At 40.4% G+C, this 57,671-nt stretch carries 53 protein-coding genes and 1 riboswitch (1 of these 54 running past the window's edge); of the genes, 34 read left to right on the top strand and 19 right to left on the bottom strand.

What is annotated here, in order from left to right; translation table 11 throughout:
• Positions 1–537: the 3' portion of an energy-coupling factor transporter transmembrane component T family protein gene (locus H9649_RS14630; RefSeq protein WP_191695647.1), read on the top strand. 216 nt of this gene lie to the left of the window's left edge; only the last 537 of its 753 coding nucleotides appear in the window; its start codon lies off the left edge, out of view; its stop codon occupies positions 535–537.
• Positions 538–607: 70 nt separating this feature from the next.
• On the opposite strand, the gene H9649_RS14625 is transcribed toward H9649_RS14630, so the two are convergent.
• The gene (locus H9649_RS14625) at positions 608–2,338 is read right to left on the bottom strand and encodes a sigma 54-interacting transcriptional regulator (RefSeq protein ID WP_191695646.1); all 1,731 of its coding nucleotides are present in this window, start codon (positions 2,336–2,338) and stop codon (positions 608–610) included.
• 202 nt (positions 2,339–2,540) lie between these two features.
• Between H9649_RS14625 and H9649_RS14620 the strand changes: the two genes are divergently transcribed.
• The 7 genes from H9649_RS14620 to H9649_RS14590 all read left to right on the top strand — a co-directional run bounded on the left by H9649_RS14620 (position 2,541) and on the right by H9649_RS14590 (position 10,680).
• Positions 2,541–3,698 carry an amidohydrolase family protein gene (locus H9649_RS14620; protein WP_191695645.1) on the top strand — a complete coding sequence of 386 codons (1,158 nt, stop codon included), beginning with the start codon at positions 2,541–2,543 and terminating at the stop codon, positions 3,696–3,698.
• 18 nt (positions 3,699–3,716) lie between these two features.
• On the top strand, positions 3,717–5,075 hold the full coding sequence (locus H9649_RS14615; RefSeq protein ID WP_191695644.1) for an APC family permease: 1,359 nt from the start codon (positions 3,717–3,719) through the stop codon (positions 5,073–5,075).
• A 16-nt stretch (positions 5,076–5,091) separates the two neighbouring features.
• Entirely contained in the window at positions 5,092–6,276 is a 1,185-nt protein-coding gene (locus H9649_RS14610; RefSeq protein WP_191695643.1) for a M20 metallopeptidase family protein, read from the top strand.
• Position 6,277: 1 nt separating this feature from the next.
• Complete coding sequence (locus H9649_RS14605; RefSeq protein ID WP_191695642.1) at positions 6,278–7,630, top strand: glutamine synthetase family protein; 1,353 nt, start codon at positions 6,278–6,280, stop codon at positions 7,628–7,630.
• 181 nt (positions 7,631–7,811) lie between these two features.
• Positions 7,812–8,810 (top strand): dipeptidase, encoded by a 999-nt coding sequence (locus tag H9649_RS14600; protein ID WP_191695641.1) that lies wholly within the window; start codon positions 7,812–7,814, stop codon positions 8,808–8,810.
• Positions 8,811–8,826: 16 nt separating this feature from the next.
• Positions 8,827–10,059, top strand: coding sequence for a DUF819 family protein (locus tag H9649_RS14595; protein WP_191695640.1), 1,233 nt, complete (start codon positions 8,827–8,829; stop codon positions 10,057–10,059).
• An 84-nt stretch (positions 10,060–10,143) separates the two neighbouring features.
• The gene (locus tag H9649_RS14590; protein ID WP_191695639.1) at positions 10,144–10,680 is read left to right on the top strand and encodes a helix-turn-helix domain-containing protein; all 537 of its coding nucleotides are present in this window, start codon (positions 10,144–10,146) and stop codon (positions 10,678–10,680) included.
• Positions 10,681–10,773: 93 nt separating this feature from the next.
• Here H9649_RS14590 and H9649_RS14585 read toward each other — a convergent pair whose 3' ends face one another.
• The 3 genes from H9649_RS14585 to H9649_RS14575 form a co-directional block, all read right to left on the bottom strand.
• Complete coding sequence (locus H9649_RS14585) at positions 10,774–11,466, bottom strand: class I SAM-dependent methyltransferase (protein ID WP_191695658.1); 693 nt, start codon at positions 11,464–11,466, stop codon at positions 10,774–10,776.
• A 258-nt stretch (positions 11,467–11,724) separates the two neighbouring features.
• Positions 11,725–16,221: a S8 family peptidase gene (locus H9649_RS14580; protein ID WP_191695638.1), complete on the bottom strand. Its 4,497-nt coding sequence runs from the start codon at positions 16,219–16,221 to the stop codon at positions 11,725–11,727.
• A 526-nt stretch (positions 16,222–16,747) separates the two neighbouring features.
• Positions 16,748–16,951, bottom strand: coding sequence for a hypothetical protein (locus H9649_RS14575; protein WP_191695637.1), 204 nt, complete (start codon positions 16,949–16,951; stop codon positions 16,748–16,750).
• A gap of 421 nt (positions 16,952–17,372) precedes the next feature.
• Here H9649_RS14575 and H9649_RS14570 point away from each other — a divergent pair, with 421 nt between their 5' ends.
• The 8 genes from H9649_RS14570 to H9649_RS14535 all read left to right on the top strand — a co-directional run bounded on the left by H9649_RS14570 (position 17,373) and on the right by H9649_RS14535 (position 26,116).
• Positions 17,373–18,215, top strand: a complete 843-nt coding sequence (locus H9649_RS14570; protein WP_191695636.1) for a 3D domain-containing protein — start codon at positions 17,373–17,375, stop codon at positions 18,213–18,215.
• A 101-nt stretch (positions 18,216–18,316) separates the two neighbouring features.
• Positions 18,317–19,165: an STAS domain-containing protein gene (locus tag H9649_RS14565; protein ID WP_191695635.1), complete on the top strand. Its 849-nt coding sequence runs from the start codon at positions 18,317–18,319 to the stop codon at positions 19,163–19,165.
• 230 nt (positions 19,166–19,395) lie between these two features.
• Positions 19,396–20,229, top strand: a complete 834-nt coding sequence (locus H9649_RS14560; protein WP_191695634.1) for a glycerophosphodiester phosphodiesterase — start codon at positions 19,396–19,398, stop codon at positions 20,227–20,229.
• A 167-nt stretch (positions 20,230–20,396) separates the two neighbouring features.
• On the top strand, positions 20,397–21,704 hold the full coding sequence (locus H9649_RS14555) for an S-layer homology domain-containing protein (protein WP_191695633.1): 1,308 nt from the start codon (positions 20,397–20,399) through the stop codon (positions 21,702–21,704).
• A gap of 179 nt (positions 21,705–21,883) precedes the next feature.
• Entirely contained in the window at positions 21,884–23,098 is a 1,215-nt protein-coding gene (locus H9649_RS14550) for a carboxylate--amine ligase (protein ID WP_191695632.1), read from the top strand.
• Positions 23,099–23,238: 140 nt separating this feature from the next.
• Entirely contained in the window at positions 23,239–23,391 is a 153-nt protein-coding gene (locus tag H9649_RS14545) for a Fur-regulated basic protein FbpA (RefSeq protein WP_191695631.1), read from the top strand.
• Between the two features lie 24 nt (positions 23,392–23,415).
• Positions 23,416–24,867: an amidase family protein gene (locus H9649_RS14540; RefSeq protein ID WP_318241701.1), complete on the top strand. Its 1,452-nt coding sequence runs from the start codon at positions 23,416–23,418 to the stop codon at positions 24,865–24,867.
• A 70-nt stretch (positions 24,868–24,937) separates the two neighbouring features.
• Positions 24,938–26,116 (top strand): DEAD/DEAH box helicase, encoded by a 1,179-nt coding sequence (locus tag H9649_RS14535; protein WP_191695630.1) that lies wholly within the window; start codon positions 24,938–24,940, stop codon positions 26,114–26,116.
• A 46-nt stretch (positions 26,117–26,162) separates the two neighbouring features.
• Here the strand turns inward: H9649_RS14535 and map are convergent, their stop codons facing one another.
• A complete protein-coding gene (gene map, locus H9649_RS14530; protein WP_191695629.1) occupies positions 26,163–26,909 on the bottom strand; it encodes a type I methionyl aminopeptidase in 747 nt (248 codons plus the stop codon).
• A 96-nt stretch (positions 26,910–27,005) separates the two neighbouring features.
• Complete coding sequence (locus H9649_RS14525) at positions 27,006–27,347, bottom strand: DUF4870 domain-containing protein (RefSeq protein WP_191695628.1); 342 nt, start codon at positions 27,345–27,347, stop codon at positions 27,006–27,008.
• A gap of 88 nt (positions 27,348–27,435) precedes the next feature.
• Positions 27,436–27,536, top strand: a riboswitch (TPP riboswitch).
• 182 nt (positions 27,537–27,718) lie between these two features.
• On the opposite strand from H9649_RS14525, the gene thiT reads away from it, so the two are divergent.
• Positions 27,719–28,279, top strand: a complete 561-nt coding sequence (thiT, locus tag H9649_RS14520) for an energy-coupled thiamine transporter ThiT (protein ID WP_191695627.1) — start codon at positions 27,719–27,721, stop codon at positions 28,277–28,279.
• Positions 28,280–28,357: 78 nt separating this feature from the next.
• On the opposite strand, the gene H9649_RS14515 is transcribed toward thiT, so the two are convergent.
• Positions 28,358–29,104: a tryptophan-rich sensory protein gene (locus tag H9649_RS14515; protein WP_191695626.1), complete on the bottom strand. Its 747-nt coding sequence runs from the start codon at positions 29,102–29,104 to the stop codon at positions 28,358–28,360.
• Between the two features lie 160 nt (positions 29,105–29,264).
• Between H9649_RS14515 and H9649_RS14510 the strand changes: the two genes are divergently transcribed.
• Entirely contained in the window at positions 29,265–31,067 is a 1,803-nt protein-coding gene (locus H9649_RS14510; protein ID WP_191695625.1) for a M3 family oligoendopeptidase, read from the top strand.
• Positions 31,068–31,074: 7 nt separating this feature from the next.
• Positions 31,075–31,620 (top strand): GNAT family N-acetyltransferase, encoded by a 546-nt coding sequence (locus tag H9649_RS14505; RefSeq protein WP_191695624.1) that lies wholly within the window; start codon positions 31,075–31,077, stop codon positions 31,618–31,620.
• A gap of 98 nt (positions 31,621–31,718) precedes the next feature.
• Here H9649_RS14505 and H9649_RS14500 read toward each other — a convergent pair whose 3' ends face one another.
• The 3 genes from H9649_RS14500 to H9649_RS14490 all read right to left on the bottom strand — a co-directional run bounded on the left by H9649_RS14500 (position 31,719) and on the right by H9649_RS14490 (position 33,842).
• The gene (locus H9649_RS14500; protein WP_191695623.1) at positions 31,719–32,294 is read right to left on the bottom strand and encodes a beta-class carbonic anhydrase; all 576 of its coding nucleotides are present in this window, start codon (positions 32,292–32,294) and stop codon (positions 31,719–31,721) included.
• A gap of 72 nt (positions 32,295–32,366) precedes the next feature.
• Complete coding sequence (locus H9649_RS14495) at positions 32,367–32,504, bottom strand: hypothetical protein (protein ID WP_191695622.1); 138 nt, start codon at positions 32,502–32,504, stop codon at positions 32,367–32,369.
• Positions 32,505–32,609: 105 nt separating this feature from the next.
• On the bottom strand, positions 32,610–33,842 hold the full coding sequence (locus H9649_RS14490; RefSeq protein WP_191695621.1) for an aminopeptidase: 1,233 nt from the start codon (positions 33,840–33,842) through the stop codon (positions 32,610–32,612).
• A 175-nt stretch (positions 33,843–34,017) separates the two neighbouring features.
• On the opposite strand from H9649_RS14490, the gene motA reads away from it, so the two are divergent.
• Entirely contained in the window at positions 34,018–34,833 is an 816-nt protein-coding gene (gene motA, locus H9649_RS14485) for a flagellar motor stator protein MotA (protein ID WP_191695620.1), read from the top strand.
• The gene (gene motB / locus H9649_RS14480) at positions 34,817–35,587 is read left to right on the top strand and encodes a flagellar motor protein MotB (RefSeq protein ID WP_191695619.1); all 771 of its coding nucleotides are present in this window, start codon (positions 34,817–34,819) and stop codon (positions 35,585–35,587) included. The genes motA and motB overlap by 17 nt, the downstream gene beginning before the upstream one ends.
• 218 nt (positions 35,588–35,805) lie before the next feature.
• Here motB and H9649_RS14475 read toward each other — a convergent pair whose 3' ends face one another.
• Both H9649_RS14475 and H9649_RS14470 read right to left on the bottom strand, forming a co-directional pair.
• The gene (locus H9649_RS14475) at positions 35,806–36,027 is read right to left on the bottom strand and encodes a DUF1128 domain-containing protein (RefSeq protein WP_191695618.1); all 222 of its coding nucleotides are present in this window, start codon (positions 36,025–36,027) and stop codon (positions 35,806–35,808) included.
• A 42-nt stretch (positions 36,028–36,069) separates the two neighbouring features.
• Entirely contained in the window at positions 36,070–37,458 is a 1,389-nt protein-coding gene (locus H9649_RS14470) for an alanine/glycine:cation symporter family protein (RefSeq protein WP_191695656.1), read from the bottom strand.
• A gap of 243 nt (positions 37,459–37,701) precedes the next feature.
• Between H9649_RS14470 and H9649_RS14465 the strand changes: the two genes are divergently transcribed.
• Entirely contained in the window at positions 37,702–38,079 is a 378-nt protein-coding gene (locus H9649_RS14465; protein WP_191695617.1) for a YtxH domain-containing protein, read from the top strand.
• A gap of 23 nt (positions 38,080–38,102) precedes the next feature.
• Positions 38,103–39,089, top strand: coding sequence for a YihY/virulence factor BrkB family protein (locus tag H9649_RS14460; protein WP_318241700.1), 987 nt, complete (start codon positions 38,103–38,105; stop codon positions 39,087–39,089).
• A 21-nt stretch (positions 39,090–39,110) separates the two neighbouring features.
• Here H9649_RS14460 and H9649_RS14455 read toward each other — a convergent pair whose 3' ends face one another.
• The 6 genes from H9649_RS14455 to H9649_RS14430 all read right to left on the bottom strand — a co-directional run bounded on the left by H9649_RS14455 (position 39,111) and on the right by H9649_RS14430 (position 45,546).
• On the bottom strand, positions 39,111–41,015 hold the full coding sequence (locus H9649_RS14455; RefSeq protein WP_191695616.1) for a heavy metal translocating P-type ATPase: 1,905 nt from the start codon (positions 41,013–41,015) through the stop codon (positions 39,111–39,113).
• A 246-nt stretch (positions 41,016–41,261) separates the two neighbouring features.
• Positions 41,262–42,800 (bottom strand): fumarate hydratase, encoded by a 1,539-nt coding sequence (locus H9649_RS14450; RefSeq protein WP_318241699.1) that lies wholly within the window; start codon positions 42,798–42,800, stop codon positions 41,262–41,264.
• 20 nt (positions 42,801–42,820) lie between these two features.
• Positions 42,821–42,997 (bottom strand): SE1561 family protein, encoded by a 177-nt coding sequence (locus H9649_RS14445; RefSeq protein WP_191695615.1) that lies wholly within the window; start codon positions 42,995–42,997, stop codon positions 42,821–42,823.
• Between the two features lie 330 nt (positions 42,998–43,327).
• The gene (locus H9649_RS14440) at positions 43,328–43,714 is read right to left on the bottom strand and encodes an OsmC family protein (protein ID WP_191695614.1); all 387 of its coding nucleotides are present in this window, start codon (positions 43,712–43,714) and stop codon (positions 43,328–43,330) included.
• 72 nt (positions 43,715–43,786) lie between these two features.
• Positions 43,787–44,590, bottom strand: a complete 804-nt coding sequence (locus H9649_RS14435) for a polysaccharide deacetylase family protein (protein WP_191695613.1) — start codon at positions 44,588–44,590, stop codon at positions 43,787–43,789.
• Between the two features lie 56 nt (positions 44,591–44,646).
• Positions 44,647–45,546 carry a TIGR01777 family oxidoreductase gene (locus H9649_RS14430; protein WP_191695612.1) on the bottom strand — a complete coding sequence of 300 codons (900 nt, stop codon included), beginning with the start codon at positions 45,544–45,546 and terminating at the stop codon, positions 44,647–44,649.
• Between the two features lie 87 nt (positions 45,547–45,633).
• On the opposite strand from H9649_RS14430, the gene recX reads away from it, so the two are divergent.
• Positions 45,634–46,446: a recombination regulator RecX gene (recX, locus tag H9649_RS14425; protein ID WP_191695611.1), complete on the top strand. Its 813-nt coding sequence runs from the start codon at positions 45,634–45,636 to the stop codon at positions 46,444–46,446.
• The gene (locus tag H9649_RS14420) at positions 46,436–46,768 is read left to right on the top strand and encodes a YfhH family protein (protein WP_191695610.1); all 333 of its coding nucleotides are present in this window, start codon (positions 46,436–46,438) and stop codon (positions 46,766–46,768) included. Before recX ends, H9649_RS14420 begins: the two co-directional genes overlap by 11 nt.
• Before the next feature lie 80 nt (positions 46,769–46,848).
• Here H9649_RS14420 and H9649_RS14415 read toward each other — a convergent pair whose 3' ends face one another.
• Complete coding sequence (locus H9649_RS14415) at positions 46,849–47,832, bottom strand: metal-dependent hydrolase (protein ID WP_191695609.1); 984 nt, start codon at positions 47,830–47,832, stop codon at positions 46,849–46,851.
• A 114-nt stretch (positions 47,833–47,946) separates the two neighbouring features.
• Between H9649_RS14415 and mutY the strand changes: the two genes are divergently transcribed.
• The 9 genes from mutY to nikC all read left to right on the top strand — a co-directional run bounded on the left by mutY (position 47,947) and on the right by nikC (position 57,579).
• Positions 47,947–48,999 carry an A/G-specific adenine glycosylase gene (mutY, locus tag H9649_RS14410; protein WP_191695608.1) on the top strand — a complete coding sequence of 351 codons (1,053 nt, stop codon included), beginning with the start codon at positions 47,947–47,949 and terminating at the stop codon, positions 48,997–48,999.
• Positions 49,000–49,058: 59 nt separating this feature from the next.
• On the top strand, positions 49,059–49,250 hold the full coding sequence (locus H9649_RS14405; RefSeq protein ID WP_191695607.1) for a gamma-type small acid-soluble spore protein: 192 nt from the start codon (positions 49,059–49,061) through the stop codon (positions 49,248–49,250).
• A gap of 173 nt (positions 49,251–49,423) precedes the next feature.
• Positions 49,424–49,972 (top strand): nucleoside tri-diphosphate phosphatase, encoded by a 549-nt coding sequence (gene ntdP / locus H9649_RS14400; RefSeq protein WP_191695606.1) that lies wholly within the window; start codon positions 49,424–49,426, stop codon positions 49,970–49,972.
• A 110-nt stretch (positions 49,973–50,082) separates the two neighbouring features.
• Positions 50,083–51,828, top strand: coding sequence for an ABC transporter ATP-binding protein (locus tag H9649_RS14395; protein WP_191695605.1), 1,746 nt, complete (start codon positions 50,083–50,085; stop codon positions 51,826–51,828).
• A 159-nt stretch (positions 51,829–51,987) separates the two neighbouring features.
• Complete coding sequence (locus tag H9649_RS14390; protein WP_191695604.1) at positions 51,988–53,010, top strand: ABC transporter ATP-binding protein; 1,023 nt, start codon at positions 51,988–51,990, stop codon at positions 53,008–53,010.
• A complete protein-coding gene (locus H9649_RS14385) occupies positions 52,982–53,995 on the top strand; it encodes an ABC transporter ATP-binding protein (protein ID WP_191695603.1) in 1,014 nt (337 codons plus the stop codon). The genes H9649_RS14390 and H9649_RS14385 overlap by 29 nt, the downstream gene beginning before the upstream one ends.
• Complete coding sequence (locus tag H9649_RS14380) at positions 53,992–55,578, top strand: ABC transporter substrate-binding protein (RefSeq protein WP_191695602.1); 1,587 nt, start codon at positions 53,992–53,994, stop codon at positions 55,576–55,578. The genes H9649_RS14385 and H9649_RS14380 overlap by 4 nt, the downstream gene beginning before the upstream one ends.
• Before the next feature lie 83 nt (positions 55,579–55,661).
• Positions 55,662–56,666, top strand: coding sequence for an ABC transporter permease (locus H9649_RS14375; protein WP_191695601.1), 1,005 nt, complete (start codon positions 55,662–55,664; stop codon positions 56,664–56,666).
• Between the two features lie 16 nt (positions 56,667–56,682).
• Entirely contained in the window at positions 56,683–57,579 is an 897-nt protein-coding gene (gene nikC / locus H9649_RS14370) for a nickel transporter permease (RefSeq protein ID WP_191695600.1), read from the top strand.
• Positions 57,580–57,671 lie beyond the last annotated feature (92 nt).

The raw sequence follows: 57,671 nt of genomic DNA, 5'->3' as shown, positions 1-57,671 counted from the left end.
ACGCTCGTCTTTGCGGAAGAGAAAACGGGACCTGTCGTGTGGACAATTTTAAATATGGAAATTAGGGAAGTTCTCTTGAACCATGCTTTAGCATTGAGTTTCCGAGTACTTGCTTTCTCGGGATTATCGTTATTGTTCGCATTAACGACAAAACCGGTATCATTCATATTAAGCTTAATGCAACAGATGAAATTGTCCCCAAAGATCGCTTACAGCATTCTCGTAGGCTATCAATTCTTGCCTGTGTTAAAAGATGAGTTTGTTCAAATCCAACAAGCCCACCGGCTGAGAGGGGCGACGCAAAAAGGGAACATTATTACCCGCTTGCTGAATATGCGTAAAATATTGTTGCCGATGCTGGCAGGAGCAGTGAGGAAATCGGAACGGGCCGCATTCGCAATGGAAGCAAGAGGATTCACAGGAGAAAAAAGAACAAGTTTTTACCACATCATTGGGATTGGTAAACTAGATGTATATATGGCTGCATTATTTTTAATGCTCCTCATTGTAAGCTGTGCAAGTAGTAGCTTTATATAGTGCAATTTTGAAAGGGCTGTCATCCGTACACAGCCCTTTCTTTTTTTGTTCACTGAGCAAATCAAACTCTTTACGTATCTCCACGTAAGTTTTCAATTTCATATTTACGGATTTTATAGTTCAGACTTTGCCTTGAAATGCCCAATTGATCGGCGGCGTTTGTGATATGGTAATTTGTTTTGATCAATGTACCTATAATCATTTCCTTCTCAAATGCTTCCACGCGGTCTGTTAAAGAAAGATTGGAGTTAACTGCATCGTTGTGGAAAATAGTTGTTGGCTCACAATTATTCTGAGCAGAGAGATAAGTAGGAACATGTTCTTCTCCGATGATTTTTTCATCATGAAGGATTGCTAGAACTCCTTCAATAATATATTCTAGCTGTCTAACATTACCGGGATAATCATAGTTCGTGAAAATATTCATCGCCTTGTCAGAAACCGTTACAAATTCGCTTGTGAAAAGTGTCTTTTTTTCATTGATGAAGTGTTCGACCAATAGAGGAATTTCTTCAATTCTCTCCCGGAGAGGAGGGATTCTCAACGTGACTCCACTCACTATATAAAAGAAATCCTCTGATAAATGCCGGTTTTTAATAGCGGTTTCTGGTTTTTCATTCATTGTGCATATGAAACGGACATTAAACGGTATTTCTACGCCGTCCTCTCTCCTGTACACTTTCTTATCTTTAATGACGTTAAATAATCTATCTTGTAATGAGAGTTCTAGACAATTGATTTTATCCAACAATATGGTTTCACCGTTGACTTGTTCAAGTAAACCATTCGACCTTTCATCGCCAAATAGTATTTGTTCAATAAATTGAGTAGGCAGTGAGCTGCAGTGCAATGTGTAAAGCACGCCGCTTTTTTCAGTGATCGTATTAACTAGTCGTCTTTTGCCGACACCGCTTTCCCCATAAATTAGAATATTGGAAGATGATTTTGAAGCACGCTCTGCATCTAGCAAAATCTTTTTCATTGATTTCGTACAATGAATAAAATCAGTACTCTTGTTTTTTTCGTCAATAGTGCTAACAACCGAAGATGAATTTTGCTCATATGGAGCTTTACTTAATTCGAAGATGGCATTCCCTAACTCACTCATATTAGATAAATCTTTTACTGTGGATAGTGCACCTATTTTTTGATTTCCCAAAAATAAAGGTGTGTTCACTTTTCTAACATCATATTTTTTACCACTTCTCGAGAAAAATGACTCATTCTGAATGATTACTCTTTCCGTTGTTAACGCATTGAGTAATGGATCGTTTGTATATGTGGTTTCCGGAAAAACTGTCGTGTATTGCTCCCCAAGGATGCTTGAAGGTTCTTTCGTATCAAATTCACCTATTTTTTTATTGTAAAAGACTATTTTTTGGTTGGAATCTACAAAACAGATTCCATCGTCAATTTGATCAAGAATGCTATGAAATAATCGTATTTGCCTTTGCGCCATACCCAAGTCAGCTGTAAGTTGATGGAGATTGGTTATGTTTTTCAAAATGATGAAGACATTTTCTTCATTACTAAAACGAAAATTACCCATTAAATGGTGCATTCCAATAGTCAGATTGATGTTCCGCATATCTTGTTTGTGATCGTAAAATAACTTCAAATCTTTCGAAGAAATTAATTCTTTTATTTGTTTCCCAATGAGACCGCTTACATGTAACTTCGGAAAAAAATCGAGAACGGATTTATTTATCGTTCTGATAATACCTTTTTCATCGGTAATGATAACCCCTTCGAATAGGAGGGGCGTCAATTCTTCTAAATGTAGCTTATTAGTGTGTTTCAATTTCAACCACCTCTGAAAAATAATTTTCACTTTCTTGAAGCAGATCTAAAAAATCATATAATTGAGTCTATCATATTCTGGTGCATAGTTGTCCATGATTTTTTATTGAGAAAAAAACCTGAGTATGAAAAATATTTTTCGCAAAATAGTTGTCGATGAGGTTGTGTACTCATCAATCGCTACAAAGAAGGGGAGAGAACTAATGGAAAATGTGAGTTTAAGAGGAGTTAAAGTCGTTGATGTGCATGCGCATCCTTTCACAGAGAGCAAGTCACCGGAATCTCCAGTTAGCTTCCTCAGAAAATTATCTTTGTCTGTCATTCCAGAGATGTTTTCAAGTTTAGAAGGAATTGAGAAGCACCAACCGTATCCAGGTTCAAATATGTGGATTCAAATCCTTTTACGGAATATGGCTACGTATTATTCCTGTGAGGAGGATTTAACAGCAATTGTTAATGTGCGAAATCAAAAAGCAGAAGACTACCCAGCTTATACAAAAGAGTTATTTCGGGATGTCAACTTAGTTGGAGCTATTATGGACTTTGGCTATCCTCAACCACCAGTCGACCATGCGGAATTTGAAGGAATGACGGGTGCACGTATTTGGGAAATCAGCCGGATTGAGCCGATTATGGTTTCATTGGCTACAAAAAATTTAAACTTCGATGATTTTATTAACCAATATAGAAAGCGCTTGCAAGATGACTTGAAGGATGATCAGGTTGTCGGATTGAAAACAATCATTGCCTATCGAAGTGGTCTGGAAGTTTTCGATATGAACAAAGAAGACGCGGAAAAAGATTACGAGAAGTTTGTAAGGGATGAGAGGGTACCGGCAAAGGCATTTCGGGATTACTGTTTCCATATTGCTATGGAAGCGTGTACTGAAGCAGATAAATTTATGCATATCCACACAGGAATAGGTGATGGAGAAGTAGTGATGACAAAAGCGAGCCCGAGTTTCCTTTTGGATACGTTACGAAAAGAAAAGTATAAGGACACAAAAGTCCACCTTGTTCATGGAGGTTATCCATGGATGGAGGAAGCGGCATTTATCGTCAGTATCTTGCCTAATGTGTACATGGATATCTCGTTACAAAACCCATTTTCTGGTCATGGTGTCGAGCGTATCATCTCACAAGTTCTTGAACTCGCACCATTTGACAAAGTCATGTATGGGTCAGATGCCTTCACAGTCCCAGAGATGAATTGGATGGGTGTAAAGCTTTTCATTGACTGCTTCGAACGGGTATTGAATGAGTGGGTTAAAAAAGATTATATGAGCTCGGAAAAAGCGAAATTCATTGGTGAAATGATTCTATATCGGAATTTCGAAAAAATATATAACATCACAGTTTAATCGACAGGGGGAGAATGTATGGGGAAAGATTTTAAACTTGATTTACAACCCAAAAGAACTTTGAAGTTCTGGCATATTTGGGCGCTTGGGGTGGGAGCAGTTGTAGGAGATGGGATTTTTCTGTTAATGGGACAAGGGATTGCTGTAGCAGGACCGAGTTCTATCTTATCGTATATTATTGCAGGCTTGTTCCAACTATTTCTAATACTTGCATTGACGGAAATGGCGGTTGCTATGCCGAATGCAGGGGCAATGTCCATGTGGGTAGAACGCTTCATGGGTAAGTCCTGGGGGTTCTTAGCAGGAATAACGTTTGGTATCGGTTGGATTATTGCAGGCGGTAGTGTTGGTTTAGCGCTTGGAAAGATTACAATGTGGTTCTTCCCAAGCTTAACAGCAGCTTGGTGGCCAGCGTTTTTTGCGATACTCTTTATTACGATTTTTGCGCTTATCAATATGGCGGGAGTAATGTTCGCTGCTCGACTTCAACTTTACCTTGTAATGTCGTTAGTCGGTGTAATGGTCATATTTGCGATTGTTGGCTTTAAAGATGTGGATATGAATAACTTTACGCCATTTATGCCGTACGGTTTGGATGGATTTTTCGGAGCTATCCCAATGGGTACATACGCTTATCTTGGTGCATTGACGTTAGTGACAGCGGGAGCTGAAGCGATTAATCCGGAACGTGATTTGCCAAGAGGACTAATATGGTCAAGTATTACGTTCATAGCCATTTACTCATTTGCTCATTTTGTATTGCAGGGTATCATTCCATACACTGATGTGACTATTGATAGTTCGCCTTTTACTGTTGCGGCAGGTAAGGTATTTGGTGTCGCGGGTGCGTTCATTATGAATGCTGCAGCATGGATTGCGGCAGCTACGACAATTTTGATGGGTACGATATATGCGACATCAAGGATTTTTTATCAACAGGCGAGGGAAGGAATGTTGCCGAAGTTTCTCGGTGCCATTCATCCGAAGACTTTAGCTCCTGTTAATGCGATTATCGTTATTTGGGCGGCAACGATTCTTTTAATTTTCATTGGACAATTCAATCCTGATTTTATTTACGTCGAATTGTCGAACCAATTGGTAGTCGCATGGCTGTTTTCTTGGAGTCTTGCACTGATTGCCAGTGTCATCTATCGCTTCAAGCATAAAGACGAGATTGCCAAATTACGCTGGAGACAGCCTCTTTTCCCACTATTTCCGATTTTAGGGTTCATCGGAATTGTGATTGTGCTTTACGGATCATTCGTCAATGACTTGATGACATTAGTGCGCGGTGGCATATGGCTTGCAATACTCTTTGCTTTGTTCGCCATATTTAATAAATCTGCCTTTAAAAGACAGAAACCTGAAAGTAAGTAGAGAGGTGAAATGAACGATGTCTAATGAGTTCAAGCGGTTAAACGCTAAAATAAGTAAAGAAATCATTGCAATACGTAGACATTTACATCAACATCCTGAATTGTCCTTTATGGAATATGATACTTCAAGTTATATTGCGAAAATTCTTGATGCGTGGGAAATACCGTATAAGAAAATTGGGGAGACGGGCTTATATGTAGATATCATTGGATCTAAAGAAGGTCCAGCAATCGGATTGAGAGCGGATATCGATGCATTGCCTATTCAGGAAGAATCGGACGTCCCATACAAGTCCAAATATGAGTCTATCATGCATGCATGTGGACATGATGGCCATACCTCGATTTTGCTCGGTGCAGTTCATGAATTGCATGCTATTCGGGAAGAGCTTTACGGGACTGTACGTTGTATTTTCCAACCAGGTGAAGAAGCTGATGGCGCTGCGCTTGCCCTTATTGAAAAAGGTGTGTTGAAAGATCCGAAAATTGAAGCTGTAGTAGGCCTTCATCTATGGCCGTATTTACCTTTTGGTTCGGTAGGTGTAAAAGCGGGAAGTATGACGGCTTCATGTGATGATTTTAAGATTGTCATCAAAGGAAAAGGGGGACATAGTGCCCGCCCTCACGAAGCCATTGATGCCATTACGGTTGGCGCGCAATTAATACAAAATCTACAGTCAATCACAGCTAAAAACTTTAACCCCGTTCTTCCAAAGGTTATCCATGTCGGGAAATTTACCGGCGGAGAAGCAAGTAATGTCGTTGCAGATACAGTTACATTAGAAGGTACTGTTCGTGCGTTGCAACCGGATGTGCGTGAACAATTACGGACTGAAGTGGAGAAGGTATGTCGCGCAGCAGAATGTCTGTGGGAAGCAAAAGTTGACGTTGAATTTGTATTAGGTGCACCACCAATTGAAAATGATAAGTTTATTTCAGATGAATTTGAAAAGATGGCAAAGGCATTACTTGGTGAAAAAAATGTTTTTGAATTGAAGGTTCCTTCAATGGGTGCGGATGATTTTGGGTACTTCTCTGAATCTGTACCAAGTTTATATTTCAGATTAGGTATTAAAAAAGAGGATGAAATATCTTATGACCTTCATCATCCGAAATTCCATTTCGACGATGCAGTACTGGCTACGGGTGTTGAATTGTATGTTAACTTTGCAATTAGTCTATTGAAGAATGTGAGGGTATGACATGGAGAAGGTGACAACGAAAGAAGATGTGTTAAAGAGGATTGAAGAAGAGGGTATTGACTATATACGGATTGAGTTTTTAGATTATGCAGGGGTGACCCGGGCACGTACAATTCGCAAAGAATTTATCGCTGGCGCGATGGAGAGTGGAGTGAATTTCAGTGCGGCTATTATGGATTTCACGATGTTTGACACGTATGTACCTAATCCATTATATGGAACCGATAGTGGAGATTTTTTCGCTATGCCGGATCCGGAAACATTCGTCGTTTTGCCGCACCGTAGAAAAACAGCTAGAATGTATTGCGACTTAGTTGATGAGAACGGTAATCCTTGGGCGGGCTGTCCTCGTAGCATATTGAAGAAGTTGCTTAAGGAAGCGGAAGATATCATGGGCGGCAAATTGTTCATGGTTTATGAGCAAGAAGCCTATTTATTGAAAGAAGAAAACGGGAATCTAGTGCCTGCTGATAACAGTGCTTGCTTTTCGTCTGATGGATTGGATGAACAAGAAGAGTTCGTTCAAAAGTTCATCGAGTCGATGGCTGAAATGGGTTTAGAGACGGAACAGATGTCCAGTGAATTCGGTCCTGGTCAAGTTGAAATCAATTTAAAATATGACCAATGTCTGAAAGCGACAGATGATCAAGTGACATTCCGACAGTTGTTCAAGCATTTGGCGAGAGACATGGGTATGGTAGGTACACTTGCTCCAAAACCATTCGACAACTTACCTGGCAGTGGACTGCATATTCATATCAGTATGTTTGATGAAAAACAAAACTTATTCAAAGATTTGAATGACAGTCGTGGTCTCGACCTTTCTGATAAAGCCTATCACTTCATCGGTGGGATTCTCCATCACGGTAAAGCATTATCAGCTATCGGTGCACCAACAATGAATTCATATAAGCGGATGATTCCTGGATCATGGGCACCTGCGCATATTTGTTATGGGGCGGGTAACCGATCAGTCTTGGTTCGCGTTCTTGAGCCGAGAAGGGAAAGAAGATTTGAATACCGCGGTGCTGACGGGACATGCAACCCATACCTCCTTTCCGCTGCGCTCGTTGCGGCAGGATTACACGGTGTCAGACAACGGATGGATCCAGGTGTACCTCTAGAACAAGATGCAGGGACATTATCCAATCAAGAGCTAGAAGCTTTAGGAATTGAATGGGTACCTCGCAACTTGAAAGAAGCATTGGAGCATCTATCAAAAGATACAATTCTGGCAGAAAGCATCGGAAGAGATATTTGGCAGGAATTCATCAAGGTGAAGAATGAAGAATGGAACCAACATCATAACCGAGTTGATGAATGGGAAAGAAAATTGTACGCTAAAATTTATTGATAGAAGTAACTGTATCAATAGATTACATCACGCCCCCCAAGCCGAAATTACTAGGCTTGGGGGTTTTGAAATTGTAACAAACCGAATGAAACGTCGAAAGAATTTAAAATATTACTTGTTTCAATATAGAAGATAAATTATAATATATTAAAATACATGTACTTTTGAGGGGGGGATGGATTTGAAAGTATTTGATTTGCATTCGGATTTATTTACCGATATTGCTTTCAGAAAAAGTAATGGTGAAAAGAATGTGTTTGATCGGCTACATTATCCGAGATTGCGCAAAGGGTTAATTGACTCTGTTATATGTGTATTTTGGGTAGAACCAGAATTTCGCAAAGATCCATTAGCCCGTTTTAATCAGTTACTTCAGTATGTTATGGAGGATCTGAGTACATCTAAGCATGCGAATATATGCATTTCAGCTAGTGATTTTTTAGATTCGCAGAAGTCAGCTAAGGTTAATATCATTCTAGGTCTTGAAGGAATGACGTTTATGAAAGAGTGGGGGAAGGACTCGATCAATGAAAACGTTGAAAGCGCTTTCGAAGAATTGCATGAAAAAAACATCAGGCACGCGATCTATGCATGGAATGAAAATAATTTCTTGGCGAGTGGAACAGGTGCTTATAACGAAACGATACATAAGGGACTTTCCGTTACTGGCAAGCAAGCGACTACAATCGCAAACGCACATCATTGGATAATGGATGCCTCACATCTCGATGAACAATCATTTTGGGATCTCTATAATATGAGTGATCAGCCAATAATTGCGTCCCATAGTAATGCGAAAGCAATTTGTGACCATGAACGCAATTTGACAGATGAACAAATGAGAGCAATTGCATCAAGAGGAGGCCTTATTGGTCTGAATGCACATAATGAATTTATCGATAAAAACCAACCGAGTGCAGACCGTCTAATCGATCATGCAGTGCATATGGCTAATGTAGTTGGCCCGGAACATATTGGTTTTGGTTTCGATTTTCTGGATTTCCTGACTCCGCATGACTTAGGAGATGATTTTAGTGGAGCAACTTGTGGCTTAGAGAGGGTTGAACAAGTGCCGGCTTTGCTAGAAAAAATGAAGAACAGAGGTTTTTCATCGACAGACTTGGAAAAAATCAGTTTTTCAAATGCATTTAATTTTATTAGCAAACAATTAAAGGGATGAAAATGGGGGAAGAGACATGGAAAACACGTTAATCAAAGCGGATGATATGATCACCCTTTGGGGAATCATTGTCGTCTGGGCGGCAGTGAGTATTTATTTGGAACAACGCTTTACATGGGCAAGTAAAATATCAGGCGCTATCATTGCGCTTATCGGGGCAATCATCTTATCAAATACTGGCGTCATTCCAACAGATTCACCGGTTTATGATGCAATATGGGCATTTATCATTCCACTAGCGATTCCATTATTGCTGTTTCATGTGAACTTCAAGAAAATCTGGCAAGAAAGTGGCCGGATGCTAATTATTTTCCTAATCAGTTCAATTGGTACAGTTGCCGGAACAATCATTAGTTTTTTCTTACTAAAAGATCATATTCCGTACTTGGATAAAATCGGCGGCATGATGAGTGCGTCGTATGTAGGCGGCGGCGTCAACTTTGCGGCAATGGCCGGTAAGTTTGAAACACCAGGAGAGATGGTGTCGTCAACGATTGTTGCGGATAACCTAATGATGGCACTCTATTTTGTTGTGTTAATGACAATTCCAGCGATGTCGTTTTTCCGTAAACGCTTCAAGCATCCTCATGTGATGGAAGTAGAAGCTGCAACAGTAGCAGGCAACACTGACGGAAAGACTTTGGCAGAAGGCTTCTGGGCAAGAAAAGAAATTTCATTGAAAGATATGGCTTTGTCTGTTGGTACAGCGTTTTTCCTTGTCATTATCGCTTTCAAATTGGCAGCATTTTTGGACGGACTTATTCCTTCCGGTGAAGACGTGTCCTTTTTCATTAACTTGCTAAATGGCCTGTTTGGAGATAAGTACCTGATTTTGACGACGATTACATTCATTGCATTAGCACTGTTCCCAAGGTACTTTGAAAGTATTAATGGTAGCCAGGAAATCGGGACGTTCCTCATTTACTTGTTCTTCGTAGTCATCGGTGTTCCTGCATCCATTCCGATGATCATCCAAAACGCACCATTGCTGTTAGTGTTCGTTGCAGTAATCGTAATCGTCAATATGATCGTTTCGTTGACGGCAGGGAAGTTGCTAAAATATAATCTTGAAGAAATTTTGCTCGTTAGTAACGCTAATATCGGTGGGCCGACAACAGCTGCTGCAATGGCTATCGCTAAAGGGTGGAAAAACCTGATAGGGCCTATATTAGTCGTAGGGACGCTAGGGTACATTATCGGTAACTATATCGGAACAACACTCGGTTTGTGGTTTGCGACGATGCTTTAATTGAAAGTGCCTGGCGGTTTTCGGACTGCCAGGTTTTCTTATGTTATGATGGATAGAATTATAGGTATAAACGGGGTTGGTAATATGTTTGACGGACAAAAGATAAAGAAATTGAGGACTGAGCAGACTTTGTCATTAAAAGATCTATCCGATCGTTCGGGAGTAAGTGTCAGTATGATCAGTCAAATCGAACGCAGAAATACGGATCCGACACTGACGACGCTGTATAAGTTATGTAAAGGACTCGATGTCTCGATATCTACGTTACTCGGGACGGACGAACAGGCTTTGCAACTTGTCCGAAAAGGTGAACGCAAAACAATTAGTTTTCCGCAATCGAATTCAAAATACGAGTTGCTGACGCCAATCAACGAAGGTACGATTGAAATGATTAAAATCCACTTGGAGCCCGGTCAAGAAGATCAGCAGCTAATTGAGCATTCAGGTGAAGAATGCGGATATGTATTGCATGGAGAAATGACGATCGTACTTGGCGAGGATGAGCATATTCTCTATGAAGGCGACAGTATCCGATTCAAAAGCATGACGCCGCACCGGTTTTTCAACCATACTGACGAAACCGCCGTCTCTGTCTGGGCGATGACAGGACGGGTGTTGTAAAGGTTAGAACTTTTATAAGTAAATGAAAAAAATAGCAGCTGCCTTCTGGATTCAGGAGGCCGCTGCTATTTTGAAATCTCATTTAAAGGTAATTCACTTCTTAACTTTAATTCGATACGAGAGACATTCATTTAATGAAACGAGTGGGGAATAAACCCATTCGTCATAATCCATAGCTCCACCTGGGAAAATTGCTTCGATCTTCAAGCCGGCTTCTTCGCATAACTTGCTAATTTCTTCAACTGTATAACAGCGAAGTGACTGGGTCAGGGCATTTTCCGGTTGTTCCGGATGCCACCAAGTATCAAGCATGCGCTCATTATCTACGTCATACCCATATTCTCTCTCCGCTTTGTCGAATCGCATTTTTTGACCACTTATCTTGCGCCAATATACGGGATTATAAATATCAATCAAAGCGCAGCTATCATCCTTCAGCCATCCTGATATACGCTTGAGCAAATGCAATTGATCAATATCGTCTCCAACTCCAAAACCATCCATATAACTAACAACATCGAATTGCTGATCCAATTCAATCGTGTAAAAATCGCCACATAGTATCGTTATTGAGTTGTCGGAAATTGATCTTGCATAGTCGACAAGCTCAGGAACTAACTCTAAGGTAGTCATTTGGGTTCCGCGCCTTGACATGGCTCTTGCCAACATGCCACTGCCTGCTCCGATATCGAGCATGGACGTAAAAAGCTTGCCGACTTGTTCGTGGATTTCATCTACTTGTGTAGCGAGCTCTTTTTCCATTTTAAACTCTATTTGTGAATCCATTAATTCAAATTGCAACTGATAATAGGGAACTACCCAAGATTGTTCTGTCAAATCGATTCCTCCTAGTATTTGTTTTATCAAATAGTAGTTGAAGGAATTAAGTATAGTAATGTCAAAATTTTTCACCTCTTATAAATAGAATACTAAAAGTTTGAAACATTGTCTATGCGAAAAAAGGAAAAAGCAGAAGGTTAGGATGCCTTCCGCTTTTCCTTAAATGATGTGCGATCTTGTTGTTCAATGAAAAATGTTTACCGATTACTCAACCGCAGTTGCCTCATCTGTTTCAACATCTCCATCTTCTTCCGAACTTTCTCCAGCTCCTTCTTCTGTAACTCCTTCTTCGTCCACATTAATGTTTGGTCCGATATTAATGAAAAGTTTTCCGTCCGCAATCTTACGGCCTGCATTCCCGAAGTTATCAGTAACTTTCACTTCAACGCGGGCTCCGTCAGCAACAACGCCAAGTGGGACAGTCCAGTAACCAACGTAATGTCCAGGTGATACTTCGCTCATTGGAAGTTCAGTGGCATTCGTTACATCATTGCCTCCATCGACATTTGTCAATGGCATGTGAATGATATAGCTCGCTGTTAATCCTGGTGCACTGTCAAATTCGAATTTGACCGATTTGCCTGTTACAAGATGGACGTCCTGTTTAGGTGTCAGATTCGTGATTTCAGGTGCTACATATTGAGCTGTAATTGAGATTTTTAGTGTTTTCTTATTACCTGCTAGGTCTTTAGCTATCACTTTTATCTCATTAACGCCTGGATCAAGAAGGATTCGTTTTGAATAGGTACCGTCTTCTGCAATGGAAGCTTTTTGTCCATTTACGGTAACAGACTCGAGATTCGCATCCATGACTGTACCTTCTACTGTGACCGACTCACGGTTTGTCTTTTCGCCATCAATTGGATTTGTAATCGTGAGTTCAGGTTTTAGCGTATCCAATACAACCTTAACTGGAGAGGATGTTCCTGTTACACGGTCGTCCAAAGAGGATACCGCTGTGAATTCATTATCGCCTTCATTCAGTATAATCGGGAATGAGAATGTTCCTTCGCTTCCAACGACGACTGAATCAACTTCTTCACCATTGTTATTCAATGTGATTGTAGTTGTCGGTGAAGCTTTTCCTTCGATTACTGCATTTTCATCATTCGTGATTGTATCTGCTTTCGGAGAAGTGATGACCGGTTGCGATACTTCATAATTCACGCGTGCCCGGATCATGTAGTTCCCTTCTTCAGCAGGAGCTGGTGTCCAAGCACCGCTGACGTACTGATAACTTCTCTTTGCATTAGGTCCATCTTCATCTGTCGCAAGTCCAGGAGCATTCGGATTACCTACAGACTGGATATAGACCATATAGAAATCACCATCTACCGTAATATTGTGATCAGACAAATTGACAACTGTCCATTCGTTATTTCGTTTCGCTTGAGCATCAAACGGCCCTGCAAGTTTTTGTCCTGGTGTTCCATTAGGGCCTTTTGCATCCCACACTTCGACTGCAAAAGCAGTTCCACCTGGAACAGGCCATTCGGTATTCCAGAAACGGAAAATTCCTTCTGTCACAATTCCGGAAGTATCACCCTCAGGAAGTGACATCTTCACACCCCAACCATTTCCTGCATCGTAAAATGCTCGTGCATTTTCAGCAGTTCCATCATCGTAACCAATTTCACCACCAGGGTAAGTGAAGAATGGTTCAAGTGCGAAATCATAAGTGGATTGTCCACCTATTGAAATGGCTGCCTCTTGGCTATTATATCCGCGAGCAATCACTTTCAATGTGTAGTCACCTTCATATGCAGTCAATGAAAAGTGTCCTGAGCTGTCTGTTTCTACTGGCGTGATGTTTGCATCTTCCAATAGAAGCAATGTTGCTCCTGCAATCGGATCGCCTGTAGACTGATCCGTTACTGTACCGCTAATTGTAGCTTGCGCCAATTCTAGCAATGTGAAATTGGCGATTGCTGTTTCATCAGCATTGATTGTTACGGATTGTTCTGTGGACTGGTATCCGTAAGCTTCTGCTTTTGCAGTGAATGAACCGGAACCGTGCGTTAATGTGTATTTACCATTTGCAGGGTTCGTATACACAGAACGATCTGTTTCAAGGATACTTACTTGAGCGCCAAGTGGCAATAAAGCAGGACCGTTACCGTCACCGGCAAATGGAGGTGTGCTTGATTCGTTTTTCGGCAATGCCGGTTTGATTGTTTTAGGGTCAATCGGAGTTTCGAGTGCATCTTTTCCTTTTTCAATTACGGCACCAGGTTTTTTAATCGATTTGACTTGCCCAAGTCCGCTTTCAGTCATAATTCCAAGTTTTCCTTTGATAGGATCGATTGAAACATCACCTGTTTGCGAAGTTGTACTCAGTGCAACGTCGTCTATATACCATCCTTCACGTACGACACTACCATCTGAAAATGCATTGAAACCGATATAAACACGTTGTCCGTTATAATCGGATAGATCTACTTCTGCATCTATCCAACCACCTGAAGCTCCTTGAATCATGAGCAGTTGCGTCCATTCTTCCATATCCGTTGAAATGAACACATGTCCATAATCCCAAGCTCTGCCCGCAGGGGATTCCTCAAAGTTATGCCATTGTTTGAACTGTAAATAGGATTCACCTTCAGGTAGGTCAACCGGTGGCATGACGAGTGTAGCGTTCATGCTACTGTCATAATTACCTGAAAGATTTGTTGCATATACTTTCTCTCCTGAAGCTGCATTTCCTGGACCAGAAGTTGGAATTCCCCACTCCCAGCTGTTCTTATTCCCGAAAGATGTCCATCCAATAGGAGATTGTTCAAAGTCTTCGAAATACCCGACTGATATTCCGGGCTTTACAGCGACTGAATACTCTTGACTTGTTACTTCATTATTTCCGAAATCATTGATTGTCCATTTATAAATAAATTCAGATCCAGTAATCTTGTCGCCTGATACTGTAACTCCAAATTCTCCTGCTGTATAATCACCGGACTTTTGTGTTGCTTGCATCATAGTCCATTGATCGTTTTCATCCAAATAATTCAAGTTTACAGATGCGATGCTGACATTATCAGTCACTTGGATTGATAAATCCAGATTCATTCCTGCGTATGTTTCAACAGGAGCAGTATGCTGGAATGTCGGTAGTTCCGAATCATCACCTTGCCTAGTAACTTGGCCTTCAAGTTTACCAAGCCCACTTGCAATAGCGGATACTGCTGCATAAGCATCTACAAGTCCATGACCATATCCATGGTTAGGAACGGTTGGATATTGGCTATCAGTCAAAGGATTTGCTGTTTCTAAAAGTATTTGTTCCATGTCTTCTACTGACATAGTAGCATTTACTTGTCGAAGCATTGCAGCTACACCAGAAACTGCAGGTCCAGCCATAGAAGTTCCACTCCAACCTCCTTCATAGCCGCCTCCAGGTACAGATGAACGGATATTCACTCCTGGTGCTGCAATATCCGGTTTTATAAGTCCATATGGAGATGGACCACGTAGAGAGGAGTTAGCTACTTTGTTATTAATGTCAATTGAGCCTGTTGCAAAAGATTCAGGATAGTTCGCAGGTGCAGCAACAGATCCTGGACCACCAGGGTTGGATAATGTTATGTTGCCTGCAGAGAATTCAGGGAAGATTTCTGCTGCACGCCAGTTTCTCACAACATCCCGGTACCATTCATCCAGACCTGGACCGCCGCCCCAAGAGTTATTTACAACATCAGGTGCCAAGTCAACACGGGCATTTCCATTTGCGTCTGTTGGAGCTAAAATCCATTGAGCTGCTGCCAATAAATCCCGGTCACTGCCCCCTTGACTAGTGAAAGCTTTGACTGCAATATACTTTGCACCTGGTGCGACACCGACTTGATTATTTCCGCCAGGCTCGCTACCTACCATTGTGCCAGTGACGTGTGTTCCATGCCCTTGATCATCATAGGGGGTTGACCTGCCGGCAGTTGCATCAAACCAGTTAAAGTCATGATTGACTTCGCCAGTAGATGCATTGTACCCTCTATACTTACTTTTTAGTGCGGGATGGTCCCACTGTACGCCCGTATCAATACTAGCGACAACGGTGCCTGAACCGTCGATTCCCATTTCCCAAGCTTGAGGTGCATTGACACGATCAACGTTCCATTCAATGCTTGAAGTATGAGATTGTGTAGATTCGACTTCCTCTACAGTAGTTTTAAACAATTGACGTGTTTCATTAGGAAGGATCTTTTCTACTTCATCAAAAGTGGCGACAGCTTTTGCTACCTCTTTAGTAGCCGTTACTGCCATACCATTGACAATATAGTATGAAGTAAGATCTTTTGCTTTTCCAGCTTGTACTTGTTGTTCGAGATATTGTGTTACATTTTGTTGCGTTTCAAGAGAAGTTGCGCGTAATTCCGAAACGACTGCGGATCGTGTCAGCATGATTGATTGTTTCCCTGACATATTTGTCTGGTCCGCCTGCTGTTTTGCCTGAGCGGCAATCGTTTCCGTATCCGCTTTCTCTTTGAATTTGATTAAGAACGTAACCATGCTATCTTCATTGAAACTTTCCAACAGTTGAGTGCTCATTTTATTGAGCGCCAACTCACTCGAATCTCGTAGTGAGTGATTCAGCTTATTGTTCAATACTGAAGTTTTTGCTGCCATGGCGGGGGTGATCAAAGAAAATACCATCAGGAATGAAGCGATAATGCTGAACCATCGTAACCTTCTTCTTTTCTTCAAAACCATTCCTCCCTTTTTTGGTCAGAACCTCCGGAATTGTATAATAGAAAAAACACACTTCTCCTTTCTGCGGACGTATTGGAGGTTACTGAAAGAATTTGCAGGATTCTCTTTGATGTCTATTATTAGTATACATATAGAAAGGTATTTAAAAAGATTGAATAAGCTAACTAATTTAAAAATAATGAATTATAACTACTGCTATTCTTACTTGCAAGGAATAAATACTTAGTTTCACTCTAACTTTAAAATGTCAATAAAAAGTATAGAAACGTTATTCCATATAGATTTGAAAGACATTTGAATGTTGTTATTTTAAATTCCGTATTCCACTAGAAATTAAAAATGAATATTTCTGACTACTTTTAATTGAATTGTGAATATTACTTTTTTATAAATTTTTATTATTAGGTATTAGTGGATATGATTTGTATACGAAAATTATAGGAAAGAGGATGCGAAGAAATTTCCCAACATGAAAATACAAAAAAGGAACCGGCTTATGAATGCTGGCTCCTTTTTATAAATTTCGTTACGAACGAGGATTTTTATGAACCAATTCTTTACGGAGATCTTCTTTCATGTCATCCAGATGAATTGTATCGACAGTTTGCATATCTTCATGCATATCGAACAAACTTAGTCCGTCAGAAGCAATTTTCTCGGGATGCTCTACAAACTGAAGTTCTGTTTTAGTAGGCTTCTGATTAGGTTGTTCAGTTTTACCATTGCGCATTGTTTCGTCCTCCTTTGTAGTGATAGGATTCTCGAAAGCCGTATTTATATGTATTCACATAAAAGAAGATTGTCCATGTTGTGTAAGACCACATGGACAATCTTCTTTTATCGAGCATTTTTGATAAGGCTTTTATTTTTGTTTTTGCTGGAAATAAGTTTATACACAATTGGATAAACAACTGGAGCCCACTTAATTGCTGTTTTAATTAGTTTTCCAATTTTCATTTGCTTACACCTCAATCTCTGTTTGTTTTAATTTTCCCGAAATCCAATAACATTAAACATTATTGTAATCTTCAATTCTGTTCAGACAAAACAGTATAGAAACTCTTTTCCTCTCTTTTTTGAAACCTTATGTTTGATTTTAAAAGGTTTTGGATAGAACTGTGTGAAGTTAAAGAGAGGAGCGTTACTGATTTATGAAAATGAAAATACTCATACTGACAACCATCCTGATATTCTCTTATAATGTAATGATGGAAATGGACGTTGTCAGTGCTAATGAACAAAATGATAGTAGCATGGAAGAACTGTATAAAATTCTTTATCCTTCTAGTGAGGAGAATGAAGTGAATGGAGATGATGTACCATTCCTTCATCTGTTAGCAGGAAGTATACCGCTTTTTTATCCACCATTGGAATTGTCAATGGCGGAGGAACAAAGATATATTGTGTCACAAGGTGATAACTTGTTCAGAATTGCCTTGAACCACGGGATAGATTTAGAACTATTGAAGTCATGGAATGGTTTAGTAGATGATCTTATACACCCTGGGGAGGAATTAATCATAAAGGGAGGTGAAGCGTCGGATGTCATTGTTACTGCAAAGATTTCAGATTCAGTAAAAGTCGCTTCAGTATCACCCGAAAAAGAATTAAAGGAAACTGTTGCTAAAGAAACTGAAACAATAACAAAAACAGTATCAGAAAAAGCGGTATCGGCACCGGTCGTTTCCACTCCTCCTTCATCTGGACTGGAGATGACAGTAACTGCTACAGCATATACTGCCTATTGCAAAGGATGTTCAGGAACAACTGCCACAGGAATTGACTTGCGTTCAAATCCGGAACGTAAAGTCATTGCTGTTGACCCATCTGTCATTCCTTTAGGTACACGTGTATGGGTTGAAGGATATGGTGAAGCTATTGCTGGAGATGTCGGAGGCGCTATTAAAGGCCATAAAATCGATGTGTTCATACCCTCCTATGAAAATGCAATGCAATGGGGAGTCAAAAAAGTGAAAATCAAAGTATTGAATTGAATTGATAAGTATCGGGCGCATCTTCTATAGTTGCCCGATACTTATCTTTTTTATGTTACAATCATGTGTAAGATTTGAGAATGTTTGCGGGAGGGATATTGATGGTTGGTATAAACCAAATGCTATATGAATTCTTACAGGAGCACATTGATGATATTACTGAAGAATGGCTTTCTCTTCGTGTTGAGACGAAAGGATCTGTGTATTCCATATCAGCAGGAGAGAAAACCGAAAAAAGTTTACGTGAACAGAACCGATTAACCAATTTGACAATTGCAAGTAGCCTTCTGGAAGATAAAGAAATCTTCGAAGAGAACAAAAAAAATTGGGCGTTGCTCGTTGCACAAAGTCGAATACATACAAGAACGCCTATATATGAAGTGCAAGAAGCATTAGGTAAAGTACGGCTAGCTTACTGGTCGTGGATAGAAAATTTTGTAGAGCAAAACGGGGAAAAAGTACTCAGAACGGATATTTTGAACTGGGGCATTGCCATTCATATGGCTTTTGATGCGTTGATGGTTGAATTTTCGAAAAGATACGATGAGCTCATGAACACAAGACTAAGCGCGCAGCAGATGCTAATTGAAGAATTGAATGCGCCTATTATTAAATTAAACGGAACGATTGGAGTGTTACCGATTATCGGTGATATAGATACAACGCGTGTTCAGTCTATTGCCGATTATGTTCCACAAAAAAGTGTGGAGCTTGGAATTAGTCATCTGTTCATTGACTTATCCGGTGTTTCACTAATAGATACTATGGTCGCAAATCACCTTTATCAAATGACACAGATGTTAGATTTGCTTGGCATCCAATCATCCTTGACTGGGATACGTCCGGAGATTGCGCAGACATCTGTCCAACTTGGATTGGATTTTTCAAGAATCAGCACATACGGCTCTCTCCAGCTGGCCCTAAGAAAAAACTTGGCAACGATTGGTTGAAAAATAATACTAAATAGAAAAAAGTTGCGGCTTATGTTTAGTCGCAACTTTTTCCCCATGTATTCATTTTTTTAAGCTTGCTTACGTATAATATAGACAAGAGTAATTGAGTAGGAAAATCAGATTAGTAAATTTGCGAAAAAGGGTATTCATGACTAGCATTCTATGTTATTATAATTAAAAGATAATTCGAATTTATGCAATTCGATGAGAGATGTGGGGCGATGTATATGCGGAAACGAAAACTTATCTGGGCTTTAGGAATTACAGCAAGTCTTCTGTTGTTAGTTGGTTATAATGGACAAACAAAGAAAGTGCATAATCCTAATCTGCTCAGTATTGCACATAGGGGAGCTTCCAGTTTTGCACCGGAAAATACTAGAGCCGCATTTCAAAAAGGCGTTGAACTTCAAGCCGATTATTTAGAATGTGATGTTCATGTCTCTAAAGACGGAGAACTCGTTATTATGCATGATGAAAAGGTCGACCGAACAACAAATGGAAGCGGTCTCATTAGCGAATATACTTTAGAAGAGTTAAAAAACCTCGATGTGGGATCATATCATAGTGATATGTTTGCTGGTGAAACAATTATGACGATGAATGAATTGCTAGAAGAGTTTTATGACCATGTAGGTTTATTAATAGAATTGAAAAACCCCGCATCCTATCCGGGTGTAGAAGAGAAAGTCGTCTCAATATTAAATGAGTATGAAGATTTAGGTTCGATCATTATTCAATCGTTTGATGTGGAATCGATGAGGAAAATACATAACTTGTTGCCGAGTCTTGAAGTGGCAGTTTTAATACGTCCCGCCGAATCACTGTTGTCGTCAAGAAAGCTAGATGATCTCACTTCTTTTGCATCGTATATCAACTTCAATGTTTCTTTTTTGAATAAAAGAATGGTTGATAATATTCATAGACGTGATAGCAAGGTGTTGGTGTGGTCCAAAAAAGACAAGAAGCTTGTAGCCAAAGCACAGAAATATGGTGTGGATGGAATTATTTCAGACTTTTCAAAGTGGCCGGATAATGAGCAAATATTCCTAGTCCAAGAATAAATTTAAATCTGACAGGTCAGAGAGTAGTTACTTTCTGGCTTTTTTTATTTTCTTGAAAGAAAAAGTTACCAATACTTTTCAAAGAGGTATAATATGTTTAGAAGGACTTAAGTAATATATCGTTAAAAATGTACATAAGTCTTCATGATTATTTAGGGGGAAAAAGTATGCGGAAATCAATATCCAAACAAGCTACATCTATCGTTTCTAAAGTTGTGTTATCAGGGTTACTTGTTACAACTGTTGTAGGATCTACCACAACTTTGGCATCCGCTGCTGAATCGTCAAGTACGAATCAAGTTGAAGTAAAGGCATCAAACTTCAAAGATATTCGACCTGGTTATTGGGCAGCAGAATCAATTGAGTGGGCATCTGAAATTGGCTTAATCAAAGGCTTTCCAGATGGAACATTTAAACCGAATGATGTGTTGACAGAAGAACAATTCACGACAATGTTAACTCGTTTTTTTAAAGAACTTCAAGATGAAGTTGACACGAGTGCAAATAATGATGCGAAGCGATGGGCAGATCAAAAATATGAAGGATTGGCACATTTTAAAGTCCCTTTGTTAGGCTATGATGATAAGGATTTCAGGAAGAATCCAGTTAATCGTGGTTTGATTGCTCAAGTGTTTGCTTATTTACAAGCTGACACATCTGATTTGGAAGAGGCGGTAACCTATTTATTCGACAAAGGTGTAACGAAAGGGAGTAATCCTAAAGGTGAAACGCTTGTCGAAAAATTTGGAGCAACAGATTCGTTAACGCGAGCGCATGCAGTAGCATTTTTCAAACGTATTTCTGAGAGCGGTAATGTAACAGTACATACGGAAGTAATTGCAGATAAAGTAGTGGTTGATAAAGATCCTGTTGCGGCAGCCGCAGAGTTGGAAATGGCTAAAAAAGAAGCGATGTTGAAAGTGGATGCAATCGCGATTCCTGATCATAAGGAATTACAAGTGAAGAAGCAGGAGTTAATCAAAGAGAAAAAAGAAATTGCGAAAAAAATGGGTGTGGAGATTTCCGAGTTAAGCAAAGCGATCGGGGAAGCGAAACGTGCTGGCGAATTTGAGAAAGTGAATGAGTTATTACTTAAAAAGAAAGAACTAGTACAAGACAAAAAACAGCAGAACAAAGATTTTGGTAAAGAAATGGCTGACAAAGGTAAAGCGATCGGGGAAGCAAAGCGTGCAGGAAATGAAAAAGAAGCACAGAAGTTGATTGATGAGAAAAAACAGATTGGTCAACAAAAAGCAGATCAAAACAAAGAATATGGCAAAGAAATGGCCGACAAAGGTAAAGCTATCGGTGAAGCAAAACGTGCAGGAAATGAAGAAGAAGCACAGAAGTTGATTGACGAGAAAAAACAGATGGGTCAACAGAAATCAGACCAAAACAGAGAATATGGTCAACAACAGTCCGAAGCGGGCAAAGCAATCGGGGAAGCAAAGCGCGCACAATACGGTAAAAAATGATTGGCTACTATACTAATCATCTCCTCTCATCATTTTGATGAGGGGATTTTTGTTCGTCTGTCCATCAAATCGACAATGAAAGTTAACGCATAAGTGACAGAACTTATGCCTTCAGGTTTATTGACAAGGAAAAAAAGGAACTCTACACTTAGATATAGAAAAATATGTTGGAGGACACTATGACAAATCATCCGTTCATCCCGATTATTATCGGAACTGATATTAACGCCTACAATATGGCGATCTCTTTCCATGAAGAATATGGAATCCACCCTATTCTCGTTGGAAAGGAACCGTTATCATTTACATCATTAAGTACGATTCCGGGAGCTATCGAATTGAACCCGAAACTAGGTGAGAAAGATGTATTCCCGAGATTTTTAAAAGAAGTAGCCAAAAAGTATAAAATGAAGGATAAGAAATTACTCCTTGTCGGTACGAATGATTTATACGTCCGTTTAATTATTGAAAACCGGGAAGAATTAAAAGACGACTTTGTTTTCAGCTATATTGATGAAGAACTGATGAACAATTTATTGTTAAAAAAGAATTTCTACGCATTATGTGCGGAACACGGTATCGATGCACCAGCAACTTATTTCCATTCTTGCGCTACAGACGCGAAATTCATGGATGAAGTGATGTTTCCGGTAATTATTAAACCGAGTAACGGTGTCCAGTATTATAAAAATCCGTTTGAAGGCATGCAAAAAGTTTATAAGGTTAACTCGTATGATGAAATTCAACAAGTGATTACTACGATTAAGAATAGCGGCTATGAAGATGACTTGATTATTCAGGATTTCATACCAGGTGATGATACATATATGTGGGACTCTGTATTCTATGTTAATAGCAAAGGGAATACTGAGCTGATCACGTTTGGACAAGTTGTTTTACAAGAGCATACTGTTACCGCTATTGGTAATTATACAGCGGTTATAACGCGATACAACGAAGAGATGATGCTGAAATTGAAAGGTTTCTTGGAGGCATTACATTATGTAGGCTATGCGAATTTCGATTTAAAGTATGATCATAGGGATGGGAAGTTCAAGGTGTTCGAAGTGAATATCCGGCAAGGCCGTTCGAGCTACTACATCACTTCTTGCGGTCATAACTTGGCGAAAAACTTTGTTGATGATCTTATTTACGATACTGAAAAACCGCTCACACTACTTAAAGAGGATTTCTTGTTTACAGTAGTCCCAAAAACCGTACTGAAGAAATTTGTCAGCAATAAACAAGTGAACAAAGACGTTAGAAAGCTACTAAAAGCAGGCAAGTACGCCAACCCGCTCTTCTACAAGAAAGATCGAAGCTTTAAAAGAAAGCTCTATTTGTTCTTAAGGCAGGTCAATTATTATAAAAAATATAAAAATAGCAACTGGTGAAATACACACCCCTTCGCAGGAAATTGAAGGGGTGTGTTCTTGTATTAGATAAGGATAAGAATCATTAACAATCGGCTTATTGGTTTATCACTTAGACTAAAGAGGAATAGATGAGTATAAGCTAGTAGGAGGAAAACATCATGAGAAAAATTGAACATCCACAACTCGATTCTAAACGGTCTAAGATTATAGATAGACTCGTCACAAACGGTATATTTAAAATTAATGGCAAGCAACTATATGAGTTATCGTTTTATGAATTAATGAAGCACTATACGACAAAGACTAACTAACACCTTACGTTTGGGGGGATTCATGTGAAGGAAAGTTTGGAGGAACTTCAAAAAGGATGGCTTGAAGAAGCGACTATCCGCAACATGCAAGAAAAGATGGAAGTTGGAGACATAACCTCCGAACAGTTGGTCATCATGTATTTGCGGATGATCGAAGAAAAGAATGGCAATATAAATGCTGTTTTAGAAGTGAATGGACGTGCTCTTCAAATTGCCCGAGCACTTGATGAAGAACGCCGTACTGGAAACGTACGGTCTTTTTTGCATGGAATTCCTGTATTGTTGAAAGATAATATGGACACTGCAGACAGTTTGCATACAACATGTGGTTCTCTTGCAATGAAAAATCATCATGCTAAAAAGGATGCTTATCTCGTAAAAAAATTGCGTGATGCTGGAGCTGTAATCCTTGGAAAAACGAATATGACGGAGTGGGCAAATTTCATGTCCGACAAAATGAAAAACGGCTGGAGTTCCCGTGGTGGCCAAGTGAATAATCCTTATGGACTGTTTGATGTCGGTGGATCGAGCTCTGGTTCTGCAGCTGCAGTTGCTGCGAATATGTGCGCGGTTTCGATAGGGACCGAAACGAGCGGTTCAATCATTAATCCGTGTGCACAAAATTCACTCGTCGGCATTAAACCGACAGTAGGGGCGATCAGCAGGACAGGAATTATTCCGTTGTCATTTACACAAGATACACCTGGGCCAATGGCAAGATCTGTAGAAGACGCAACTTTAACTTTCGAAGTTATGGTCGGAGTAGATGAGAATGACCCAGTTACCTACGGGGCAAGGCATTTTGAAGGGATTGACTGGTTAACGATGCTAGATAGTAGTTCGTTAATAGGTAAAAGAATAGGAGTTGCTAGAAAGATTTTTGAAAGGGAAGTTTCAACCGAACGGAAAACCCTTTTTGAAGAAGCATTAAAGAATATTGAGAGACTCGGGGCACAAGTCATCGATGACATTGACCTTGGAACGATGGAAAATGACTTGGGATATGATGTATTGCTATATGAATTTAAAGTGGCGCTTAATGAATACTTGGCAAAAACATCTTCATCAAACACAATTCGAACTCTCGCAGATGTCATACGTTTTAATAATGAACATCCTGATGAAACACTTGCCTTTGGTCAAGTGATGCTGGAAAAAGTGGAGCGGACGAGTGGAACGTTGACAGAGCCTGAGTATATTGACGCTTTGCTACGCAATCACCACCTCGCCGGTGAAATCGCACTTGATAAAGCATTCAGCGAACATCAGATTGACGCACTTGTATTTCCACAAGATCATGGTTGCAGCTTCAGCGCAGCAGCGGGTCGTCCTGCTGTCACGGTTCCTGCATCATTTTCTGAAACCGGCGAACCATTCGGAATCACTTTTTGCGGTAAAGCGTTTTCTGAACCCGAATTAATCGGATTTGCGTATGCGTTTGAACAAAAAACGAAGGCGAGAAAACGACCATATTAATGAAAGTAGTTGAAATCAGAGCCAATCAAGTCCATTATAAAAGAATGAACAGTTGAAAGCGGGGATGAGAATGTCCTTCTTGGAAAAAATGGACGAAGTATTTAAGAATAAATGGAAATTTGAAAGTGAAACACCAATTCAGTCCCAAATGATTCCTGAAATGCTTGACGGCAAGGATGTCGTTGCAGAATCTCCGACAGGTACAGGGAAAACTTTAGCTTATGTCTTGCCGATATTGCAACAGGTAGATGGTAAGAAGCAACAGACTCAAGCACTGATTGTAGCACCATCTCAAGAATTGTCGATGCAAATCGTCAACGTGGTGCGTGAATGGGTTGAAGGTACTGACGTTACTGTTGCTCAATTAATTGGCGGAGCTAATATGCAACGCCAACTTGAGAAGCTTAAAAAGAAGCCTACTATTGTCGTAGGAACTCCTGGCCGCTTACTAGAACTTGTAAAGTCGAAAAAGCTTAAAATGCATGACATCCGATACATTATCCTCGACGAAGGTGATCAGTTGTTAGCAAGGGAGCATCGTGTAATTGTTAAGAACTTGATAGAATCTTCACATGAGGACCGACAAGTTGCAGTCGTTTCTGCAACAATAACGGAGGAAATCGAACTGGTCGCGGAGAAACTTATGAATGATCCTATTCGTTTGCAAGTATCGCTTGAAGACATGCCTGCATCAGGTACAATTGTACACTCCTTCGTAAAAACAGAAGCACGAGATAAAACGAATCTGTTGCGTGGGCTCGCACATTTGCCATCCATTCATGCGCTCGCATTCATGAATAACGTCGATCAGTTAAGAATGAAGGAAATGAAATTACAATACAATGAAGCACCTATTGCTGTGTTGTATTCATCGATGACAAAATTCGAACGACAGGATACGTTGGATAAATTCCGTAAAGGCGATATAAGAATATTAATTGCCACGGATTTGGCTGCGAGAGGTCTGGATATACAAGGTTTGACGCATGTTATCCATGTCGACGTCCCTCATACAATTGAACAGTATTTGCACCGCTCTGGAAGGACAGGTCGTGCAGGTGAAGATGGTGAAGTGTTGACATTGCTTTCCTATCCTGAAGAACGGACATACAAAAAGCTTTCCAAGCAGTTCAAGCCTGTTCAAAAAATATGGTATAAAGGCAAACTGACAGAAGGTAATTCGAAGACGGTCGGCGAGAAAACAGAAACGAAAAAGCCGAAAAAGCCGAAAAAGCCGAAGAAGAAATAAAGAAAAGGCAAGCGTCACCGATTTTCGGATGCGCTTGCCTTTTTCATTATAGTTGTGTCAGTATGATTGGTTCGTCTTTTGTGACGATAATCGTATGTTCGATTTGCGCTACTAAAGATTTGTCAGGCGTGACGAACGTCCAACCGTCACCAAGTTCGATGATGTTTTCAGCTTTTTCCGAAATGAACGGTTCAACGGCCAATACCATTCCGTCCACCATAAGTGTTTTATCCCAAGCGTCATAATAGTTCAGGATATGTTGAGGTTCCTCATGCAAAGAAGTTCCAATCCCGTGTCCAGTCAAGTTCCGAATGACTTTCAGGCCGTTATCGTTTGCGACACGTTCGACAGCTTTACCGATCTGGTTTAATTTAGATCCAGCTTTAACTTTTGTCATCGCACGATCAAATGCCATTTTAGCTACATCGCATAACTGCTGTTTCTTTTCGTCACTTGTTCCGACGACAAAAGAAATACCTGTATCAGCAAAGAATCCATCAATTGAGCCTGACACGTCAATATTTACGAGGTCGCCATCTTTGATGACCAGTGAACCTGGAATTCCATGTGCAACTTCATGATTCACACTGATGCATGTATATCCAGGGAAATCATACTGGTCGATAGGCGCTGATACAGCTCCACGCTCAGCAAACAATCTCCCACCAAGTTCATCAAGTTCCTTCGTCGTCATCCCCGGAACAGTTGCGTCTTTCATTGCTTCCCGGATTTCAGCGACGATGCGTCCAATTTTTTTCAACGCTTCAATTTCTTCGTTGTTTTTTACAATCATTATTTACAAGCTCCTTCTCGATGCGTTCTTTTCCATATAATTATATCATAATTGTTTGTATGAATAAGTGTGCAGGCTCACAGATGCAAATTGGTTTCACTTCAGAACTTTCACCCCTTGGTAGACGTTCCAGATAACGACAATCAAAAATAGCAGACCATACAGCGCCATGAAAATTAGTGGAGCAAATGCCCAGAAGTCAAATCCTCCTGTTGCAAATGTCGTCATTCTCGTTTCAAATGAAACCATGGAAAACCAGAAGAGCACAAATCCGACGATTAGCAATATGATAGGTGCCAAATGTGATATCAATGATTTTTTTGCATGACTTTTCACTTCATAATCATCAGTCACGAAAAATACAATCGCAGGTAATAATAACGGTGAAAAGAATATACTGAAATAGCAGATGGCAGATAAGATTTTATTGTTTGACATAGGGACCTCCCGTTTATTATGAGCATTTACTAGAATCGCCTTGCTTATATGTACTGTACCATATACAATTGAAACGACAATTGAATTACACGACCACAAGGGGAGCCGTTTTGGCTGAGATAGGATATATATCCTGACCCTTCGAACCTGTAAGTTCATACTTGCGTAGGGATGTGGATGGAAACTGACAGCTATCGATGTCTCGGTTCTATCCGAGACGTCGTTTTTTATTTGTCTAAGTATATGTGGACTTGTTCTTTGAACATCGAAATCTGTATAAAAGATACTATATCCATGTTGGGATCTTTACAGACACACAATCTTATTCTTCTTCCCGTATCCCTCCGACAACACAAGAGGAGGAGTTTTATTTGGATCGTAAACGTTTGCAATTTTTGCTGGAAGTCGCTATTTTAGGAGCTTTGTCATTCATTCTTGATAAGCTCACATTGTTTGAAATGCCACAAGGTGGATCTATAACGCTTGTCATGTTACCGATTATCCTAATGGCGTACAGGTGGGGTATTGCCGGAGGAATGCTTACCGGATTCATCACTGGATTACTGAAGATCGTTTCGGGCGCATATATCCTCAACGTCTATCAGGCAGCACTCGATTATTTTGTTGCGTATACAGTTGTTGGCCTTTCTGCAGTGACGGTCGTTTGGCTGATGAATAGCAGAAAGACGAATAATAAGAAATCGATGGCAAAAGCCATTGTCGTAGGAACAGTATTCGGCGGACTGCTCCGTTTCTTAGTCCATTATATTGGTGGAATCGTCTTCTTTGCAGAATTTGCAGGCGACCAGCCGGTTTGGCTGTATTCGCTAGTCTATAATGCGTCATACATGATTCCTTCAATTATTTTATGTGCCATAGTTGCAGTTCTGTTGTTTACAACTGCTCCAAGACTTCTTAAACGCGCATATTAATGTATAGAATTACTAGAATTCCCTTAACCATAAACTTTAAACCAAATAGTATTTAATGAAAAAGAGCAGGGCATGAAATCATGCCACTGCTCTTAATTTTTCTATTCCTTTTTTCCAAAATATAAACATACAGGCAACAATCAATGCAGCAAGAAAAATTGCGGCAGCTGATATGAATAATTCCTCAGTTCCATTTTTTATAGCTATCCCTACAAAAATCCACACATACAGAAGATTAATGACAAAGTCCCTATAATGATACATAAAGTGCAAAGCGAACGCTGTACATAATGTCATATAAAAAACTGTCCACGACGGATCACTCAAACCGAACCCCGACCATTCATGGAACATCAGAGAATAGCTTGTCGTCGAGAGGATGATAAAAAATGACCAACCAATAAGAAGACTGAAAGGGATTCTTCCAGAAAGCTCATTAAGACGTTTAGGAAATGTTGTATAACAAGCGAATAAGACAATGAGAAGTAAAACTTCAAAGATTATTGCCCAATTATAAATTCCGAAATGCCAAGAAAATAGCCACGCAATAGAAAGAGTACAACTAAAGATGAACAGGATTGTAATTCGATTTAAGTTTTTCGCACCCATTAGTTTTATTCTTTTATTGAAATTGATAATCCATATAAACAAGGAAATGAAAATTAATAACCAAATAGCAAAAACATAGTTTGCCGGGATGAATGGGACAGGTAAACGATTGGCAATCTCTAATGTAGAATGTTCATTCAAAGTGAAGAAAAATGCTGCTATATGCAATACGATGACCGCAATCAATGAAAGGGTCATCAGGATAATTCTAGACATAATAAATCCTCCCTCAGAACAGTATACATAGGATTGGAACCTTCTGCGAATGAAAGTATGAAGTTTCCGTCACAAATCGATTATTTCGTATGCCGAAGATTCATGGTATAATGAAAAAGACTTTTTATAAGAATATTCAATATGACAAGGGGGATTAATAATGACTACTACAAAGTACTCTGAGGTTTGGAATCTGGATGTGTTTTTCAAAGGGGGAAGTGAATCATCTGAATTACGAAATCATTTAGATCAAGTAAAAGATGAAATTGCTAAATTGGAAACTGATGTTGATACATTGGAAACACCACAACAAGTTGATGATGCGGATAAAGTTTATGAGATGATCGAAAAAATTACAGCAACAGCACTGAACTTACGTGAAGCAGGTGCAACAATTGGCTGCTTTATTGCTGCTGATACAAAAGATAAAAAAGCATTGTTGCTTCAATCGGAAGTAAGCAGTATTAGCGCGCGATTCTCTACTGTCATGCTGAAATTGCAGCAAACAATTACAAAAGCGGAAAAAGACGTATGGGAAGAACTTCTTAAAACAGATCAATTGAAGCAGTTTGCATTTGTGCTTAATGAATGGCGTGAAGACGTAGAACAGAAACTATCTGAAAAAGAAGAGAGTCTAATTACTGCGCTTAGTGTGGATGGTTATCAAAGTTGGGGACAGCTTTACGACCGCCTTGTAGGTGAAATTGAAATTGAAATGACGATTGATGGCGAAACGAAAAAGCTTTCTGTCGGTCAAGCGAATAATTTAACTTCTCATGAAGATCCAGCCGTGCGAAAAGAAGTATTTGAAAAGCTCGAAACTGCATGGAAAGAAAAAGAAGAGTTCTTTGCAGCTACGCTGAATCACTTGGCCGGTTTCCGTCTAGCTGTCTACAAAAAGCGTGGATGGGATTCGGTATTAAAAGAGCCACTTATGCGTAATCGTATGAGCCAGAATACGTTGGATGCAATGTGGAATGCAATTAGTGCTAACAAAGAACCGTTCGTTCAATACTTGAACCGCAAAGCTGAAATGCTTGGGACTGACAAGATGAATTGGTATGACTTGGATGCTCCTGTATCATCTTCAACGAAAAACGTTACTTATCAAGAAGGAGCAGAATTCATTCTTGAACATTTCGGTAAGTTCGGTCCTGAACTGGAGGCCTTTTCAAGAAGAGCTTTCGAAAACGAATGGATTGAGGCTGAAGATCGTCCTAACAAACGTCCTGGCGGATTCTGTACAGGTATGCCTGCTTCAGAAGAATCACGTATTTTCATGACGTTTAGTGGTTCCACATCTAACGTTGCGACATTAGCGCATGAATTAGGTCATGCATTCCATTCCTACGCGCTTCGTCCTGTGCCATATTTAAATCGTCAATATGCAATGGGAGTCGCTGAAACGGCTTCAACATTTGCAGAGATGATTGTTGCGGATGCGTCAGTTAAAGCTGCTAAATCAGAAGATGAAAAACTTGCGTTACTTGAGGATAAAATCCAACGCAGTGTGGCATTCTTCATGAATATACATTCACGCTTTTTGTTTGAGACACGTTTTTACGAAGAGCGAAAAGAGGGAGTCGTATCGGCTTCTCGATTAAACGAATTGATGGAAGAAGCTCAACAAGAAGCATACGGTGGAGCGCTTGAAACAGTACAACCTCATTTCTGGGCTTCCAAACTTCACTTTTATATAACTGGAGTGCCATTCTACAACTTCCCGTATACATTCGGATATTTGTTCTCTTTGAGCATTTATGCAAAGGCGCTGGAAGAAGGCGAAGGGTTTGAAGAGAAATACATTGCACTTTTAAGAGACACTGCAATTATGTCAGTGGAAGATCTTGCAATGAAACATCTTGGAGAAGATATTACAAAAGAAGACTTCTGGGCGAAGGGTGTCAAATTGTGTGTTAAAGATGTAGAAGAGTTTATGATAATAGCTTCCGAGGAAAGGTGAAAAAGAATTGATTCTGCTTGAAGGGCGAACTTGTTATTTACGTATACTGACAGAAGAGGACGCAGGCATCTTTACGGAACTACTCATTGCCAACAAGGATTACTGGACAGTTTTTGAGCCGCGTCATGAGTCGAGTTATTATACGGTTTCTGTGCAACGTAACAAAATAAGGGAATCCATTTATCAAATGAGAGACCGTCGAGAATATAATTTCGGTATATTTGATGCTGAAACAAGCAGGTTAATTGGTCATATTTCACTATATAGTATAAAAAGGCTCCCGTTCTCAAGCGGATTTGTCGGTTACTCAATCGATCAGCGTGAAACGGGTAGGGGGCTAGCAACTGAAGCGGTGAAAATTGTAACTCAATTCGCGATTGAAAAAGTTTCATTACACCGTGTTGAAGCTTTTGTTTCACCAAGAAATATTGGATCCGTGAAAGTGTTGGAAAACGCGGAGTTTGTTCGTGAAGGATTGCTAAGAAAATTACTTTACATTAATGGGAAATGGGAAGATCATTTTATGTATGCTGTTCTTGCCGATGATTATTGAAAGGGTAAGGCCGCTTGGCGGAAAATAGCAGTAACAATTAAAAACCGATTCTTCCAATAGGAGAATCGGTTTTTGTCTATTTCCCGGGAAATGTGCTGTCACTTTGTGTTGGCATGCTTATAACCGTCGACAATGATATCTAATGCCCCAGTATCAGGGTGAGCGACTAATCCATGAATAGGAACACTTTGATCCATCAGTGGATGATTGCGAACTAAATCGACACTACTTTTAACACTATCAGTAACGTCATTAAATCCACGTAACCAATCTTTCATATCGATACCTGAGTATTTCAGTGTGGAAAAGAGCTCTTTGTCGACACCGCGCTCTACCATATGACCAATAATGTTATCTGTGTCGATAGAGCTCATACCGCAATCATAATGACCGATTATGTAGACTTCATCAGCCTGTAATTCATATACAGCGACAATGATGCTCCGCATAATACCGCCGAAAGGATGAGTCACGATAGCGCCAGCACTTTTAATGATCTTTGCATCACCGTTGCGCAAATTCATTGCTTTTGGTAAGAGTTCAGTTAGTCTTGTATCCATACAAGTTAAGATGACAATGCGTTTGTCAGGGAATTTGGTTGTAGCATATGCTTCGAATTGTTTCTCTTCCACAAAAGTTTTATTATACTCAATGATTTCAGATAAAATCGTCATATGTTTACCTCCATTATCTAGTTTAGATAAGTTTACAGAAAAACAAAAGAGCTGCCAAGTGGCAGCTCTTTTTTATTTTACTTCTGGCTTCGGATCGATTTTTTCCGCATCGGAAGAATCAAGTGCCTTGCCTAGAAAATGCATTGTGAATAAAGCGGCAAGCAATAGGACAACCGAGTATCCAATTACTGTAGTGAACATTAAGCCCATTATGAGACCCCTCTCTACAATCGTTATTTACTATAAACCCATTATACTATAAAACAGTAATAATTAAAGAGCCCTTTGAAATGTTTTTATGAAATGTGTCTAAAATCAGAAGGCCCAATTTCCCTTTCGGAATACAGGTTCAACCGTTCCATCTTCTAAAACACCATCTATATCCATTTCAGCAGAACCAATCATGAAGTCTACGTGTGTGATACTTTGATTAAGACCATGTTTTTCAAGTTCCTCAGTGGACATCGTTTTACCGCCTTCTAGACAGAAAGAATATGCGCTGCCGATTGCCAAATGATTCGATGCATTTTCATCGAAAAGAGTGTTATAAAATAGTAATCCAGACTCTGAAATCGGTGAAGCATTTGGTACTAGTGCTACTTCTCCTAAGTGTTTGGAGCCTTCATCTGTATCAACCAATTGCTTCAGTACTTCTTCGCCTTGACTTGCTGTCACTTCCGTAATTGCACCGTCTTTAAACGTGATAGTGAAATCATCAATGATATTTCCGCCATAGCTTAAAGGTTTAGTATTTTTTACATATCCGTTTACACCGGACTTATGCGGAACTGTAAATACTTCTTCAGTTGGCATGTTAGCCATGAAAGTGTTACCGTCCACGTTGACGCTTCCTCCGCCAGCCCATATATGGCCTTTCGGCAATTCTATCGTCAAGTCCGTTCCAGGAGCGACATAGTGTAATTTTGTATAAGCCTTCTCGTTAAGGTAATCGGCTTTCTCGTTTAACGTTTTATCTAACGTTTTCCATGCTTCTACAGGATTATCCTGATCTGCACGGACTGCTTTGAAGATTGCATCCCATAATGCTTTAACTTGTTCTTCTGCAGTCAATTCTGGGAACATCTTCGCAGCCCAGCTTTGAGAAGGAGCTGCAACTACGCACCAACTGAATCGGTCAGCTTGCAACATTTTACGATAATTGCTCAATGCCTGTCCAGATGCTTTTTGTGCAGCTGCAATACGAGATGAATCAATACCATTCAACAAATCAGGACTTTGTGAAACGACGCTGACGAATGCTGCTCCGCCTTCAGCCAACTTCTCGCGTTCCATCACTTTCCACTCTGGGAAATCAGAGAAAGAATTAGCCGGCGCTTTTTCATAGCGCAGTCTAGTTAATGCATCATCAGCCCAATCTACGATAACTTGCTTAGCACCTGCTTGATAAGCTTTGTCAGCTACTTTACGTACAAGCTCTGCGGTTTCAATAGAAGCGCTAATGAAAAGGATTTGGTCTTTCTGGATATTAGCACCGACCTTAACAATGAGGTCAGCATAGTTTTCAAGATTCTGCTCAAAATTCGTCATAATATTACCCCCTATATGTGTATGTATTCATACTACTCTAGACAGTTGAAACAGGCAAAGAATAAAATACCTAAAATCCATGAATTATTCTTTATAAATTATGAAGTAAGTCTAAAGATTACATGGTTTATGTCGAAATAAGAAGAAGTAGAGTGGAAAACTTGGAGGTACTAATGTGGATAAATCAACCGTATTCGGATTAATAACTGGTTTTGTTGCATTGTTTGTTGGTATGACAATGAAAGGTGTAACACCCGACAAACTATTTAACGTGGCTGCATTGCTTATTATAATTTTGGGAACGATTGCGTCTGTAGTTATCGCTTTTCCGATGAAAGAGATTCAAAGGGTACCAAAACTGTTCGGTGTCATTTTCAAAGAACAAAAATCGACATCAGATGCTGATCTCATAAGGATTTTTTCTAGCTGGGCTGATATTGCTAGACGAGAAGGGCTTTTATCGTTAGAAGCAAAAGCCGATGAAGTTACCGATCCATTTTTGAAGAATGGTCTTGGGCTTGCAATTGATGGACAAAATGCAGATTATATACGCGATGTGTTGTCAGAAGAAGTAGAGGCTATGGAGCAGCGACATGCTGGAGGAGCACAAATATTCTCCCAAGCTGGAACGTACGCACCGACTTTAGGAGTACTAGGAGCGGTAGTAGGGCTTATCGCCGCATTACAGGATATGAATAATATTGATGCGCTTGGACATGCAATATCTGCCGCTTTCATCGCTACGTTGCTCGGAATATTCACGGGGTACGTTCTCTGGCATCCATTTGCAAATAAACTTCAACGGAAATCAAGAGAAGAAGTGCGTCAGAAGATGATGATGATAGAAGGGATCCTCTCAGTACTTGAAGGAGAAGCACCACGAGTGATCGAACAGAAATTAGCATCCTATCTGTCTATGGAAGAACGTCGAAAGCTCGCTGCGAAAGCACCGGGCGAGAAGGAGGCGGGCCAGGTTGTCGAAGAGACGTAAGAAAAAACACATTGAAGCTAGCGAGGTTAATGAATCCTGGCTCCTACCATACGCCGATTTGTTGACATTGCTTCTAGCGTTGTTCATCGTCCTATTTGCTTCTAGTACGATTGATGAAGCGAAATTTAAACAGATGTCTTCAGTGTTTAACCAGATATTCGATGGAGGAACAGGTGTAATGGATAGCGCTTCGCCCACAGAAGCCATTGTACCTCAGAATTCCAATGCAACTGGAGAGTTTGATGAAAACACTTCTTATTTGGAAGATCAGCAATCGCTTAGTGCCATACAAGATAGATTAGATGAATATATTGCTGTACATGAATTGGAAAATCAATTTCAAACGAAGTTAACTGAAGAAGGTCTTTTGATTTCTATCCGTGACAATATACTTTTTGAAACTGGAAGAGCTTCAATTAAACCGCAATACTTGAATCTCGCAAAAGATATTTCCAAACTGTTAGTATTTGAAAAACCGCGTCAAATAGTCATAACGGGGCATACGGATAACATCCCAATCAGTAGCCGGGAGTTTGCCGATAACTGGGAACTGAGTATGATGCGCGCCATTAACTTCTTAAAGATCATCGTAGGAAACAATGAATTGAATCCGCAACTTTTTAGCGTCAAAGGATATGGAGAACATCATCCCGTAGCTTCTAATGATACAGCTGAAGGCAGAAGTAAAAATCGCCGCGTGGAAGTGCTTATTCAGCCGCTCGTGCTAAAAGACGGGACTGCCGTAGAAAAATAATAAAAGAGGCTGGGAAATAAACGTGAAAATGCATGAATGACATCATTGTCTTCATGCATTTTTCCTGTTTACTGCTTTTTCAAATACGTATTCTGATGGAATTCGGGAGTGGACCGCAGGGGAACGGACTTATTAGTAATGTCCCAGTCTCTTTTGCTAATCTAGTTTGAAATAAGAAATAGCCGGACCGACAGTGATTCTGTCGATCCGGCTATCGGTCATTTACGTAGTGATCCAAGTTCTGCAGCGATGGCTTGCATTTCGTTTGGAGTGATTGTTTCCCTCTTCATAACCATCTCATACATGTACACGAGGTCTTCATACTTCTCAGTGTTGAAGCTTTCTGGTCTCATTGCATCTACGTTGACCATTCTTAGCTTGTCTTTAATCTTTTCAATCATATACGTTACATTTTCAGTTGTTGGTTGTGATAAATCCATTCTATTGTCCGCCCTTCATCTAGCATCGGACTAATCATCACATTATTTTGACGCGCTGTCAACAGATGTTGAACGTCCAAGCTTTTCTGCTTCTTTCTCTTCTTCGATTTTCTTTTTGAACCGCTTTGTCTCTAATACAATGACACCAGACAATCCAAGAAGACCAATTAAGTTCGGAATAGCCATCAATCCGTTCAATACATCTGCAAGTGTCCACACAACATCGAGCGATACGACTGCTCCTACCATGATAAAGGCAACGAAAGCAATGCGGTATGCTAGAACTGCTCCTTCTTTTGGGAATAAGTATTGGAAGCATTTTTCTCCATAATAACTCCATCCTAAAATCGTAGAAGTTGCAAAGAACACGAGACCGATAGTGACAACAATTGGACCTGCTCCACCGAGGAAATGCCCAAATGCTGCAGAAGTTAATGCTCCAGAACCGATGCTATCGTCTTTCCATTGACCAGACATGACGATTGTAACCCCTGTAATTGAACAAATGATTAATGTATCAAACAACACTTGAGTCATGGAAATGAGTGCCTGGCGACCAGGCATATCCGTCTTTGCAGCAGCAGCGGCAATCGGTGCTGAACCAAGCCCTGCTTCGTTTGAGAACAGTCCACGAGCAACACCGAAACGGATAACTGCCCCGATAGCTCCACCAGCTACGGCTTGTCCAGTGAAAGCATCGCTGAAAATAAGTGCAAAAGCTCCAGGGACCAGATTGAAATTCATGACCATAACAACTGCACCAGCGATAAAATAGAATAAGGCCATGATCGGAACAAAGAAAGCTGTAACGCGACCAATTGATTTGATTCCGCCAAGGATGACGAGTGCACCGAAAATTAATAAACCAATGCCCGAAATCCAGTTTGGTACGTTAAACGTATTATACAAAGCTTCTGCAACAGCTTTAGATTGTGTTCCGTTACCGATACCGAATGCAGCAAGGGCACCGAAAATCGCAAATAACACGCCAAGCCATTTTTGCTTTAGACCATGTTCCAAGTAATACATTGGCCCTCCAGCCATACGACCTTTGGAATCTTTCACACGGTATTTGACAGCGAGTATCGCTTCACCATACTTTGTAGCCATTCCGAAAAAGCCAGCAATCCACATCCAGAAGATTGCTCCAGGACCACCCATAACAACGGCGGTAGCGACACCGACAATATTTCCGACACCTACTGTTGCTGCCATTGCAGTCATCAACGCCTGGAATTGAGTAATGTCACCTTCAGATTTTTTATTATGCTTACGGGAAAATACCTGTTTAAGAGAATATGGTAATAATCGAAGTTGTATGACTCCAAGCCTAATTGTTAAAAATATCCCTGTTCCTACTAAAAGGATGAGTAATGGCGGTCCCCAAATAAAATTACTTGCCGTGTTTAAAAATTCCAATACCTTTTCCATTGTTTTCTCCATTCCATAGCCCCCTCGTTTATCTACACTGCTAGATTCATCCAATCTCTAGTTAGTAATTCTCTCTCCGAAATCCCTCCTATAGTTAACTATGAATAGTTGTTATTACTAATATTCCGAAACTTAGACAAATTAGTCAAGTACTATTTTCAATTTTCGACAAGATTGTTTGTTTTTCTAAACTAGGGGTATAATGATATATGCATATTTAGATACCATAGGAGGGGATTTTTAGTGGGTAAGAGCAAATTCAGTTTATTTATTATAACAGGAGCGTTGGCAGGTGCGGCGGTCAGCATGCTTGATAAGAGTACTCGCAGTCATGTTTTGGACACGTCTAACAGAATGACGAAACAGATTGGCTTCTATTCAAGAAACCCGGAAGAACTAAAACTTAAATTACAAAATACGAAGGACAAGTATGTCTCCATCTATGAACAATTTTCAGGTGATGCAGCATATATAAAAACTCAAGTTCAAGAATTAAAAACACTTACTCCACAAGTGAAAGAACTTGTTTCCGAAACAAAAGAAGCATTTGTTGAATCAAAAGAAGAGTACAAGGACCTTGTAAAAGACCCGCTTGTAAAAAATGAACCAAAAAAGTTATGAGCTCAAAAAGGAGTGAGTCAAATGTGAAAACACGCGAGCCGTCAACTCCAAAAGAAGAAGACAACACAAAACTGAAGAAAATAAGCAGCTTCATGAATAATTCTAAGATTATGGGCTTTATCGATGACGTTAAAGAAGGGGAGATAGACAAATTCGACGTTACGACGACGAATGGCTTCTGGAAAGAACTACTAGTGAGACTCAAAAATGTTGATATTACAGGACTAGGCTCTCAATTAGCCTTCTTTTTCCTGTTGTCGCTATTTCCTCTACTAATCTTCTTAATGACATTATTGCCTTTTTTAAATATTGATCAAAACCAAATTTTTCTGTTAATACGCGACTATGCCCCAGAAGGTGTCTATACGCTTTTGCGTGATACATTAGCGGATATATTGAAAAACAGAAATGGCGGTTTGCTCTCTATTGGTGCGTTGGCAACTATTTGGTCGGCTTCTAAAGGGATGAATGCAATCATAAAAGGATTAAATCAATCTTATTATGTAGAAGAATCCAGACCATTTTTAGTTGCAAGAGGGATGTCTGTTATTTTCACGGTAGCACTAATTGGTGTGTTAATCGTAATGCTTCTATTGCCGGTGTTTGGTGAACAAATCGGTTCATTGGCATTTTCGTATTTTGGAATGGAAGAAGGATTTTTGAAGTTATGGTCGAAAATACGATTGATTTTACCACCAATTCTCATCTTCATGGTTTTTGTTACACTTTACTGGATAGTACCGAATAAAAAGATCCATTTCATCAGTGCGATTCCAGGTGCGATATTTGCTGCTACAGGATGGATACTTACGTCGTTGGCATTCGCATTCTATGTAGGAAACTTTGCAAGTTATTCAGCTACTTATGGAAGTATTGGAGCGATCATAGTCCTTATGATGTGGTTATACTTGTCAGCTATTATACTCCTGCTTGGCGGGTTGTTAAATGCAGTTATGGAAGACCGTGCACAAGCAAAGAAAGCGAAAAAAATGAGCAATGCTGTCGTCTGACATGCATTGCTCATTTTTTATTTAGCTTACTTTATTCAACAGACGCAATCCGTTTAAAATGACAAGAATCGTACTTCCTTCATGACCAATTACGCCAAGCGGCAAATCTACAACTTGCATGAAGTTTGAAATGATGAGAACCGCGATAACAGCAACAGAAAAGAACACATTCTGCTTAATGATTCGCTGCATTTTCTTTGAAACTTTCACCGCATAGGAAATGCGTGTCAAATCATTTTGCATAAGGATGACATCTGCCGTTTCAAGCGCTACATCCGTTCCTTCTCCCATAGCAATACCGGAAGTGGCGGTTGCTAGGGCAGGGGCGTCATTAATACCGTCTCCTACCATACCTACTGCTCCGTATTCTTTTAGCAATTCCTTCAGATGATTTACTTTCATTTCGGGTAGACATTCAGAGACATACCTGTCGAGACCAGCTTCTGTAGCAATGGCGTTTGCAGTTTGCTCATTGTCACCGGTTAACATAATAGATTGGATGCCTAACGCACTTAAATCTTTAATTGCCTGAATCGCTTCAGGTCTTAACGTATCTTTTAACGCAATTGTCGCAACTATACCTAAATCATCTTTCATGAAAACAACTGTTTTACCTTCTCCGTAGAGTTTGTCAATAATTCCATCATGAAAATCAGCGGTTTCAGTTTCGCCGACAAACCTTGGATTACCGACGAGTATTTCTTTGTTCTCCACTGTTGCACGAAGGCCATAGCCTGGTACATCTTCTATTTGAGGGCTTTCTCTAGTAATAACGCCTTGGCCTTCCGCGTATGCAACAATTGCAGTAGCGAGTGGATGATTAGATTGCGCTTCAATGCTTGATAAAATTGATAACGTCTTTTCAGAATCTGCGCCTTTTCGGACATGAAAGTCCGTTACAACAGGTTTTCCTGTCGTCAGTGTTCCTGTTTTATCGAATGCAATTGCTTTTAGTGAGCCCAATTCCTCAAGGTGGACACCGCCTTTAAACAGAATCCCGCGTTTAGCACCGTTAGACACAGCAGCCAAAGTAGCAGGCATGATAGATGCAACAAGTGCGCATGGGGAAGCGACAACTAATAAAACAATGGCTCGATAAAATGTTGTAGTCCAATCCCAATCAAAGATGAAATGAGGCAAAAACATCATGATAAAAACGGTGAACAATACAATTTTTACATACGTACCTTCAAACTTCTCAATAAACTGTTGTGAAGGTGACGTTTCATTTTGTGCATTTTGAACAAGAGTAATAATCTTTTGAAATAACGTATCAGTACTTGGTTTTGTCATTTCCATCTGAATGGCACCGCTTATATTCATCGTTCCTGCAAACAATTCATCGGATACCCCACGTGTTACAGGAACAGATTCACCGTTGATGGCAGACATGTCAATAGAAGTGGTTCCTTGAATAATTTCTCCGTCTACAGGAATCCGTTCACCTGGTTTTACAACAAGTTTAGCACCGACAGACAGGGAAGAGATGGACACACTGACAGTTGAACCGTCTTCTTGCAGTAGCCAAGCTTCTTCTGGTTGCATTTCCATAAGTGCGGAAATTTCCTTATGACTCTTGTTTAATGTATATGTTTCCAGTGCTCCACTAATTGCAAAGATGAAAATAAGAATAGCGCCCTCTGCCCAATAACCGATAATGGCTGAACCGATTGCAGCGAATACCATAAGCATCTCTACATTCAATTGTTTTTCTGCAATTGTTTCCTCGATGCCTTCCTTTGCTTTTGCGAACCCACCAATTAAAAATGCAATTATGTAAAAAGTGATGGATAGCGTTTCATCTCCGCTCTTGCCGATTAGCCAAGCTATCAAGATTAAAACACCTGACAAAATGGCTGCAACTAATTCCAGATGAGCAGTCCAACCTGCGGGTGTGTTTCGTTCCTCTCTAGTTTCTGTTGTCATTTAATAACCTCCTAATTGAGAATGACTATCATCTTCATCTATTTTCATTATAAATAAAAACCTGATTTACATTGATATTTAAACCTTATTGAGAATCAATGATAATCATTTTGATATTATAATCATTATAATTAAGAGTATAACATGTGGTCAAAGGAAGTAGTAGTGAAAAGTTTACTAGTCTTCTTATAAATGAAAAAAGCCACAGTACTAATGGTTTTACATTAGTACTGCGGCAGTCATATATTAGTTGAAAACTTTCTCTTTAAATTGTGATAGCTTTTCCAAAGATGTTTTATCCACATCAGCATGCAAGCTATTACCATGGGAATCCATTGTTACAACTGCTGTAAATCCTTCTACTCGTAAATGCCACATCGCTTCAGGTATACCGAATTGCAATAGATCGACACCCTCAACTTCCTTAATGCAATCTGCATAGTATTGAGCCGCTCCACCGATGGCGTTTAAATAGACGCCACCATGATCTTTAAGCGCAGCAAGTGTCTTAGGTCCCATGCCGCCTTTACCTATTACAGCCCTTACACCAAACTTCTTCATAATGTCACCTTGATAAGGCTCTTCACGAATTGAAGTTGTCGGTCCTGCAGCTTTAATTTCGTACGATCCGTCTTCGTTTTTCAGAACGACTGGCCCACAGTGATAAATGATATGGCCGTCTAAATCGACAGGGGAATCATTTTCAGATAGATACTTATGAATTGCATCTCGTCCTGTATACATGCGACCACTGATTTTGACGACATCGCCGACTTTAAGCTCGCGAATCTGTTCTTCAGATATTGGGGCAGTTAGTTCGACTGTCCGTGTTGCCTGTTGGCTTTTGTCTTCCGACTCATTCTCATGGAAAGAAAGTTTTTCACCTTCATTATAATGCCAATTCTGCACTTCACCAGATATAGCGTCAACATCTACTGCCATTCTACGATAAGCCCAGCAATTGTAGGCGACGGAAACGTAGAAACTTGCTGGGATTCGATCCATTACGCCAATTTTACAGCCGAGCAAAGTGACTTCGCCACCAAAACCCATAGTTCCAATACCTAACTGGTTCGCACTTTTTAAAATATACTCTTCTAATCTTGCAAGCTCTTCATTAGGATTATGATCATACACTTCACGGAAAAGCTGTTCTTTTGCGAGTTCGTATCCTGATGCACGGTCGCCACCGATTCCAACACCGATAAAACCTGCTGAGCATCCTTGTCCTTGTGCTTGATAGACAGAGTGGAGAATACATTTACGAATTCCATCTAAATCGCGGCCAGCTCTTCCTAATCCATCAAGTTCCGTAGGAAGGCTATATTGGATATTCTTGTTTTCGCAGCCGCCGCCTTTAAGAATCAGCTTCACTTCAATGTGGTCCTGTTCCCATTGTTCAAATTTCACGACAGGAAGTCCGATGCCTAGATTCGTTCCGCTATTTTCACCTGTAAGAGAATCAACGGAGTTCGGTCTAAGCTTACCGTCTTTTGTTGCCTGTACCATGGCGCGTTTGATCGCTGCTTTAATTTCAAGCTGATTAACGCCGATTGGTGTTTTAATTTTAAACGTAGGCAATCCAGTATCTTGGCAAATCGGGGACAATTTGTCATCAGCCATATTAATATTCTTAGCGATTGTATCGAGACTCATTGCTGCACGTGTACCAGCATCCTCATTCGCTCTCGCTGCAGTTACCGCACGTCGCACATCTTTCGGCAAATTTGTTGATGTCTCACAAATGAGGTCATACATGCTTTTCTCTAAATTTTCTATGTACAATCTAATTTCCCCCTGTAGGATCATTTATCTGTTTTAAGTTTATTCATCTGGTTTTCCAACTCATCAATGATGCTGATCAGTTGATCAATATCATTTACGTCTGTTGTTTCAGGTTCAATTGAATCGAGTTTTTCCAAAAATTGATGCAGGCGGTTTTTCAACTCGTCCACATGTCCGTTGTTTTGCTGTTTTTCCAAGACATACACCTCTTTTCATCATAGTAATCGTATATGAAATACGGTTTTATTTCAATGAGTGATCTTGTAGTTTCAATAGATAGAAGATTCTTCTTAACAAAATGTTTACAATAGATAAAATACGTGATATGATACATATAATCTCAACTAGAGAAGGAGGCTGTAGAGTAGAGACGAATCGAATCCTACTATTTGAAGGAGGGGATCCGTGTACGTTTGCCGGCGATAGCCGCTGAGCGCCTACGAATTATATGCAAAATGAAAGTGAAGGTTCCATTCATATGTAAAAGCCCAGCCGTAATCTGAATTCAGATATGGACTGGGCTTTTATCATTTTACAAATTCATATGACTTTACGACTTCGATGGAATCTTTGACAGATTGGAGCATTGAACAGTTATTGTCTGTTACTTCCATAATTTTATCCATCTTTTCGTTATCGAGCTCAATACCCTCGATGATGAAGTGCAAATGGATCTTCTCCACGCGATTTGCCTTCTCTTCATTGCGATACACTTCTTTTACATCAATCGTAATATTATCCGCAGGTATACGTTTCCTCTCAAGGATTTTACGCATGACACCGCCGCTACAGACTGCGATTGAAGATATGAGTAATTGATAGGGTCTAAAGCCGAATTCATCATTACCGGATATTTGTAAAGTACCATAAGAAGTTTCAGTTTGGAATCCGTTCTCTGTCATTTCAAATTTCATATTATACACCCTCCTTGTTTTGGTTAGTATACATGAGTAACAAAGAGGTTATTAAAATTATGCTTGGAATAATTAGCGTATTGCAGAATTGACATTTTCATATTCCATGACAAGGTCATCTAGTGAGCGAAATTCATAGCCGGCTTTTTTGGCATCACGTATGAAATCTGGCAACGCTTCTGCATTATCGGAGGATACGGTGTGCATTAGGATGACTGCCCCTGGGTGAAGTTGGTTCATCAATTCGTTATATGCATAATCACGGCCACGAGGTTTGTCTGCATGCCAGTCAATGAAGGCGACCGACCAAAATATATGACGATAGCCGAGCTCATTTCCTTTGTTCAAAACGGCATCATTGAAAATGCCTTCAGGAGGGCGCGTATAGATTGTCCGTTCTTGTCCGGTCGTTTTAAAGAGCAGTTCATCGAATTTTTTCCATTCGGATTCCATGCCTGCTTCGGTCAAATTAGCCATATTCGGATGTCCATATGAATGGTTTCCAATTCCATGACCCTCTTTGATCATTTGCTTAACAAGAGGAGCAGCACTCTTTAAATAGTGTCCTGTCAAAAAGAAAGTGGCTGGCACTTCTTCATCCTTTAAAGCTTTTAAGATGGCTTCTGTATAACCATTCTCGTAACCATTATCAAAAGTGATATACGCTACTTTTTCATCTGGTTTACCTTTGTAAATAGCGCCATACTGTTCAAGCATTGACTCGAGTGCTGCACCTGCATTCGGTGGTGTTCCGTTCACGGCTTTCTTGAATCCCCAGTGAAACTCTTCGGCTTGTGCAGAGAACGGATTCATCAGTAAACCTACTACAATTATGAAAGCAGCCATTAATATACCTGGACCATGTTCTTCAACCATGTTTATACACCTCTCCTTTTTGCGTAGGATGTGTAAAGGAGAGGATTGTATACACGTCAGTTCAGTAAATCATCTAAAGCGGCAGCTAACGTAGGATATTTAAATTCAAATCCACTAGCGATAAGCTTATCGGACGAGACGAATTGACCTTCCAACACTAGCTTGCTTTTTTTACCTAAAGCTACTTTCATAAGAACAGCTGGAACTGGAAACAGATTTGGCCGGTGTAATGTATACGCGATCGTTTTGCCGAATTCGCTCATCCTTACTGGAAAAGGCGCTGTAATATTGAAAGGCCCTTGCGTTTTTTCATCGTTCAATAGATGGATGGCTGCACGCCCAACGTCTTTCACATGCACCCAAGAAACCCATTGTTTACCCGATCCCACTTTTCCACCCGCGAAAAATTTATAAGGCAGAACCATAAGCGGTAGTGCACCTTCGTCTTTTCCGAGAACAAGTCCAAATCGCATATATGCGACGCGTATACCAAAGTCCTTTAATGTAGAAGCTTTTTGTTCCCAGTCACGTACAGTAATTCCTAAAATACCGTCATCCACTTCATCAGATTTTTCCGTATAGATGATCGTTTCCGATGTTGGATAAATACCTACTGCGCTTGCATTAAGGAATACATGAGGTTTTACGGGAAGTTTTGAAATGATACGTAGCAACTCATCTGTTGCAATCATTCGGCTGTCATAAATTTTTTTCTGATGCTCCTCAGTCCAGCGACCGTCATTAATGGAAACACCAGCTAGATTAATAAATGCATCGGCATCACCGATCTCAGATTCAGGTGAAGCGCCATCTGTTAGCCATGTTACGTACTGTATGCCTGATTCGTTCACTCTCTGCTTGCGTGAGAGGATAATTACTTCATGTCCTTCATCCAGTAACAATTTGGTGATTTCTTGTCCAACGAATCCCGAACCTCCAGCGATTACGATCCTCAATAAGAACACCTCCATATACTTGTAAACCGATAAGCTGACCTCCAGGAATAGAACATGTATACTTATAAAAAGGGGAGGTCGACGTCATTGTCTGTTATAACGAAAATAACACAACAAAAGCGTGATAGCGAACGTTATAATATATATTTAGATGAAAAGTATTCTTTTAGTGTTCATGAATCTATTTTAGTAAAGTTCGGCATGACGAAAGGAATGCAACTTGACGAATGGACGATGGACGAGATTACATACGAAGACCAGATCGCTAAGGCGTTCAACCGAGCCCTGCATTTCCTGTCGTTTAAAATGCGCAGCGAATCCGAAGTGAAGAAAAAGCTGTTGGATCTCGAATATGGTGAAGCGGTTGTGCTTGAAGCGATTGTTAAACTGAAACGTCTTGGTTTCCTTGATGATGAAGCATTTTCAGAAGCAGTTATGCTTACGCAAAAAAACACATTAGGAAAAGGTCCAAAAGCAATTAAACAGGAATTGATGAAAAAAGGTGTCGGAAAGGAGTTGCAGGAACAAGTGCTAGAACAATATTCCGAAGAAGAACAATTTTCCGTTGCCAAAAAGCTTGCTGAAAAGGCGGCTAGGTCGAACCGCTCCATTCCACCTGCTCAGTTAAAACAAAGAATTCAAAATGCATTAGCGAGAAAAGGATATAATTTTGGATTAATTAATAGTGTGCTTGAAGAAATCGATTTCGAACGTGAAGAAGATGAATGGGATGATATAACTGTTTCTGTCGGGGAAAAAGCTTGGCGTCGTTATGCATCTAAACATACAGGCTATCAATTAAGAAATCGGGTCAAACAGGCGATGTATCAAAAAGGTATACCATTAGAGAAAATCGCCTTATTCATTGAAAAAAAGGAGAACGAAGACGATGGAGAATGAAAAAAAATATAGTGATATGAATGAACATGAATTACGCTCTGAAATCGGCAGATTGATGGAGAAGGCACGCAAAGCCGAACAGATGGGAATGATTAATGAATTCGCCGTTTATCAGCGAAAAGCTTTAATGGCGAAATCTTATATGATTGACCCCGCTACAATCGTTCCTGGAGAAATGTACCGGATTGACGGCGATGAAGGGGTCTTCTTCCAAGTGGATTACTTAAAAGGCCGATTTGCATGGGGGTACCGTTTAGGCGGCAACCGTGCAGAAGAAGCTTTACCGATTGCCATGTTGCAACCTGTCAAAACGGGAAAGTGAAATCCACCCATCTAGTTATATGAAGAAAAGCTTGTCCGGTATCCTAAAATGGAAGTTGGACAAGCTTTTGTCTGTTCGCGTTAAGAGTTTGGAACGAATTTGAGTTTTTTGCGTAACTTATCTTCAGAGAATATCCATCCAGTATATGAATTGATTACTTCCATCTCTTCATTGACGTGCGCCACTGCAACGAACGGGTAATAATCTTTACTTCGATAACGTAAGTCAATTAAACGCAGTTCGTATAAATCACCGATATGCGACACAGACCATCTGTAAATAGGTGAAAATGAAACAAATGCTTCGATGTTCTTATCTTTCATAGCAACATCTATATATGGGGATTCAGGCATCTTTTCCCGTTCGAACTTGTCGTAAATATTTACCGATCGTCCATAGGCCCTGCCTACGTAATGACAATTTTCATTGGATGCAGCTACTCTCCATTGGAAGAAATTCATCGTCGGGGCGATAAATATATGTTCGGCATCAGGTACGGTGTTTTTCACTGCATTTTTGACAGCTGCTTTTACAGCGAACCGCAATAGATAGTAGAAGAAGATAATCATATACATGACCATGAAAGTAGGGACTGGTTCCATTCCGAATATCCATAAGGCGATCCCTATTATATGAAGTGCGAAAATAATTGGGTCAAACGTGTTAATGACTCCAATCGCCACCCATTTATTCGAAAATGGCCTTAGAGCTTGTGTACCATACGAATTAAATATATCTACAAACACATGGATGAATACTGCAAGAAAGGTCCACGCCCACACATGAAAAAATTCCGAGGCAGGAAAAAGCAACGACAATAAAGTAGCCAAGACGAGTGGCCAAAGCATGACTGCAGGCACAGAATGGGTAATTCCTCTATGATTGCTTATATAGACTGCATTATTTCTCAATTTCAGGACTGTATCGACATCAGGTATCAGTGAACCGGATACGATACCGATATAGACAGCTGTCATTGTGACAGAATCTGTGGCAACTACGGGGTCTGCCATAGCTAATCCGCAAATAGCGGCACCCATGACAATATGTGTTCCTGTATCCAAATAATCACTCCTTTATTGGCTTGAAATATAGTGATGGACCGGAGAATAGTATTGTATGATTAGTATATACCCTTTTTTCCGTTAACGAAAAGCATATGCAATATGGAGGTAAACATGCAATTAATTGATCATAAAGAAGAATTCAGGAAAGCTTTAATCGAATGGTATTTACGCGAAAAAAGAGATCTGCCTTGGAGGCGAACGTCAAATCCTTATCATATCTGGGTATCAGAAGTCATGCTGCAACAAACACGTGTCGATACAGTCATCCCTTATTACGAAAGATTCATTAGCAAATTCCCGACTCTTACTGATTTAGCTCAAGCAAAAGAGGAAGATGTACTTAAGATGTGGGAAGGTCTCGGATACTATTCGCGTGGCCGGAATTTGCAGGCAGGTGTGAGAGAAGTAGTTGAAATGTATGGAAGTGAAATTCCGGATACACGGCAGGAAATATCTAAATTGAAAGGCGTTGGGCCTTATACCGCCGGCGCTGTTCTCAGTATTGCATTTGGTGTACCGGAACATGCAGTCGACGGGAATGTTATGCGTGTAATTTCAAGGTTATTGCTTATTGAAGAGGATATTGCAATTCCTAAAACAAAAAAGATTTTTGAAACAGTCATTATGGATTTGATTGACGAAGATGATCCGTCGTCATTCAATCAAGGGTTGATGGAACTTGGCGCGACAATATGTACACCTAATCCTAAGTGTCTACTTTGTCCAGTTCGTGATTTTTGTGAAGCTTTCCATGAAGGTCGACAGCGTGAACTTCCGTTAAAATCCAAAAAAATGAAGATGAAGACAATTCCGATGCAAGTGTGTGTTATCCGTAATTTGCAAGGTGAATGGCTGATGAAACAAAGACCTGCAACAGGGTTACTTGCGAATATGTGGGAATTCTTAATGATTGAAGACGTCAGGAATGATATTGAAGTTTTAATGAAGGATAATTATGGAATGACGGTTGAGCGTGTCAGACATCTGCTCGATTTCAAACATATTTTTTCTCATTTGACTTGGACTATAACGAGTCATGTAGCTGTAACAGATGAACGTGCTCCAGAAGGATTTGAGTTCTTTTCATCTGAGCAAGTGGAAAGGCTACCGAAAGCCGTTCCCATGATGAAAATTTGGAATGAAGCGCAAAATAAAATGCAATAAATTCCTCCGAATAATATTGTAGCCATTGTGCATCATAGTGGTTACGGAGGTGAAAATCCATGACAAAAAACAATCTTAACAATTACAAACAAGCGCAAAACCAAGCACAATCCAATCAACAGAACATGCAAGAAGAGTTTGGTTCTGAAACAGATGTAAATCATGTTAAGCAACAAAACATGAAAGCTGAGCAAAACAAGCGTAACGCTTCTGGTGCTCGTGCAAACAGTTACGAAGATCAGTCAAAGTAATGGATGGACATCACCGGCCGACAGCTTAAAAGCTGTCGGTTTTTACTTTCTCTTTATACATAAATCCCTACAGAAGTTGTCTTCAAACAGTAAGGTCTATCGTTTCAAATTTGTCTGACCAATTGGTATAATGTACGGATATATAGGTTTAGACATTAAAGGTGGTTTTTCAGATGGTAATACCGAAAGAAGGGGAAACGATACAAGTCCACAGTTATAAGCATGATGGCAACATTCACAGAGTGTGGCAGGAAACGACTGTCTTAAAAGGTACTAAAAATATTGTAATCGGCGCGAATGAACGCACGCTTGTAACTGAAGCGGATGGACGCACATGGTTAACGAGGGAACCTTCTATTTGTTATTTCCATGCCGAGCATTGGTTCAATATTATTTGTATGCTTCGTGAAGATGGTGTGTATTATTATGTGAATATGAGTTCACCATTCGTTTATGACCATCACTCTCTTAAATACATCGATTACGACTTAGATGTAAAAGTTTTCCCTGATATGAGTTATTTAATATTGGATGAAGACGAGTATGCGGATCATAAGAAAAAGATGAATTACCCCGAAGTGATTGACCAAATCTTGTGGCGTAACCTTGATAAGTTATTACTTTGGGTCAAGCAGCGGAAAGGTCCATTTGCGCCTGATTTTATCGAAGTGTGGACATCAAGATATCAATTTTATAAACAAATGAATAAAAATGGCCACTGACAGCCTGCCTGCGATTGTGCAGTCAGGCTTTTATGGCGTCAAAATGAAAACAGGTATCTAGTCTCGACAGGAACTGGATATATATAAAGGCAAGTAGAAGGAGAATGCGCATGGGTGAAAGCATAAAACGCTATATGAAGTTTGTTAAACCGTATAATTGGCAAATATTATTAACTGTACTTATAGGAATTGTAAAATTCGCGATTCCTTTGTTTATTCCCTATCTTATTAAGATTGTCATTGACGATATTATTGGTGCGGAAGCGTTGACTGATCCGGAAAAAACGAAGCAATTATTTCTATGGCTTGGAGGCACGGCGTTGCTGTTCTTTCTCATAAGGCCGCCGATTGAATACTACAGGCAATATTTTGCGCAATATGTGAGTAATAAAATACTATTTGACATACGTGAGAATCTGTATGGTCACTTGCAAAAACTGGGACTACGCTATTACTCCAATACGCGTGCAGGTGAAGTGATTTCGCGCGTCATCAATGATGTAGAACAAACAAAGAATTTTGTTATGATCGGCCTCATGAATGTATGGTTGGATTTGGCAACAATCATTATTGCTGTCACCATCATGTTGACAATGGACGTACCATTAACTTTAGTAACATTGCTTGCATTCCCGTTCTACGCTTACAGTGTGAAGCACTTTTTCGGCAAGTTGCGTGTCCTAACGAGAAAACGTTCGCAGGCGCTCGCTGATGTACAAAGCTATTTGCATGAACGGATTGCAGGAATCAGTGTCATCAAAAGCTTTGCACTCGAAGAGAAAGAGCAAGAGCGATTTGACGAGACGAACGGCAATTTTCTAGATAAGGCAATTGACCATACGAAATGGAATGCGAAAGCATTTGCGGTCGTCAATACGATAACGGACGTAGCACCTCTATTAGTCATTGCGTATGCCGGCTACCAAGTGATTAACGGACCTTTATCCATCGGTGTCATGGTAGCGTTTATCGCCTATATCGATCAGCTATACAATCCACTGAGACGTCTAGTTAACGCATCCACATCATTAACACAATCATTTGCTTCTATGGATCGTGTGCTTGAATTAATGGAACAGCCGTATGATATTACGGATAAGGACAACGCCAAGTCATTACCGTTCATTAATGGAGAAGTTACATTTGATAATGTAAGCTTTACATATGATGAAAAAGACAGCAACGTGCTGAGGAATGTCAACTTCACCGTCAAACCTGGCGAAACGGTAGCCCTCGTCGGTATGAGTGGTGGGGGGAAATCTACGATTGTCAGCCTCATTCCTCGCTTTTACGACGTGACGGAAGGTGCTATTCGAATCGATGGATATGACTTGCGCGACGTGCGAATAAAATCATTACGTGACCAAATCGGTCTTGTATTGCAAGACAGCATCCTATTCAGCGATTCTGTGAAAAGTAACATCTTAATGGGGAAGCCGGATGCTACGGATGAAGAAGTATTCGCAGCAGCGAGGGCAGCAAATGCGCATGATTTTATCGAACTGTTGCCGGAAGGATACGCAACGACTGTCGGAGAGCGAGGCGTAAAATTATCCGGTGGACAAAAACAACGAATTGCGATTGCGCGGGTATTCTTGAAAAACCCTCCGTTGCTGATCCTTGATGAAGCGACATCAGCATTGGATCTTGAAAGTGAAGCGCTCATTCAGGACTCTCTTGAACGGTTAGCGAGTGACCGAACAACTTTCATCGTTGCACATAGGTTATCGACAATCACTCATGCGGACAACATTTTTGTCATTGACCATGGCGAGTTGAAAGAAGTCGGAACTCATGAGGAACTTATGAAAAAACAAGGGATCTACTATAATCTGTTTCAAGTTCAATCGATTTGATTTATTAAATCTGAAGCCACCGAGTATTTCGGTGGCTATTTTTATGGAGTAAAATTGCTGAAGTAAATATTTCATTAAAAAGCGGATATTGTCCTTCGCTGAACAATATGATGATTAGTATAGACGCATGTACCAGATTAAGTATGGAAGGTGATTTCGATGAACGAAAGTAAACGGATTCTGGAAGTGAAAGAATTGCAGACAACCTTCTTTACAGATTCGGGTCAAATTCCAGCTGTGGACAGGATCAGTTTTTATTTATCTGATAGTGAAATAGTCGGTATAGTTGGCGAGTCTGGATGCGGCAAAAGCGTCACTTCGCTATCCGTCATGGGGCTAGTACCATCTCCGCCAGGCAAAATCACAGGTGGGGAAATTCTCTACAATGGCCGTGATTTGACAAGGCTCACAGATAAAGAAATGAGAAGAATCCGTGGAAATGACATAGCCATGATCTTCCAGGAACCGATGACATCGTTAAATCCATTGTTCACAATCGGAAACCAGATGATCGAAGCGATAGCCATTCACCAAAGTGAAATGTCCAAGAAACAATCGGAAGAGAAAGCCGTTCAAATGCTGAAACTTGTTGGTTTGCCAAGAGCCTCAGCGCTGATGAAAGACTACCCCCATCAACTATCCGGTGGGATGCGGCAAAGAGTGATGATCGCGATGGCACTTGTTTGTGATCCGAAGGTTTTAATAGCAGATGAGCCAACTACTGCTCTTGATGTCACGATTCAAGCACAAATATTACAACTGATGAAAAAGCTGAATACCGATTTAGGAACAGCAATTTTATTAATTACACATGACTTAGGCGTTGTAGCTGAAATTTGTGAAAGAGTGATTGTCATGTATGCAGGACAAATCATTGAGGAAGCACCAACTTCAGTGCTTTTTAAAGATCCGCAACATCCATATACACAAGGGCTTATCCAGTCTGTACCTGATATGCGTTTGAAAAAAGAGCGTCTGTATTCGATCCCAGGAAATGTCCCAAAACCCGGTACGATATTGACGGGGTGCCGATTTGCTCCGCGTTGCAAATTTGCATTTGACCGTTGCATAAGTGAAAATCCTGAACTATATGTCACTGCGGATGTTCATCAGACACGCTGTTTCCTATATGAAGAGAGAAAGGTGAAAATGGATGGCAACAACACCTTTGTTGACAGTTAGAAATCTAAAGAAACATTTTCCGGTAAAGAAAGGAATGTTCGGGAAGACAGTCGGTCATGTAAAAGCTGTAGATGATATATCTTTTTACGTGAATCACGGGGAGACTTTAGGAATCGTAGGAGAGAGCGGTTGCGGGAAATCTACGACTGGACGAGTCCTTATGCGCTTATTGGAACCAACTGCAGGAGACATTCAATTCGATGGGAAGGATCTCACATCTTTAAGCGCAGAAGAAATGCGTAAAACACGTCGTGATATTCAGATGGTTTTCCAAGATCCATATGCATCCTTGAATCCGCGACATACAATCGGCAAGATTTTGGAAGAGCCGTTAATTGTACATGGCATGTCCGATTCCATTGAGAGAAAAAAGAAAGTGCAGGATTTTTTGGAGGTCGTCGGATTACATGCCTTTCACGCAAAAAGATACCCTCACCAATTTAGCGGGGGACAGAGACAAAGAATCGGCATTGCACGTGCATTGATGACGAATCCTAAACTGATCATTGCTGATGAACCAGTTTCTGCTTTGGACGTTTCCATCCAGGCGCAAGTATTAAATCTCATGCAAGATCTCCAAAAGGAATTTAATCTTACTTACATCTTCATCGCTCACGATCTTGGTGTCGTGCGGCATATTAGTGATCGGGTCGGTGTCATGTATCTAGGGAAATTAGTGGAAATCGCTCCTAGCGAACAACTATATGAGAAACCTATGCACCCATACACACAGGCTTTACTATCTGCAGTACCGGTACCAGATCCCGATTTTCATAAAGAGCGACTTCTTATAGAAGGCGATATGCCTGATCCAGCAGCGCCTCCACTTGGATGTGCATTTCATACACGTTGCCCTTATAAAATGGAAATTTGCACAACAGACATTCCGCAACTCATTGAACAACATACTGGTCATTCTGTCGCCTGTCATCTTTACGGAAGTCAGGGAGACAATGATATAAAACAAATGGAGGGGTCTCTATGAGTAAGAAAAGGGTGTGGCCAGTTGCCTTATTAGTTTTGCTGCTAGTATTGTCATCGGCTCTCGCGGGTTGTGGAAAGAAAAGTAGTGGGAATTCAGGAGATACATTAGTCTTCGGGCGTGGAGGTGACTCGACATCACTTGATCCGTCAAGGGTTACGGAAGGTGAGACATTCAAAGTTACTGTTAACGTGTATGAAACCTTGTTGAACTTCGGCGAACAAGATACTTCCATCCAGCCAGGGCTTGCGAAAGAATGGAAAACAGATGACGGTTTGACGTATACATTCATCTTGGAAGAAGGTGTTAAATTCCATGATGGTACAGATTTTAACGCAGAGGCTGTTGTTAAGAACTTCGAACGGTGGGCAAATGGTGATGCGGATAGGTTCCCGTATTATAACTCCATGTTCGGCGGATTCAAAGGCGATGAAGGGCATGTCATCGAATCGGTTGTTGCAGAGGGGGATTACACCGTACTGATAAAGTTGAAGCGACCGCAAGCACCATTTTTGAAAAATATTGCAATGAGCATGTTTGCCATTGCAAGTCCCGATGCATTTGAAAAAGGAGACGACCAATTCGAAAGGAATCCTGTAGGTACAGGGCCTTTCAAATTCGTTGAGTGGAAAGCGAATGAGACAATTACACTTGAAAAGTTTGGCGACTACTGGCAAAAAGGGCTACCTAAGCTTAACAAAGTCATTTTCAAATCCATTCCAGACAACTCAGCTCGCTTAAATGCATTAATTGCTGGGGAAATTGATTTGGCAGACGGCATCAATCCTGCAGATGGAGAAATGATTGAAGATAATAAGGATTTGCAACTGATTAAACGTCCGTCCATGAACGTCGGATATCTCGGTTTAACAGTTACACGCGAACCGTTTAATAACAAAGAAGTGCGACAGGCGATGAATCATGCAATTGATAAAGAAACAATCATCAATTCATTCTTCGAAGGCCAGGCGAATATCGCTAAAAACCCGATGCCGCCTTCAATTTTCGGCTATAACGATGACATAGAAGGATATGCATACGATCCTAAGAAAGCGAAAGAGTTATTAACGAAAGCAGGTTACACGGACGGATTTGAAATGGAGCTTTGGGCGATGCCTGTTCCACGTCCATATATGCCTGACGGTGCGAAAGTGGCTGAAGTAATTCAGAGCAACTTGGCAGACATCGGTATAAAAGCGAAAATTGTCACGTATGATTGGCCAACTTACCTCGATAAGGCAAGTAAAGGGGAAGCAGATGCTTTCATGCTCGGTTGGACAGGGGATAACGGAGATGCAGATAACTTCCTCTACGTGTTATTAGATGAAGACAATATTGGCAGCAACAACTATACGTATTTCAAAAACGACAAGATGCATGATCTATTTATAGAAGCACAAACAGAAGTGGATGAGAAGAAGCGAATTGCATTGTATGAAGAAGCACAGGAAATCATTCATGATGAAGCCCCATGGGTACCACTTGCTCACTCAACACCATTACTAGCAGCGAGCAAAGGGGTAACAGGATTCGTACCTCATCCTACAGGATCGGATCTTTTAGCAAATGTAGAGTTAAAAAAGTAGATTCGAATTGAGGGCATGGACAGAGTCTGGCCCTCTTTTTCTTACTTGAAAACAAGTGAACGAGAATTCGCGAGGTGAAAGATATGCTCAGTTATGTAGGCAGAAGATTAGTACATCTCATACCTGTATTACTTGGAATGGTCTTCATCGTTTTTATGATGATTAGGGCCATACCCGGGAACCCAGCACAAGTTATTTTAGGTCAGCAGGCGACGGCCGAAGCGGTAGCTGCCATGAATGTGAAACTTGGGTTGGACCAACCGTGGTATATTCAGTTTTTTAAATACTTGGGCGGCGTTCTACAAGGGAATCTGGGCGAATCGATGCGTACGAGGCTTCCAGTAGCAGATGAAATTTGGCCTCATCTGGCGGCGACGATGGAACTCGCTTTCTTTGCAATTCTTATTGCAATTGTCATAGGCATTAACGCGGGCATCGTTTCAGCTTGGTTTCAAAATTCATGGTTTGATTACATAGCGATGGTTTTGGCGCTTGTTGGCGTGTCGATGCCGATTTTTTGGCTCGGTCTTTTAGGTCAATGGACGTTTGCAATCGAGTTCAGCTGGCTACCTACGACAGGCAGGGAACCGGTAAGGGATCCGGTGAATGCGATAACTCATCTCTATATAATCGATACGCTAATTCAAGGAAGATTCGATCAGTTTTTTGAAGTGGTTCGGCACCTCATATTGCCTGGAGCTGCTTTGGCGACGATACCGATGGCAATTATTGCACGTATGACCCGGTCAAGTATGCTCGAAGTATTGCGCTCCGATTATATTCGAACGGCACGTGCGAAAGGACAAAAAATGTTTTGGGTCGTTTATAAACATGCCTTTAAGAACGCCGCAATCCCGATACTGACAATCATTGGACTTCAAATGGGTATGCTTCTTGGCGGCGCGATTCTGACGGAAACCATTTTTGCATGGCCAGGAATCGGCAGGTATATTTACGAAGCGATTAGTTTTCGGGACTATCCGGTCATTCAATCAGGCATTCTCGTTGTCGCATTCATTTTTGTTATGATCAATCTCATTGTAGATCTTCTGTACGGTTTGATTGACTCGAGGATTAAATATGACTGAGGAAGGGGGAGAGTGAATGACTAAATCAATACAGAAAACTGAGGGGTTTCTAGAAGCGGAAGTTGGAAAAGCGACAGGACCATGGAAAGAGGCATGGCGAAGTTTCCGTAAGAGTAAGACGGCGGTTGTCGGCATGTTCATAATTGTGTTTTTCATCCTGCTTGCGTTGTTTGGTCCATTTATCGCTAAAGAAGGCATTAATAATCAGCTAGCGGTAGATCGGCTTCAGCCTCCTTCCGCAGAATATTGGCTTGGTACGGACGATTTTGGTAGGGATATCCTTTCGCGCATAATACACGGAGCACGTATTTCTCTCTCGGTAGGGTTCCTTTCAGTCATAGCCTCGGTGATAGTAGGAAGTCTTCTCGGAATCATCGCTGGTTATTATGGTCGTTGGATCGATACACTAATTTCAAGAGTTTTTGATATAATGCTTGCATTCCCTTCGATTTTACTTGCAATAGCAATCGTATCCGTTTTGGGACCAGGTCTTGAAAATGCTTTGATCGCGATAGCAATCATCAATGTACCGAACTTCGGTCGACTTATAAGATCCAAAGTCCTAAGTATCAAAGAGGATGAATACATTACAGCGGCGAAAGCAATCGGGATGAAAGACGGCAGAATATTGTTTTCTCATATTTTGCCGAATTCGATGGCACCTGTAATTGTTCAAGGAACACTTGCGGTCGCAACTGCCATATTGGAAGCGGCGGCACTTGGATTTCTCGGGCTAGGCGCACAAGCACCACAACCTGAATGGGGAAAGATGTTGGCGGATTCAAAGTCATATTTGCAATCGGCTCCTTGGACGATGATCTTCCCTGGACTCTCCATTATGCTCACGGTTTTAGGTTTCAATTTGATGGGAGACGGTTTACGGGATGCGCTTGATCCTAAGATGAAAAACTAAAAAACCTCCAAGGGGAATGATGTGACCCCTAAAAGTTAGAGTTTTATATTACGCAGCTAATTGGCTGGCGTGAAGACGGTACTGAACCGGAC

The organism is Sporosarcina quadrami, from assembly GCF_014836615.1.
Lineage (GTDB): Bacteria > Bacillota > Bacilli > Bacillales_A > Planococcaceae > Sporosarcina > Sporosarcina quadrami.
The sequence above is the reverse complement of the archived record's forward strand: the minus strand, read 5'-3'. Positions and strand labels throughout refer to the sequence as shown.

Excerpts from the sequence above, each read along its gene's own strand:
- H9649_RS14470 (WP_191695656.1), bottom strand. The coding sequence starts at position 37,458 with ATGGAAAAGGTATTGGAATTTTTAAACACGGCAAGTAATTTTATTTGG.
- H9649_RS14490 (WP_191695621.1), bottom strand. The coding sequence starts at position 33,842 with ATGACGAATTTTGAGCAGAATCTTGAAAACTATGCTGACCTCATTGTT.
- H9649_RS14585 (WP_191695658.1), bottom strand. The coding sequence starts at position 11,466 with ATGGATTCACAAATAGAGTTTAAAATGGAAAAAGAGCTCGCTACACAA.
- H9649_RS14535 (WP_191695630.1), top strand. The coding sequence starts at position 24,938 with ATGTCCTTCTTGGAAAAAATGGACGAAGTATTTAAGAATAAATGGAAA.
- H9649_RS14545 (WP_191695631.1), top strand. The coding sequence starts at position 23,239 with ATGAGAAAAATTGAACATCCACAACTCGATTCTAAACGGTCTAAGATT.
- H9649_RS14495 (WP_191695622.1), bottom strand. The coding sequence starts at position 32,504 with ATGGGCTTAATGTTCACTACAGTAATTGGATACTCGGTTGTCCTATTG.
- H9649_RS14380 (WP_191695602.1), top strand. The coding sequence starts at position 53,992 with ATGAGTAAGAAAAGGGTGTGGCCAGTTGCCTTATTAGTTTTGCTGCTA.
- H9649_RS14605 (WP_191695642.1), top strand. The coding sequence starts at position 6,278 with ATGGAGAAGGTGACAACGAAAGAAGATGTGTTAAAGAGGATTGAAGAA.
- H9649_RS14510 (WP_191695625.1), top strand. The coding sequence starts at position 29,265 with ATGACTACTACAAAGTACTCTGAGGTTTGGAATCTGGATGTGTTTTTC.
- H9649_RS14615 (WP_191695644.1), top strand. The coding sequence starts at position 3,717 with ATGGGGAAAGATTTTAAACTTGATTTACAACCCAAAAGAACTTTGAAG.
- H9649_RS14565 (WP_191695635.1), top strand. The coding sequence starts at position 18,317 with ATGGTTGGTATAAACCAAATGCTATATGAATTCTTACAGGAGCACATT.
- H9649_RS14525 (WP_191695628.1), bottom strand. The coding sequence starts at position 27,347 with ATGTCAAACAATAAAATCTTATCTGCCATCTGCTATTTCAGTATATTC.
- H9649_RS14435 (WP_191695613.1), bottom strand. The coding sequence starts at position 44,590 with ATGGTTGAAGAACATGGTCCAGGTATATTAATGGCTGCTTTCATAATT.
- H9649_RS14595 (WP_191695640.1), top strand. The coding sequence starts at position 8,827 with ATGGAAAACACGTTAATCAAAGCGGATGATATGATCACCCTTTGGGGA.
- ntdP (WP_191695606.1), top strand. The coding sequence starts at position 49,424 with ATGGTAATACCGAAAGAAGGGGAAACGATACAAGTCCACAGTTATAAG.
- H9649_RS14580 (WP_191695638.1), bottom strand. The coding sequence starts at position 16,221 with ATGGTTTTGAAGAAAAGAAGAAGGTTACGATGGTTCAGCATTATCGCT.
- H9649_RS14550 (WP_191695632.1), top strand. The coding sequence starts at position 21,884 with ATGACAAATCATCCGTTCATCCCGATTATTATCGGAACTGATATTAAC.
- H9649_RS14375 (WP_191695601.1), top strand. The coding sequence starts at position 55,662 with ATGCTCAGTTATGTAGGCAGAAGATTAGTACATCTCATACCTGTATTA.
- H9649_RS14395 (WP_191695605.1), top strand. The coding sequence starts at position 50,083 with ATGGGTGAAAGCATAAAACGCTATATGAAGTTTGTTAAACCGTATAAT.
- H9649_RS14455 (WP_191695616.1), bottom strand. The coding sequence starts at position 41,015 with ATGACAACAGAAACTAGAGAGGAACGAAACACACCCGCAGGTTGGACT.
- map (WP_191695629.1), bottom strand. The coding sequence starts at position 26,909 with ATGATTGTAAAAAACAACGAAGAAATTGAAGCGTTGAAAAAAATTGGA.
- H9649_RS14405 (WP_191695607.1), top strand. The coding sequence starts at position 49,059 with ATGACAAAAAACAATCTTAACAATTACAAACAAGCGCAAAACCAAGCA.
- H9649_RS14420 (WP_191695610.1), top strand. The coding sequence starts at position 46,436 with ATGGAGAATGAAAAAAAATATAGTGATATGAATGAACATGAATTACGC.
- H9649_RS14515 (WP_191695626.1), bottom strand. The coding sequence starts at position 29,104 with ATGTCTAGAATTATCCTGATGACCCTTTCATTGATTGCGGTCATCGTA.
- H9649_RS14590 (WP_191695639.1), top strand. The coding sequence starts at position 10,144 with ATGTTTGACGGACAAAAGATAAAGAAATTGAGGACTGAGCAGACTTTG.
- nikC (WP_191695600.1), top strand. The coding sequence starts at position 56,683 with ATGACTAAATCAATACAGAAAACTGAGGGGTTTCTAGAAGCGGAAGTT.
- H9649_RS14475 (WP_191695618.1), bottom strand. The coding sequence starts at position 36,027 with ATGGATTTATCACAACCAACAACTGAAAATGTAACGTATATGATTGAA.
- H9649_RS14385 (WP_191695603.1), top strand. The coding sequence starts at position 52,982 with ATGGCAACAACACCTTTGTTGACAGTTAGAAATCTAAAGAAACATTTT.
- H9649_RS14560 (WP_191695634.1), top strand. The coding sequence starts at position 19,396 with ATGCGGAAACGAAAACTTATCTGGGCTTTAGGAATTACAGCAAGTCTT.
- H9649_RS14570 (WP_191695636.1), top strand. The coding sequence starts at position 17,373 with ATGAAAATGAAAATACTCATACTGACAACCATCCTGATATTCTCTTAT.
- H9649_RS14500 (WP_191695623.1), bottom strand. The coding sequence starts at position 32,294 with ATGACGATTTTATCTGAAATCATTGAGTATAATAAAACTTTTGTGGAA.
- mutY (WP_191695608.1), top strand. The coding sequence starts at position 47,947 with ATGCAATTAATTGATCATAAAGAAGAATTCAGGAAAGCTTTAATCGAA.
- H9649_RS14390 (WP_191695604.1), top strand. The coding sequence starts at position 51,988 with ATGAACGAAAGTAAACGGATTCTGGAAGTGAAAGAATTGCAGACAACC.
- H9649_RS14440 (WP_191695614.1), bottom strand. The coding sequence starts at position 43,714 with ATGAAATTTGAAATGACAGAGAACGGATTCCAAACTGAAACTTCTTAT.
- H9649_RS14620 (WP_191695645.1), top strand. The coding sequence starts at position 2,541 with ATGGAAAATGTGAGTTTAAGAGGAGTTAAAGTCGTTGATGTGCATGCG.
- H9649_RS14610 (WP_191695643.1), top strand. The coding sequence starts at position 5,092 with ATGTCTAATGAGTTCAAGCGGTTAAACGCTAAAATAAGTAAAGAAATC.
- H9649_RS14575 (WP_191695637.1), bottom strand. The coding sequence starts at position 16,951 with ATGCGCAATGGTAAAACTGAACAACCTAATCAGAAGCCTACTAAAACA.
- H9649_RS14555 (WP_191695633.1), top strand. The coding sequence starts at position 20,397 with ATGCGGAAATCAATATCCAAACAAGCTACATCTATCGTTTCTAAAGTT.